We start from the raw sequence: 53,362 nt of genomic DNA on the forward strand, positions 1-53,362 counted from the left end.
GACGGTAGAATCTTCAAAACTGAACTTCTCCGACAGCACCAGCGCGCCGCCTGGGTTCAATCCTTTGTAGATTTTATTCAGCAATGCCTGACGTTCTGCGGGCTCAAGAAACTGCACCGTAAAATTCAGCACCACCATGGAGGCGTTTTCGATCTCAATTTCACGAATATCCCCTTCAATCACGTCGACCGGCGTTGGCGCTTTATAAGCATCCAGATGACGGCGGCAACGCTCGATCATCGCGGGAGAATTATCCACGGCGATAATACGGCAATCATTGTGGGCAATATTACGGCGAATAGAGAGCGTGGCTGCGCCAAGCGAGCAGCCCAGGTCATAAACCTGTGTCCCTGGTTGAACAAAGCGTTCAGCCAGCATGCCAATCATGGAGATAATATTGGAGTAGCCCGGTACGGAACGTTGGATCATATCCGGGAAGACTTCAGCTACCCGTTCGTCGAAAGTCCAGTCGCCGAGGCGGGCAATCGGTGCAGAAAAAAGCGTGTCGCGGTCAGACATAAGGTGAAATCCGGAAAAATAAAAACGGCGTATTGTGCGCTAACGTAGCGAGAAAACCAACTCCCACGGCACATACCACAGATTGGCTAGCACCATTAGCAACAATGAAATGTAGGTTGCACTCATGCCCGAACGCCGCCAGCGGAACAGGCGATGATGGAAACCGTAGTAGTGCATCAAGCGTCCCGCAATCAGTAGCAACCCGCAGATATGGACCATCCAGGTTCCGGCACCGTTCATTTCCATAAACAGCAACAGAATGACGCCAATAGGAATGTATTCCACCGCATTACCATGAATACGGATGGCGCTTTGCAATTCACTGAACCCTCCGTCGCCGTAGGCAACGCGGTATGACATACGCAGACGAACGACATCGAAGGAAAACTTTATCAGCAACAATGCCGCAAGGACGGCATACAGCGCGCTAACCATACAAACTCCCTTTCTGTTGGCAGATGGCATCCATCATCATAGGTATGAATGTCAGAAAAGAGAAGATTGTTGTGGAATTGAGGGGGCTGAACCAAGCTCGGGAAGGGCAATGTGTAGCGACTGCCACAGGAAATGCACCAGTTCCGGCGCGTGGGCAATATCCGGGGTGTGTAAAAACAGGTAGGGGGTGGTGGTTTTTTGCCATTCGGGCAGTTTTTCAAGCCATGGGGCGAACATGGCCTGATTTTGCGCCATGTTATCGCTGCCGATAAAGCGCACCATCGGTTGACTGGCGGTGACAATCGCATGGACCGGAACTTTGGGTTTTTTACGCTGCGCCTCAATGACCGCCTCGTTATGCGGGATAGCCGCATGAACCGGACGACTGTCTAAAATCACGCGGTTGACGCCGCGCTGGTGCAGCCCGCGATTAAGTTCGCGCTCTTGCTCACCCTTGGCAAAAAAAAGCGGGTGACGCACTTCAACTCCGTAATGGAATGCCTTCGGTAAGCTATCAAGGAATGACCATAATACCGGAAGATCGGCGGGGCCAAAGGCTGCGGGGAGCTGAAGCCAGTACTGACCGATACGCGCCTCAAGCGGCGACATCCGCTGGAAAAACTCCAGCGTGAGCGCTTCGCACTGACGCAGCGCTGCGTGATGCGAAATGGTGGCCGGAAATTTAAAACAGAAGCGGAAGTTGTCGTCGGTTTGCGCGAGCCAGCGGGAGACAATTTCTGCTTTTGGCAGTGCATATAGCGTCGTGTTGCCCTCCACACAATTAACATGTCGGGTAAGCGGGGTTAACTTACTGATTTTAATTGTCCTCTACTGCTTGCCTGTGGTCTGTGGGGCATTAATGGGGCAAAATCGGCTAGCTTCTGGTTTAGCATTGCAATCTGCTCTGCGCTACTGTCTGCCATCCACGCACCGTATACGTTGAAAACCATTTGGGCGCTTGCATGCCCCATCTGATTGGCAATAAAGCTCGGGTTTGCACCAGCAGATAAAGACCAACATGCATATGTGTGTCGTGACTGGTACGCCTTCCTGTGCCTTATTCCAGCGCGCTTCAATGCTGCATCCCATGAGTCGCCAACCGAATCAACCTTGTAGACAAATCCGACCTGCTCACTTCGCCTGACCACCTGAGGGTTAAAGACGAACGTGCACTGGTGCTGAACCGACCGGTTATATTCACGTAATTGCACGGCGATGTGATGTTGCTTGCCCAGCCTTGTCATTTCAGCCTGATTTTTCAGGATACTGATTGCTGGCTGGATAAGATGCACCACTCGATTTGTACTTGCCTCGGTTTTCGGTAGAGTGAACTCACCAAGTTTCGTATAATTACGCCTGATGGTAATTGTTCCCGCCTTCAGGTCTATATCTTCCCATGCCAGGGAGACCAGTTCCCCGTGACGCATTCCTGTGTACACCGCTAATGACCACAGGTTTTTCGTCTGTTGATGCCGGCATGCATCGATCAGGCGAATAAATTCGTCGCGAGTTAACGGATCGGGTTCTGCCCTGGCTTTTTTAAGAGGCTTAATGCCATCAAAAGGGTTTGTTTCCAGATAACCGTGATCAGCTGCAAACTGAAACATCCCTGCTATTGTCGTCATGTAATAGTTCACAGTAACAACGCTTCGCCCTTTTGCTGGCCTTTTACCGTTAGCGGAGCTCTGATAACCGGTCAGCAAATCTTTCCTGATGTACAGTAATTCCTCTTTGGTTATTGCTGAAACCAGCCGGTTTCCACCAATTAACGGCACTACATTTCGCGCTACCGACTCATACCGATTGAATGCGTTGGCGCATATTTCCATCCTTTTCAGATCCAGCCACTTCGCTTCAAGTTCTTTCACTGTAATTTCCTTTTTACCCAAACCAAAAAACTTCAGGTTCGGTGAATCAGGAAACCTCTCCGCATAATCAAAAACACCCATCTTTATTGAAAAACAGACCGAGGCGCGCAACTCCCCGGCGATCTTCCTGTTCTTGATGGTGTCAGGGACACCGAGGTTTTCCCTGACACGCTTACCTTTAAAACTGAACCAGATGCGCAACGAGCCACCGTGGTTTTCGACGCCTGTCGGATATGTGACTTTATCCATTGCTTCCTCCAGACGCCCAAGAGCGATGTGAGCTTACCTTTTTCATGGCGTCAAATCACCCTGGCTGTTTGTTTTTCATCGAAGCCACCCATGCATCGACCGCCTTTCGGTTGTACATGCACTCACTGGACGGCTTAGGGTTACCGTCTGGCGAAACGTGAATATATTCCCTCCCAACCATCCAGCATTCTTTGCGTGCCCGGAGGATGGTTCCGGGCTTAAGCCCGGTGACCGAGATAAGAACGCTTTCACAAACCCACTCGTTGGGGGCTAGTTGGATAATCTCAGCCTTCATCGGCTCACCTCGCGAATTGCTGTTTTATTTGCCCTCAACATTTCTTTAGAGCGCCCAGAAATAACCGTTTTCATCAGGAAAAATCCGCGCCGACTCACAGCGACCCTGGGTGTACACATCAAAACGGTATCGACCACCCGGACATGTTTCCGGTACTCAAAAACAGTGCTGCTGATGGTCAGCGTGGCCACAGCGCCTTTATCGTGAATTTCCAGCCTCATTGAAGAATCTCCGCCAGCAGTTTCATCGCACCGATAAAACCCATCGCACCGGCTGCCAGTCCGGCGCCGACCAAAATCGAGAAGAACAGCGCCCACAGGGAGCGCACATACATATTCTTCATCCTTCCATCGCCTTACTGAGTAAATCGAACGCCGCCGATTTCATCGGCATGATTACCAGCACCGGATTTCCGAAGAACCCGCTAATAGAGTCAGCGAGCAAGATCTGACATGGCAGCTCTGGCCCAAAAAATTTGAATTTAATGGGCGTTGAAGAAAATTCCTTACCAAACATGCGGTAAGGTAAAGCCAGTAGTTCAGCAGCGAACGGAGGGAGTTCAGTGCAGGGATTTACCTCTGTCGGTAGCAGCTTACTCAGGTCAGGAAACTTGCCTTCAACCAGTTCGAGCTCGTTATGCCCAACTGGTCGTTCGTAGTCGTCCATGTGACAGGCGATCCACTGGCTGCCAACTTGCTGGAATACTGTTCCTTCTGCGCTGGCCGGGATATCGCCGTGTAGGATGAACACGCCTTCCATTTCGGGCTTGGAATCATGCTTCATCGAAACAGCCGCAATGCCGTTCGTTGCCTGAATGTGGGTTGGGGTGAGGTTTACACCTCGTAGGATTTTCCGGCTGTCTTCCTGGCTGGCAACGCAGCACAGAGCGGCTCGGAGCAGATCGGTATAAATAAACATTATTTTTCCTCCCCGAAAATTTCTGCTGGGTCTTTATGCAGCTCAAAACCGCCAAAGTCTGGATGCTGCCAGCGTTTGCGACCGATTGCTGGTGGTGTAGATTCTTCAATCAGGGTGCGCAGCGCCAGCATGAAGGATTCCCGATGCACCAGCAGTCCACGGCTACCCTTATATTTTTGCGTTGGCAGTCCGGATAACTTAATTAGGCGGCGACATGATCCGTCTGAGAAAGTCGTTTCCCATGCCATTTTGATAACGCGAACATATTCGGCATCATATTTCGGGAGTTTAGCTGAATCCTGTACTGGAAGGGCCGGCGCAGTCGCTGGAGCCGCTAATGCAGGGGAGGTAGTAACTTTGCCAATGCTGGTCACTTCCATTACAGCTTTCATCGTCGCGGATGCGGTCGCTTCGGCCACAACCCGGGCCAGTGATAGAATATCTTGGTTCATACCTAGTCCCTGTTGATGTGATTTAGCGTCCGGCATTTCTTTGCTGTATGCGCCAGTTGTCATGATGGATGGGAGTACATCCTCACAAACCCAGTCCTGTACGCGTTCAGCTGATGGGAGCTGGCTGCGAAGGATCAGGCGGAACAAATCAGCCTGGACAGCAAGCTGAGTGCCACGCGGTTTTTCTCCAAAACCCAATTCTAACGATTCGTTATAATCAATTTTTATCAGTGACTTACAGTGGTCTTTAAGCGCCTTGGCGGGGTTTGTATATCCCAGCGATTTAGCCAGTTCTACAGCGTCAAATGCTGGCTTTCCCTCATAAAGAATTCCGCTCATCGAAAAATTGAGTTCCTCTGAGCTAAAGGTCATTAGTTGGCTATTCATCATTATTTTCCTCAGTGCAAAATGTGCTGAACTGGCGTTGCTTCACCAGCGCGTAACCGAACAGCAAGATCCACAAAGATGTCGTCGAGAAAGTCGGTAAACCACGAATGACCGTCTTCTTTCAGGCATTGATCGTTGGCGCAGTAGAACTGAAATACCGCCAGATATCGTTCCTGTGGCCTTTGCTCGATTAGAGCTCCTTCTACGTGCTCAATAAGCAGGTTTTCGATAAGCTCTCGCGTTACACCGAAAACAAACTCACCGGTTTTAAATTGGTATTCGTTGTCACGAAGTCCCCAGCGTTTTTCGCATTCAACCAGGTAGAGCAGGGCTACGGTGCCGCGCATGGAGTGACAAACGGTTTCAGCCCACTCATGTTGTTCTTCAACTGTCAGCGCACCATTGCCGTAACGATTTTCATCGAGCATCCAGGCGGGGATGTGCATCCCGGACTGTTCCTGCATTTCTTTCAGTCGGGAAACAAGCAGTTTCACGTTTCCATTTTCTCTATCAAACATTTGATATCTCCACTTTATTAATTATTTGCTGTCTAGCCATTTCACCGCCTCCCGCTTATATAATTTTCTGGCATGCGCTTCTAACTCAGATAACAGTTCGTCGATAATCATTTTCCCCGTCTCGGTCAGGTACTCTGTGTGACCGTTAATATCGAGGCTGTTTAAATATGTTTTCCTAATAAACTCTGGTGATTCTTTTCCGAACTCTGTTGCAGATTGTCTTTCAAACCGGATGAGTAATTTCTGTAACGTTTCTTCATCCATTTCTATTGTCTGTATCTCCTTGTTCGGAAGATTTATAACCAGACAGTAACCGCCAGTTTTGCGCTTCATTCGGTGTAGGGCGGCAATTGCTATGCGACGACGGTATATTTCTATTACGTTATTCACGCCTTGCCTCCTCCGCTTCACACCAGCTCAGAACGTTAGCTGACGCATTTAGAGCCATGCTTAGAAGAGTATTCTTTTGTGTAGAATTGATATCCTTACTGCTTAAGACTACTTCTAAAGGAACATTAAGATTCTCCGCTTCCAGTTGAATCTCATCAATTCTGGCGGTTTTAGGATTCCACATTATTTTCTCCCATACGCTTTACGCAGATAGAGGTTTGCAATTACAACCTGCCCGAATGACGCATAGAGCAGGGCGCTTTTATATGCCGATTTATCAATGATGAAATTCATACGAAGCGCCTCACAGCCAAAGAAGCGACTACCCGGCCGTGAATTTTTATACCTTGCAGTTCTTCGGTGTTGAGGGTGAAGGTTTCGTAATGATGGTTGTCCGAAATAATTTTCAATGAACCACAAACTAATGGCTCTACTCTCTTAATAAAAAGGCACGGCCGACCAAATACATCCATCGTATAAACATAAATGCCAGGGGTAAGCGCACGGCCGCGGCAATCGACGAAAGCCACTACCTCACAGGGTTCGATGGTTGGTTGCATTGAGTCACCTTCCATCCTGCAGCTCTGAACGCGGTTACCAAAATCATTAATATTGTCTGAACCAAACAGCATTTGAGGATTTTTTATTGGCTGATTAATCGCGATAGCATTTTGCATTTTCATTTCCTCAGGGTGAGTCTTTCCCCACCCTAAAAGGTGTTGATTATTATTAATTGAGTTAATTAGTTAGCTGGCGGAGAACATTCTTTTAATATCAGGATGTACATCAATGATTTTTTTAGCATCATCACATGCCTCTTCATATGACTTGAAAAAATCAACTAAAACAAAATATCTATCTACACGTTCGTAGATAGCGAACTCCATCCCATCAATAAATGTCGTATTAAATTGGTAATCAAATTCTTTATCGTGGGGCTGCACAGCATGGCAATAAGACCAATGCGAATTAGCTGCTCTAAGCTTGGCGTGAATATCAAATATCTGGCTAGTTGCTTTCGGTTGGGAGATTGTGTTCATCTCATTGGCTCCGTGGTTTGCCGATGAAATGAGAATACTTAAGTATTAATTGAAGGTCAATGGTATTAATACAAAAAGAATAATAGTTTTCTTATGTATCTGTTATTGAAGATTATTTTAGTAATAAAAAAGCCGACACTATGGTCGGCTTGGTGCTTTTTTGGTAGCGGATCAGAAGATTGTTGATACCCAAAACAGCCTTCCTAAAACCTCAAGACTATTCATGTCTACTTCTTCGTCAGGGTATTCATCAGAGTTGTAGCTTCTGATTGTTACCTTATCTGGCCCAGATCTGTAGAGGATTTTTAACCTTTTCCATCCACCTTGGTTGATGCCGTAAATTTTACCATCCACGATACGCTTGTCATGGCAGTTTATGGCAACGGTTGAGCCATCAGCGATCACTGGCTCCATGCTATTTCCGTGTGCAGCAAAGCATAGAACGCCATCACCATTACTATTAGCTCCCACCTTTCGCAATGTTGCTTTGGAAAATCTAAGTGTCTTTCCATTGTAATCATCATTAAGGGCGCTGCCATCTCCACATGCGAACTCGATATCCTTCAAGTAAGGCACCTCTACCTCATCATCCTCAAGCGGCGTTTGCTTATCCCATGGGGTGATGCCAAACATCCTCTGCTCTGGAGTTTTTGCTGGTCCCATACTGCCTTCACCAGTGCTTAACCAAATTGGATCTACATCCAAGGCTTTGGCTATATCCACGATTTTCCCGCTGGACTGGGCTTTTCCAGAGGTTAGCTTTTGTATGGCCCCCTGGCTGACCCCAACCCTTTGCGCTAATTGACTTTGAGTTGCGCCGGCATGAATCATCGCCAGCCTTAGCCTTTCTGCAAGTGTGTTCATCTAAGAATCTCCAATTTCTGTGCATATTTAATACCATAGGATTAGCCATGGCAAGCGGATAATACTTGATTAATTATTCCTTAGGTATTATTTTATATCTTTAATATTAATACTAAGGGCTTTGTTATGACAGATGAGGTTTTTGAATCTCCAATGGCGAAGGCCGTTTACGTTGCTGGTGGACAAAGTTCGCTAGCTAAAAAGGTTGGCGTTACGCAAGGGGCCGTCTGGAAGTGGGTCAGGGGGATCAAGAAAGTTTCTCCGGTCCATGCAGTGGCAGTCTCAAATGCAGTTAATGGCGTTGTTAAGCCTCATGAACTGCGTCCTGATTTGCCGACTCTATTCCCGCACCCGGGTAATGGGGCGTGACATGTCGCAACGAACAACAGGAAGCTCAAAATGAAAACCGCTATCAAAACATTCGACTTTAAGTCTGATGCTGGTGAGCTGCTGGCTTCAGTTCGGACCTTGCTGATTAACGATGTCCCGTGGTTTGTGGCTGCGGATGTAGCCCTTGCGCTTAGTTACAGCCAGACGCAGGCGATGACAAAGTTAATTGATGATGAGGATAAAGATACTCAAACCATCCTAATTGGATGTAACTATACAAATCAATCAGTTATCAATGAATCTGGGTTGTATGCTGCAATTATGGGCAGTCGCAAAAAGCAGGCTAAGCGCTTCAAACGTTGGGTCACTGCTGATGTGTTGCCATCAATCCGAGCAACTGGCTCATACAGCCTTACTCCGTCCAATGATCTGCCTGATTTTTCTGATGAAGTGGCTGCTGCCCGCGCATGGGCTGACGAACGTGAAGCTGCCCGGCGTGCACTTGGATACGTCGAGCGCCAGGCGAAATATATCGAGCACCTGGAAAATCTCTTTCAGCCAGGTATGTCTCCCTGCCAGTTCTGTAAGCAGCTTAACGGCGTCAACGTACAGCAGGTCAATGCGTTTTTGTTCGAACATAACTGGCTCTATGACGACCAGCCAAAAGCTAAGTATCCGCGCTGGCGGGTAAATAATTATGCGCGTGATCTGTATCTCAGTGAGCGTACCGGGCAGGTGGAGCAGGACGACGGTGATATGCGCGACACATTCAAGCCGATCCTGCTGCGCAAAGGCGCGGTGTGGATTTACCGACACTATCTCAAGGGGCATCTTCCGATGAAGAAGCGCTGGGATGGCAAGTTTACTCACGATACTGAGTTAGCGGGTGCAGCATGAGCATGCTTTTTAATTTTCGCCCTCTAGTCATCAACCCTGAGCTTGCTACGCGCATCGGTCTGAACGAAGCGATCGTATTGCAGCAAGTTAACTACTGGATTAACGACAAAGAGCAGGGAGTTATCCATTCCGGTCGCCGCTGGGTGTTCAACAGCTATGAGTCGTGGGTAAAACAATTCCCGTTCTGGTCAGCAGATACCGTTAAACGCGCTTTTACATCACTCGTCAAACAGGGATGTCTCGATGTCGAGCAGCTCAATAAGTCTCAGCATGACCGGACAAATTATTACACCATCAACCATGATTGCGAGCTGCTTAATGATGCGGAACAGGTGCCCTCATCGAACGGGGCAAGTTGCCCTGATCGACAAGCGCAGGATGCACCGATGGAAGAGGGGAAAAACGCCCGATCTCTAATGGTTACTACAACAAAGACTACTACAGAGATTAAAAATACTCTTGGTGCATCGGCTGGCGCCGCTACACCGACAGCCATTTCCGGAAGTGGTAAATCATCCGAGAAAACCAGTGATACGAAACCAGCGGTACGCCAGGAGTATTCCCTGGATTTCGAATTGGTCTGGCAGGAATACCCAAAACGCGCTGGTGGCAATCCGAAGGGCGCGGCGTTTAAGCACTGGAAAGCCCGCCTTGCGGAAGGCGCTACGCCGCAAGCCATTCTTGATGGTGTTCGCAGGTATGCCGCGTTCATCCGCGCCACTGGCAAGCTCGGTACCGAGTACGTCAAGCAGGCAGCGACGTTCTTCGGCCCGGATCGGCACTTCGAGGAACCATGGACTCCGCCTGCGGCACCAAACGCGTCTGGCGGTGTGCGTAACGTCCTGATGCCAGGTGATTACCGCACCCAGAACTACGGCGATGCAAATCCAGATTTTTTACGTTGAGATAGCGACCATGAATAATCCGAACAAATATACCGAACGCGCGAATCTCCTGGCGAATCGCGATGCCATTGATGCTGATTTGCGCTATGCCCTGACGGGTGAGTTGCCATACACCTGGCGGAACCAACCGACCAATGAGCCTGCTACCGCGCGCTGTGGCAAGCATGGTGAATATCGTGAGTATTCGTTCCAGGTTCAATTGCCTAAGCACCCAGCACATCGCATGCACTCTGGTTGCCCTGAATGCCTACGGGCTGATCTTGATAACGCAGAACGTGCACTGCTGGATCACCGAATCGCTGACCTGTTGACTGATGCAGGTATCGGACGACGTTTCGAGTTTTGTGAGCTAGAAAACTACGAGCCAGTTACCCCCGCAGCCGAGTCAAATCGTGATGCATGTCTGCGATATGCCAATTCGTGGCCTGAATATCTGTCTGCCGGTATCAGTATGGCTATGATCGGTCGCTGCGGTACCGGGAAAAACCATCTGGCGGTAGGTCTGGCAAAAAAAATCATTCGTGATCACCAGGCCAGGGTGCTGTTTACCGACGTTATGCAAATCTCGCGGTCGGTAAAATCTACCTGGCGAAGTAATGCTGAACGCACGGAGTCAGATGTGCTTGCTGATTTCACTTCGCCTGATCTGCTGATTATCGATGAATTAGGGGCCCAGCTTGGAAATCTCTCTGAGCTTGCCATCTTGCAGGAGCTTATTAATACCCGTTACGAGAGCATGCTACCCACCATCGTTATCAGCAATCTGACATTGGAGCAGCTTCGACAGGGTGTTGGTGATCGTATCGTTGACCGTGTGACTGACGGCGGCAACAACCGACTGATTTTTGACTGGGCCAGCTATCGTGGCAAAGGGAGTACAGCGGCATGAGTTACCAGTGGCGAAATGACGAACTTGAAGGGGCCGTGCTGGGGGCAATGTTTCTGCGTGGCGCAGATCCAGAGGTACTTGATGTTATTTCTCGGCTGCCCGCCAGCGCATTCAATGTGAAGCAATATCGGGATATCTACTCCGGTATTTGCACACAGGCTCGCGCAAATGGCGTCATCGATCCGGTGTTACTGAGCGACAGCATGCCGCAGTATGCCGCCATCATCACGGAAACCGGGCGGCGCGCATGGGCGAAATCTTCATTTTCCGCTTACGTCGAGACACTGATCGGCAACGCAGCAATCCGCGATGGCGAAGCTGCGGTGATGAAGGTTCTGGCTGATATTCGGGCATCAAACACACCCGAAGCAGCGGCGGCTGCACTGGCAGGTGCCCGCCAGGTTATGTCGACGATCGATGCTGGTGCTGGAATCATCCAGGCGGTATCGATTGATGACTATCTCCCGGAGGTGGTGAGCCGCGTTGAGGAAACCATGGCGAACGGTGGTGCAGGGCGATTCCTCCGTACCGGTATTGAGGAGCTGGACGCTATGACCGGTGGTCTTGATTTGACTGACCTGGTATTTATCGCTGCGCGTCCATCGATGGGGAAAACGGAGCTGGTTCTCGACATTATCGACAAAGTGACGGAGCAGGGCCATGGCGTGTTGTTCTTCAGCATGGAGATGGCAGGGATTCAAATCACTGAACGTATGGTGTCTGCTGCTGGTGGACTTCCAGTATCACGCCTCAAGTCTGCGCAACAGTTTGAGGATGAGGACTGGGCTCGCTTGAGCGCGGGCGTAGGTCGCCTCACTGGTAGGCCTATCTGGATTGTTGACGCGACCAACCTCAATGTTGACCAGATTTGTCAGACCGCCACGCGCATGCAGGTGGAACACCCGGAGATCGCGCTGGTGGCAGTGGATTACCTCGGTTTGATTAAAGTCATGGGGAGCGGGCGCCACGATTTGGCGGTCGGCGATATCTCAAAGGGACTTAAACGCCTAGCGAAATCCAACAAGACGCCTGTGGTTGCGCTCAGTCAGCTTTCACGCGGTGTAGAGCAGCGGCCCAATAAACGACCGATGAACTCAGACATGAAAAACTCCGGTGAGATAGAAGCCGATGCTGACCTGATTCTGATGCTGTATCGCGATGAGGTATACAACCCGGAATCGCCAGCACGTGCGATTGCTGAAATATCCATTACCAAGCAGCGCAACGGTGCACTGGGCACCATTTACCGCCGTTTCTATAACGGTCACTTCCACCCAATCGATCAGGAAGCAGCGCGCCAGTTGAGCGCACCGAAACAACAAACTAATCAACGCCGCTATGCAAATGCGTAAGGAAGCCTTAATGGATCGTCTTATCCGTGAAATGTCGTACCTCTTTACTAAAGAACGCTTTATGGAACTGCAAGAGGCTGCGAATGAAATTGCAACGGGCTGCAGTGATCAGCCCGAGTGCTTTGGCGCAATTACCGAGGCCATTGATGAATTTCTGAAAGGGCTGCCGGATAACCACCTCTATCATGAGAAACCTCTCATGCATTACATGGTTATGCGGAGTTTGACTCTCTGGGATGCAGGAGAAAAACTCACGGTTGTCCAGTGGGTTCACCCTGGCTGGATTGGCACTGCTGAGAATGGAGATACCATCCAATGAAGTTGGAAGCATCACTCAAACACTTTAGCCCTCAGGGTATGCACATCAGCGACGACGTGAAAGGAACCTCTCCTGATCGCCTTACTGGAACTGATGTAATGGCGGCCATTGGTACCACCAGCAGCCGCGCGCGGTTTGGCCTGGCGGCTTTCTTCGGAAAAGCTGGTATCAGCAAAACAGATGAACAACTGGCAGTTCAGGCGCTGGTGCGTCACGCGATGGATGCCGCACCAAAGAATGTTCGCAAAGCAGCTGGTGGGCAGTTCGGATGGTGCATGCAGATACTGGCACAATTTGCCTTTGCGGATTACTCCCGTTCGGCGGCAACCAGCGTGACGTGTCACAGTTGCAGCGGTACCGGGTTTATCTCAGGGAATGAGGAAGTGGTTAAACACCCCGGTATTTTCGACGCCGACGGCGCCGCAGTGGTGGCCCCGAAGATTAAAAACGAACTGGTGAAAAGGGTTTGCGGAACATGCGAAGGAAAGAAAGTAATCCTTGCCCGGTGCAGATGTGGCGGTAAAGGCGAAGTGCTGGACCGCAAAGCCACTAAAGACCGCGGCACACCAGTTTTCAAAACGTGTGAACGTTGCTCTGGACATGGTTTCTCTGCTATCTCCTCGGCGACGGTACACCGTGCCATTCTTAAGCATCTTCCGGACCTTCATCAGTCCTCATGGTCACGCAACTGGAAACCTTTCTACGAAATGCTGGTGGACACTCTACGGCAGGGGGAGCGTCATGCGGCGGTAGAATTTGAGAAGGCAACAACTTATTAATATGATCGAAGCAAATGGCGACAGTTTTTTGCACGTTAGGGTTGACTTTGCATAAAACTGTCCTGTATGCTTCTGATTATGGAGTATAACGCCTGTAGATAATTAATCTCAAAAAAGCCCGCCACTGTGCGGGTTTTTTATTGCTGGCTATTATTGACATGGGGATGCCTGCCCATGTAGATTTGGCTTATTCAAAGATTTGGGAATGAAGAGGCGGCTCCCAAAAGTTAACCGCCAAGTTGGTAACTTCGACTCGATAATTAGTCTGGGACTCCAACCATGTCGGCTGAGAGGTCGACATCTACTTCTTTTTCGGAAGAGGGTATTTCAGTCTTACTGGTTTTGTTTCTATATCTCTCGGCCCTCTGGTTTTGTCATAAAAGTACCATACATTGAACTTCCTTTCTGTATGCCACGTGTCATGTTGCAAATGGGGCCAACCCAAATAAGAAGCAACATTGCTTGACACCTTGAGCTTAGCTTCAGATGATGCCCTGCCTTGATAAGCACACATTACAGCACCTAAGAAAAAGTCGGCAATCTGGATGTTTTCAGATGCTTTTGAGTCCTTCGTGACAACGCTACTGATTATTCCCTGGCGACCAAATTTAATGTTTAACATGTTGTTGGCAATCACATGGAATTCTTCATCCGCTTTTTTGTAGCGAGATGCAATTGGGTCAACTTCGATTCTGAAGTAACAGTCTCGTTCTGGATGAGCTGATATAACAGAGCCAATTTTCGTTGATATGAGATTGGTGAAATGCTTTCTCCTGGCTAAATCATAATCACCATTGTGAAATGATTTATTAACCATTGATTTTTCAACCACTATGCAATGAAAAGCTAGCCACGGAACCTTGAAGAAGAGATCAATTAGTTCGTGATAAAAATCGGCGTAACGCTTGGAAGATGCCTTTTGCCATTTGATTTCTTCGAAGAAAGAATGCTTCTCTCTGAGATTCCTGATTAGTTGCGCAAAATCACCACGCCGTTGATATTTCATCCAAAGGCTGCCAAATCCATAGAATCGCTGACCGTCAATACCCGACTCGTCGCAAGCAATATGCCATATCATTTTTCCAGGATGTTCATTTTCAGCCATAAAGTTGATGCCACATGGTTATAGTTAAGTGTGATATTTAATCACACATATAACGTGTTGATAAAGATCGTTTTATGCTTGGCGTGGCGGGTTGACTTATGTATCATCGCGACCTCGGCCCTTTAGCTCAGTTGGTTAGAGCGCGCGACTCATAATCGCTCGGTCGCTGGTTCAAGCCCAGCAAGGGCCACCAAACCGCCATTAGCTCATCAGGAAGAGCAACCAACCGTAAGCGTTGTATAGTACGGGGTTCGAGGCCTCGATGGCGGACCAATGCCGACTTAGCTCAGTAGGTAGAGCAACTGACTTGTAATCAGTAGGTCACCAGTTCGATTCCGGTAGTCGGCACCAAATGCGGTCATCGTATAATGGCTATTACCTCAGCCTTCCAAGCTGATGATGCGGGTTCGATTCCCGCTGACCGCTCCATTCTTTAGGCTCGCTTCGGCGGGCCTTTTCTATTTCAGGCTCCGGGAAACCCCATCTTCGTGTTGTTGTTAAATCAGCCCGAGAGCCTGAATCTCCATCCAGCGCTACGCTCGGGGCATATCTACTACAGCCGCATGCGGCCTTTTCCCCTCATTTTGAGAGGATTCACAGCAATGAGGGGGACTGATGTCCGAACCATTATCTACTGCTATCGCTGGTGGGGTAGCAGCAGGATCAGCAGGTGTTACGTTTGCTTCACTATTTCCTGAAGCAACTCCGGCAGTGATGATCTGCGCTCTGGCAGGCGCTGCGCTGTATGTACTTTCCTCACAGGATCACAAGCTCTGGAAGCAGTTCATATTCGCATTGATATCCTTCATTGGCGGGGTTTACAGCGCCGGGACAGCATCGGAAATTATTGCTGCTCTGATTAATGCCGGATTGAGTCACCTTAGCCCACCAGTACAAATTAAAGTAACTCCAGCTATTGGGGCGCTGGCGGCCTCCACCATCTCAGTCACTATCCTGTTGCGTGTACTTTCACGTTCTCGCAGCGGCAGTCTACCGGGACTGAAGGAGGAAAAATGACATGGCAAACACTTCTCATCAACGTTAATGCAATAGCCTGCATCCTGATATCCGTTCGACTTCTTTTCTTCCGTAAGCGAGGTGGGCGGCATCGCCCGGGAATGGCCTGGCTTGCCTATGGGCTAATCCTTGGCTCAGCCTGGGTGGCTTTCCGTATCTGGCATGGAAATTATGTCCAGGTCGATTATGGCGAACTGATTATGAACGTTTTCGTCTGTGTCATCGTCTGGCGTGCTCGCGGTAATGTCGCACGTATCGCCGGAGAATCCCTCCAGTAGAGAAACATATGAACCAATCACAATTTCAAAGGGCGGCTGGCATAAGCGCCGGGTTAGCTGCGCGCTGGTTTCCGCATATTGATGCTGCAATGAAAGAGTTCGGAATCACCAGACCAGATGATAAGGCCATGTTCATTGCCCAGGCTGGACATGAATCAGCAGGGTTTACCCGAGTACTTGAGAACTTCAATTATTCGGTTGCAGGACTGAAAGCGACATTCGGTAAACGTCTAACGGCATATCAATGTGAAATGTTAGGTCGAGTTGATGGTAAGCAGGTTGCACATCAACCCCAGATTGCGAACCTGGTATACGGCGGTCGAATGGGTAACAAAGAATCAGGGGATGGATGGGCATTCCGTGGACGCGGGCTTATTCAGATTACCGGCCGTGAAAATTACGGGAAATGCGGAACTGCCCTGAAGCTGGATTTAGTTGGCAACCCGAGTCAGTTAGAGATGGACGCAAACGCCGCTCGTTCTGCTGCATGGTTCTACGTTTCTAATGGGTGCCTGAATTACTCAGGTGACCTGGTACGCATTACCCAGATTATCAACGGTGGACAGAACGGCATTAACGACCGCCGTGAACGTTATGCTAAAGCAAAAGCGGTGCTCTTATGAATAAGTGGCTAGGTCTTCTTATTCCTCGCTGGGAAACTGACACCGTTGTATTACAGCAAAAAGGGAATGAATTCCATATCGTCTGTAGCTACATCAATGTTGAGCCAGGAGAAGTTTTTGATGGTATGTGTGAGTTGAAAACATTCACTTGGCTTAACTGGTCATTCCCATATGGCGAGCCAATCAACGCACGTTCCTTTGAGCCAAAGGTGGCTGCATGAGCATTCTCGAAATTATCATCGGTGTAATTGGCGCGGTAATGGTCGCAGCAGCTGGTGGCTTTGGTTTGGGCCATATACGCGGCACCGGAAAAGCGGAAGCAAAAGCAGACAAGAAACGCACCGAAGAACGTGCAGCAGCAACAGAAGCGGTAGCAGAACGCCGGGTGGAAGTAACCAAAGAGGCCAGCAATGCACAGCAGACTGTTAACCATATGCCTGATGACGATGTTGATCGCGAGCTGCGCGAAAACTTCACCCGTCCCGGTGGTCGTTGATACAGCGTGTGACTGGGTAAAGCCAATTTACCTCACTGACAACGACATCACCGTAATGGACAAACAGACCAAGCGCGATGTGCTGGCGCATAACAAAGCTTGGCAGTCGAACTGCAGGAACACATCAAACGCAGTGCCTGAAATAGTGAATGCACTAACTCCTTAATCGTGGCCTACAGAAACTCGCTGTTCTTCAGCTTTTTAGCCAATAAGTAATTCGATATTGCTGCAAGAGATACCCCAACAATCCATGGCACGACTGAATCAAGCATTAGCGAGTTGTTCAAGTTAATGCTGGCGGTAATGCAAGCAAAGGTATTTGTTAAAACAAACCATGCAAAAAGTACCTGTCTCATTTGGTTATCTCCATTCGTTTCATCCGAGCAATATCCACTTACTAGCCAAAAAAAGCAATTTGGCGCATAAAAAAGTGTGGCAGGCGAACTGCCAGAAAGAAACCAGAGCCTCGCAATAGCGGGGCTTTTTAATGCGCATCGCACGCGCACATCAAAGAAAGTCTTTCAGCTGTGAGCCTGGGCAAACCGTTAACTTTCGGCGGATTTGCCGTGCGACAGGCTCACGCCTAAAAGGGAAATATCATGCAATTAGGCAAAAAATCGAAAGCTGGGTTGAGAGTGTTTATTCGTACCCATGGGAATTTCATCGTTGCCAATAAACGGGGAATACCACGCATTGTTGTAGGGGCTATTGACGAAACCCAAAACACCTTGCGTAGCGGCAGTCCTTCTACGTTCAAACAATTCAGCTCACGCTAAAAGGAAATACCATGCCTAATACCTATCAAATTTGTGAAGTAACAGTAACGCTTCCTTCTTTAGGAACCATCACCACCGACGGTGCCGGGAACCAGATTAAGCGTGGTGATACATGCCGCGTGCATCTTTATGCCGTGGGACGTGATTGGCGCTCCGGGAGCATCTTTGAGGGTTTCAATGTTGGGGCTATCACCTTTACCGGCTACACAGAGTCACCATTCAAACGCTCTCAAAAAATCCTGATGCCGGACGGTTACAAATTAGTGGCGCTGCGAGTAGATGATGACGGAGTTCCAACCTCATGGGATAGCTTGCCAGTGCAGTTTGTCGGCGGACTCATCAGCCTGAAAGATGTCGATGGTGCTGTCAGAGTAAGGATTGGCGAGATTAAAGGAGCAGAACCTTTCAGCCCTTGCAAAACTGATACGGTATTTATTCACGATGCCTTTATTGATAATGGCATGGTGTCTGCGGAATACAGTGTAAAAATGCATATCAGTATTGAAGAAAACGATAAGGCAAATTCCTCTTTTGAAGAGGCCGTCCGCAAAGCCGTTCAGAAAGAATGTCAGCCCGGCGGTCTAATCTGGCATCAGCGCGGCCGCTGACAGGAGAGTTCATGCAGGTCACTATTGATGTCGCTGGTGGGCTGCTCAACTACACGAACCGTTTACGTGCCAGCGCAATGCACACCGATACCGGGAACGCTGACACAGCCGGTGATAGCACCGTTACCTCCGGAACGCTGACATACTGCCAGACTGTTTTGTGGATTAACCCGCTGCTTGTGGCTTTAGAAAAGGCGAATAATCAGCTGGCAGGAATTCGGGAAATTGAAATAATCCGAGCTTCTCAACTAAAGCCCGGGAATATACGGGCCTTAGTTTACAAGTAAATCAATCGGTTACTTTATTGGTTTACTCTCAGAGGGAAGATAAATGTTCCCGCAGTAGGGGCAGATTAGCGTTATGTTGTTTTTTATTCTCGACAGACTGTGTGTTGACTGGCGGGAGCAGTGAGGACAAGTACTTTTCATAGGCCGTAAAGTACGCATCTTAATATCTTTGAGTATCGACATGATGATTGTCCTAGTGATTGGTTAATAACCATACACTACATGGCTGTCAATAGCTTCTTTTATAACCTCAGTAATTTCATGGTGAAGCAGATGCGAGATGGTACGCCGACAAGAGCGTTAATTAGCATGTGTTCGCTGGCCCCCCATGTTAAGGTCGGGCTCCGCTTTACCACGGGAGTTGGTATGAACAAAGTAATTGTCTTTTTTAATCTGGAGCCAGCTGAGGTCATGACTGTTATGCAGGGTGTAACCTTAATTAAGAAAACGTATCCCAATGATGAGGAAACATCGCTTCAAATTATGACTGCTGGATTCCTCTCCCTTACTGGTGACTCAGTGTTAGTACACGTAGCATCTGACCGAACTTTATCAATCGAGGAAATTAGGGAAGCCGCCAGTAAATTGCTGTGAGTAATTATTAAGACCGTCTTTCCAGCCGCCTACGGGCGGTTTTTTGTTGCCATCACAAGCGGCATTACAACAAGCATTCTCTGAGTGCCTGTGATAATGACGAATTGTGGTGTACGTGTTAATCGTCAAATAAGCAGGAAAAGGCGAGCGCACCTTTACGATGGCTATCCGACTAAGATCGGCATACCCGAGCCAATACGTACACCACAACCTATCCAGACCACTGGCATCCGCTGGTGGCTTTTTAATGCGCATCGCACGCGCACATTCTACTCAGAACCTTTCAGGATGACCCTTGAGGAACCGGCTGGTGTCGGAGCCTTCTGAGGGCCGGATCTCCTGTGCGACAAGGTTCATCACTAAAAGGTAATTCCGATGAGCGGACTTGTTAGAAATGCAGGGAAAACCTGTTCCGTTAATTCATGTGAACGGCCAGCGCATTGCAAAGGCATGTGCCAGATGCATTATCTTCGGCTCTATAAAACCGGTTCCCTCGAAGCAAAATCACCGCTTGATAGATTGAGCAGCAAGTATATGGTTGATGATTCAACCGGATGCTGGAACTGGCTTGCATACATAAATCCAGACGGATATGGAATGTTTAAACACAAAGGGATGATGACCCTGGCCCACAAAGCCAGTTATGAGCTATTGGTCAAGAATGTTCCTGATGGCTTTGAACTTGATCACCTCTGCCATAACCGAAAGTGTGTTAATCCAAAACACCTCAGGGTGGTGACACACACAGTAAACGTCTGGAACCGAATAAAGCCGGTGAGTTCCACTGGGGTGATGGGCGTATCTGTCAGGGAAAGCGGAAAGTACAGGGCAACACTTACGCGAAACGGCGATGTCATTTTTCGAAAGGAATTTGGGACATTATCCGAAGCAACGGCTGCGGTTGAAAAAGCACGATACGAATTTGAGGGGAAATAATGGACGTCATTATTGATGGGGTTCCTTATGTCCGCGCCGATAGCGTTTCTCACAATAAAATCGGGATCGCGATAACTACGCATAACAGACCGCAGGTACTCGCAAATTCACTTGAGCAACATCGTAAACATTTACCTGCCGGCGCTGTGGTATTCGTCATTGATGACGGGTCCAACCCTCCAGCAAAAGTGCCGGATTGGTGCAAGTTAATCCGGCACGATAAGTCACTTGGGATTGTCGCATCTAAAAATGCCAGCCTTGAATGCCTTATGGACTCAGGATGCGAACATTTATTTTTGTGGGATGACGATGCGTATGCCATTGCCGATAACTGGCACCTGCCTTACATCGAGTCACCAGAACCACATCTGGCTTATCAGTTTAAAGACCTTGCTGGGCCGAAAAAATTAAACGATATGGCTGAGCTGTATCGTGACGATCAGCATGTGGCGTACACCGGACAACGCGGCGTGATGCTTTATTACCACCGCAGCGCCATCGAAAAGGTTGGTGGCTTTGACCGGGTATACGGTCTCGGTATGTATGAACATCCAGACCTTGCACTTCGCATCTACAACGCGGGGTTATCTACCTGGGCGTTCGCTGATGTGGTTGGCTCTGAAAAACTGATTCACTCGATGGATGAGCACGAAGAGGGCACGCGTTCAATTCCCCGGCCTGACCGCGAAGCGCTGGTGAAACGTAACGTCGGAATATTCAACGCCCGGCGCGATAGTGGTTATACCGGGTTCGCGTCATACGGTACCAATCCGAACCTGGTGATTACTACGCTGCTCACTAGCCAGCCAGACCCACAGCGCACCGGAAAGATGAGACCCGACCCGCAGGCTCTACAAGCTTGGGCTGACTCAATATCTGGCGCGCTGCCGATTGTACTAGCTGACGAATTAAAAGAGTCGCCAACCGGTGCCGGTCTGTTTGAAGTCCCGCTGGTGGACATGAGCCCTTACTTTGCTCGCTGGCTGCACATCTACCAGTACCTTCGGGCGCATCCTGAGTATCACCTTGTCTGGTGTACTGACGGTACCGACGTTGAGATGCTACGAGAGCCTTGGGCAGAAATGGAACTGGGTAAAATATACGTGGGCTCGGAGCACAAGACGTATGCCGATGAATGGATGAAGGCTAATCACCACGGCAAAGCATATAGCGAATTCATCGAGCAGCATCGTGATGAACAACTGCTTAATGCTGGTCTGCTTGGTGGAAGCCGTGAGGATGTAATGGAGTTTGCGCACCGTATCATCCGGCTTTACTACCGGATAGAGAGCCATCGCTTCTGGAAGATGGAGACAGCACCCGCAACGCTGGTGGACATGGGCGCGTTCGGCGTGGCTGCGAAGTCGTTTGGTGTACGCATTGTTACCGGCCCTAAGGTACACACCATCTTTAAAACGGATGGCTTCGGCAAGGAGACTGCATGGTGGAAACACAAGTGAAGTATGTTGTGGTTGGTCACCACTCAAGGATAGATCATGCACTATGCCTCGCTATGAGGCTGGATGCTCATCTGCTGATTGACTACGGTAATCACGGCGCTAACTGGAATCATCGGCGTGCGCTTGAGTGGGCAGCAGAGCAAACATGCCGGGTGGTAGTGTTGGAAGACGACGCGCTGCCTGTTCGTGGGTTCAGAGACAAGCTTACGGGCTGGCTGGCTCGTTTTCCTGACTCGCTCATCAGCTTCTACCTTGGCACAGGTCGACCGCCGCAGTATCAGATGCAGATAGCTACAAAGCTGATTGATGCGGACAAGCGGCAGGTAGATTACATCAATATCAACCGCCTCATTCACGGCGTGTGCTACAGCGTGCCACAGTCAAAACTGCAGCAGGTTATCACCCGATGGAATACTGATTTGCCCGCCGACTATGCAGTCGGCGACGCATGCGGTGGTGATGTTGTGTACCCATGTTACTCACTGGCTGATCATGCAGATGTGGCAACCGTTGAACGTCACCCCGACAACACACCACGCACCGAACGCCGCAAGGCATGGAGATTGGATGCCTAAAAGCATACCGAGAGCGTGCCGTAAGCATGGCTGCGGCAAGACAACTACTGACCGTTCAGGGTACTGTTCAGACCACATAAATGAGGGTTGGAAGCAGCATCAGAATGGTAAGAGCAGACACGAGCGCGGCTATGGCAGTGCCTGGGATATCAGGCGCGCAAGAATACTGCAACGTGACAAACAGCTGTGTCAGGAATGCCTGCGCAATGAGCGCGCGGTGGAAGCCAAGACAGTTGACCACATCAAACCGAAAGCACATGGGGGTACCGATGACGATTCGAATCTCGAAGCCCTGTGCTGGCCTTGCCACAAGCGGAAGACAGCACGTGAGCGATTCAAATGACATCGATTATCATTTGCATAGAGAGGGGGAGGGGCGGGTCAAATCTCTAGTGGAATCAACGCACAGGACCGCCGCCTAGCCTTTATTCACATCGCCGCAGGTTAGAGAACTTTTTTTTGAGGTATCCCCACCAAGCATTAATAGGAGTTTTCGATTATGTCTGGACCTCCGAAAACCCCTACCCATCTACGTTTGGTCAGGGGTAACCCATCGAAGCGCCCGATTAATAAAAATGAGCCTACCCCGGTAAAAGGGGTTCCCCCAACACCTAAGCATTTTGATAAGCAGGGCAAGTACTGGTTCAAGCGAATGGCTGAAGAGCTGGATGCCGTTGGCGTCATTTCTCAGCTTGATGCCAGAGCCCTGGAAATTCTGGTCGAATCTTACGTTGAGTACCGCAATCACTGCGACACACTGGATCGTGAGGGTTACACCTACGCGGTTTACAGCGAGGAAGAGCCCGACGAAGGCAGAGAACGTGAGATTCGTATGATTAAGGCACACCCGGCAGCAATGATGAAGGCTGATGCATGGAAGCGGCTTCGGGCCATGCTGGCAGAGTTTGGCATGACACCAGCCAGCCGATCAAAGGTCAATGCGAAAAGCCCCGACGAGGTCGATCCACTGGCTGAATTTATGGGAGCGAGGGATTAATGGCGAAGGTAAGTGACGGTATTCGCTACGCAGAGCGCGTGGTGGCAGGAGATATAATCGCCTGTGAGTATGTTCGCCTGGCCTGTCAGCGATTTCTGGATGATCTGAAGCAGGGTGAAGATCGCGGCATTTATTTCAGCGAGCCCCGCGCCCAGCATATCCTGAATTTTTATAAATTCGTGCCTCATGTCAAAGGTGCGCTGGCAGGCCAGCCTATCGAGCTGATGGACTGGCATATTTTCATCCTGATTAACATTTACGGGTTCGTTATCCCGCTGGTCGATGAAATATCAGGTGAAGTGGTGCTTCGTAATGATGGAAGCGGTCGCCCGGTCATGGTGCGCCGGTATCGCACCGCCTATAACGAAGTAGCCCGAAAAAATGCCAAGTCAACGCTCTCTTCAGGCGTTGGGTTGTACATGACTGGCGCAGACAGCGAAGGTGGTGCGGAAGTTTATTCAGCGGCCACAACACGCGATCAAGCCAGAATCGTGTTTGAAGATGCAAAAAATATGGTCAAGAAGGCGAAACCAACGCTGGGGCGATTGTTTGAATTTAACAAACTAGCTATTTATCAGGAACAAACCGCCTCTAAGTTTGAGCCATTGTCCTCTGATGCCAACAACCTCGACGGCCTGAATATTCACTGTGGCATCGTTGATGAGCTACATGCGCATAAAACCCGTGATGTCTGGGACGTTCTTGAAACGGCAACCGGTGCACGCCTTCAGTCATTGCTGTTTGGGATAACCACGGCGGGATTCAACAAAGAGGGCATCTGTTACGAACTGCGCGACTACGCCATTAAGGTGCTGCGCGGCTATAACAGCGAGGTGGAAGGGGCTTTAAAGGATGACACCTTCTTCGCCATCATTTTCACCCTCGATAAAGACGATGATCCCTTTGATGAGACAGTCTGGCAAAAGGCCAACCCAGGCTTAGGTATCTGTAAGCGCTGGGATGATCTCCGCCGTCTGGCGAAAAAAGCCAAAGAACAGGTTTCCGCCAGAGTGAATTTCTTCACCAAACACATGAACATTTGGGTAACGGCTGAATCGGCCTGGATGGACATGATTAAGTGGGAGAGATGCGAATATATCGCACCCCAGCATGAGCTGAAAACTTACCCGATGTGGGTGGGCGTTGACCTTGCGCATAAGATTGATATCTGTGCTGCAGTGAAACTCTGGCAGGCAAATGATGGTCACGCGCACGCCGACTTCAAATTCTGGCTTCCGGAAGGGCGACTTGAGAAGTGTTCGGCCCAGATGGCGCAGATGTATCGCAAGTGGGCTGATCTCGGGAAGCTTGAGCTAACTGATGGTGATGTTATTGATCACCACCAGATTAAAAGCGACCTGATGGAGTGGATCGGCGGGGAGAATCTGCGCGAAACAGGATTTGACCCATGGAGTGCCACACAGTTCAGCCTGGCGCTGGCAGAAGAAGGCGTTCCGCTGGTTGAGGTCCCTCAGACCGTCAGAAACTTCTCTGAATCCATGAAAGAGGTGGAATCACTGGTGTATGGCGGTCGGTTCCATCACAGCAACCACCCGGTCATGAACTGGATGATGTCAAACGTTACCGTTAAGCCGGATAAAAACGAAAATATCTTCCCCAATAAATCCACGCCGGAAGCCAAGATTGACGGACCTGCAGCATTATTCACTGCAATGAGCCGAATGCTGGTTAACGGTGGGGAGCAACAGGACTGCCTTTCTGACCACCTGGAAAGTTATGGCATCCGTTCACTGTAAGAGGCATCTATGATCCTGTCTATTCTGGCCCCGATCATTGGGCTTCTGGGGGCTGTTTTACTTTCATTTGGTGCGTGGCTGGTTTATCCGCCAGCTGGCTACATTACTGGCGGCGTGCTTTGCCTGCTGTGGTCGTGGATGGTATCCCGCACCCTTTCTGATACCGGAAAGCCTACGGACGGAGGGAGTAGCTGATGTTTTTCCCTGGAATGTTCACGAAAAACAATGGGCCGGTTACTACACCTGCTGAACTGGCTGAGGCTGTGGGCATGTCGTATGACACCTACACCGGAAAACGGGTTGGTAGTCAGAAGGCCATGCGTCTGACGGCAGTTTTTGGCTGCGTCAGGGTACTGGCTGAATCGGTGGGCATGTTGCCCTGCAGCCTGTACAAAATGACTGGGAACACGAAGCAAAGAGCGGTATCAGAGCGGCTTTTCAAAGTGTTATCCATGAAACCCAACGACTACATGACCCCGCAAGAGTTTTGGGAGCTGCTGGTTGTCTGCCTTTGTCTGCGAGGGAATTTTTTCGCCTACAAAGTTAAGGTGCTGGGTGAGGTCGTTGAATTACTTCCCATCGACCCTGGTTGCGTCGAGCCCAAACTGAACAGCAAATGGGAACCTGTATATCAGGTGACGTTCCCAGATGGTTCAACGGACGTGCTCGGGCAGGAAGATATCTGGCATGTTCGCACGTTGACGCTTGATGGGCTGGTGGGTCTGAACCCTATCGCGTATGCGAGAGAGGCCATTTCACTCGGACTGGCCACTGAAGAGCACGGTTCCCGTCTGTTCAGCAATGGTGCAGTGACATCAGGTGTACTACGAACCGAGCAGACGCTGACCGACGCGGCCTACAGTCGGCTGAAAAAGGATTTTGAAGACCGACACCTGGGGCTGAGTAATGCGCACCGACCGATGATCCTTGAAATGGGTCTCGACTGGAAATCGATGGCGCTGGATAACGAGGACAGCCAGTTTCTTGAGACGCGTAAATTTCAGCTTGAGGAAATCTGTCGTTTATACCGCGTACCGCTGCATCTGGTGCAGAACACGGACCGGGCCACCTTCAACAATATTGAAAACCTCGGCATTGGCTTCATCAACTACTCCCTTGTGCCTTATCTGACGCGTATTGAGCAGCGAATTAATATTGGTCTGGTGAAGGATAGCAAGCAGGGAACTTTTTACGCCAAATTCAATGCGGGTGCGTTGTTGCGCGGCGACATGAAGTCACGATTTGAAGCGTATTCAACCGGTATCAACTGGGGGATTTATTCACCTAATGATTGCCGCGAACTGGAAGATTTGAACCCAAGGGAGGGCGGTGACGTGTATCTCACCCCGATGAACATGACCACAAAGCCTTCTGATAGCAGCAAGGCTAGTAAAAAAGAGGATCAGCCTGATGGCGATGACTAAACAGCGCATGGATATCCCGCTAAAGCTGAAATCGGTCAGTGATGGCGGGGAATTCGAAGGTTATGGGTCGGTGTTCGGTGTAAAGGACAGCTATGACGATGTGGTTGTGCCTGGCGCTTTCTCTGCATCACTTAAGGCGTGGGGTGACAAAAAATCTCTTCCGGCGATGCTCTGGCAACACCAGATGGACGAACCCATCGGTATTTACACCGAGATGAAAGAGGATGAAGTAGGCCTGTATGTCAAAGGCCGCCTTCTTATCGATGACGATCCCCTCGCCAAACGTGCGCACGCTCATATGAAGGCCGGTTCTTTAACCGGCCTTTCTATTGGGTACATGCTGAAAGACTGGGAGTACGACCGAACTAAAGAGGTTTTCCTGCTGAAGGAAATTGACCTGTGGGAAGTCAGCCCGGTCACGTTCCCGTCAAATGATGAGGCACGGATCAGCGATGTGAAAAGTGCGTTTGCACGCGGTGAAACGCCGTCTCAGAAAAGTATTGAAAGAGTCCTGCGCGATGTTGGGCTTTCTCGCACCCAGGCCAAAGCATTCATGGCCGGGGGTTATGGCGCACTGTCTCAGCGTGACGCTGAAGGTGTAAATGCCGCTCTGGATGCATTGAAAAATATCAAATTTTAATCAGGAGTTACCATGCCCGTAGATATTAAAGACGTTGAACAGGTCGCGCAGGAAATTCAGCAGAAATTTAACGATTTCAAAGAGAAAAACGATAAGCGTATTGATGGCATTGAGCAGGAAAAAGGCAAGCTTGCCGGTCAAGTCGATACGCTGAACGGCAAACTCAGTGAACTTGATGAGCTGAAGTCCTCGCTGGAAGCAGAGATTAAGCAGCTTAAGCGTCCGGCTGGTGGCACATCGACCAAAGAAGCCAGTGAGCATAAGTCCGCATTCATGGACTTCATGCGCAAAGGTAAAGATGACGGTCTGCGCGATCTGGAGCGTAAAGCGTTGCAGGTTGGCGTGGATGAGGACGGTGGTTATGCCGTGCCGGAAGAGCTTGATCGCACCATCATTGAGCTTCTGAAAGATGAAGTTGTTATGCGTCAGGAAGCAACCACGATTACCGTGGGCGGCGCAAACTATAAGAAGCTGGTTAACCTCGGCGGTACCAACTCCGGCTGGGTAGGTGAAACGGATGCGCGCCCTGCGACCGAGGCATCAAAACTCGGTCAGATTGAACCTTTCATGGGTGAAATCTACGGTAATCCACAGGCGACCCAGACCATGCTGGATGATGCTTTCTTTAATGTAGAGAGCTGGATTAACAGTGAACTGGCAATTGAGTTTGCTGAGCAGGAAGAGATCGCCTTCACCAGCGGTAATGGTACCAAAAAGCCGAAAGGTTTCCTGGCATATGCCTCCACGCTGGAAGTTGACAAAGTGCGTGCGTTCGGAACCCTGCAGCACATCCTATCCGGTGCAGCGGCGGGTGTTACAGCGGATTCCATCATCAAGCTGGTCTACACGTTACGTAAAGTTCACCGTAGCGGTGCTAAGTTCATGATGAACAACAACAGTCTGTTTGCCGTGCGCACCCTGAAAGATGCCGAAGGTAACTACCTGTGGCGTCCTGGGCTGGAGCTGGGACAGCCGTCTTCACTGGCAGGCTACGGTGTTGCCGAGAATGAGCAGATGCCGGACATTGCGGCAGGCGCGAAGGCTCTTGCGTTTGGTAACTTCAAACGTGGTTACACCATTGTTGACCGTATCGGCACCCGCATTCTGCGCGACCCATACACCAACAAGCCTTTCGTTGGTTTCTACACCACCAAGCGCACTGGCGGCATGCTGGCGGATTCACAGGCCATCAAGCTTCTGCAGATCGGCGCTGAATCAGGTAGCTGAGTTAACAATGGGGCTCCGGCCCCATTTCATGGAGTGCAGACATGATCCCCTCGCTGGAAGAACTCTATGTTCAGTGCCGGATTGATGAAGGCAATACTCAGGAAGCTGCTTTGCTCACGCTCTATGTTGAATCGGCAAGAGAAGAGGCTCAGCTCAAGCTTAATCGACTTCTTTATGACAGTGTGGACGATATACCAGAAGGTGACGAAACGGGTATGGCAATCACACCGCTGTTGAAGCTGAGAATCATGCAGTTAGTGAATTTCTGGTACGACAATCGCGATCAGGTTGGCGAACTTCCCGATTTTTTTGTCAATGGCATACGTGATTATCGCCTTCAGCCAGGAACGTAGGAGGACTTTATGCAGGCCGGAAGACTGAGAAACAGGGTGGTAGTTCAGAACATCACAACATCCAGAGATCCTTCTGGCCAGCCTGTTGAAGCGTGGCATGACGGTGCGGAAACATGGGCAGAAGTAAAGGGCATTAGTGGGCGCGAGATGGTAGCCGCCGGGGCTGAAACTGCAGTCGCCACTATCAGGGTATGGACACGATTTCGTAGCGATATAACTGCTGCGTCCAGACTCAGGGTTATGACTGGCCCGTTCAAGGGTGCCATTTTGAATATCATAGGTCCGCCAATCCCTGATTCTCGTGGTATTCAGCTCGAAATTCTTTGCAAACAGGGAACTGAAAAATGATTGGGACGAGCCTCGATTTTTCCGGGCTGAATGACATCGCAAAGGACCTGGAGGCGCTTAGCCGCGCTGAAAATAACAAGGTGCTACGTGATGCTACCCGCGCAGGTGCTGAGGTGCTTAAGGCAGAAGTTATTGCGCGTGCGCCGGTACGTACTGGGAAACTGAAAAAAAACGTGGTGGTGGTGACCCAAAAAAGCCGCCGCCGCGGGGAAATTTCTTCCGGTATTCACATCCGTGGTCGCAACATGCGAACCGGTAATAGCGACAACACCATGAAAGCCAGCGACCCGCGTAATGCGTTTTACTGGCGCTTTGTAGAGCTGGGCACTGCGAACATGCCTGCGCATCCATTTGTGCGACCCGCTTATGATACTCGCGAGGAGGAGGCCGCCAGCGTCGCTATTACCAGGATGAACCAGGCTATTGATGAGGTGCTGAGTAAGTGAATGAAGATGATATCTACGCCTTGCTCTCTCCTCTGGCAGAAGGCCGGGTATATCCCTACGTTGCGCCACTGGGAAGTGACGGAAAGCTGTCAGTCTCGCCACCCTGGATTGTCTTTTCTATCGTCTCTGATGTTTGCTCTGACGTGCTGTGTGGCCAGGCAGAGAGCAGGGTTTCCGTTCAGGTCGATGCGTATTCCACAACGATCACAGAATCAAGAAACCTGAGAGATTTGGCGCTTGCCTCGCTTAAGCCGTTAAACCCTACAGAGGTGGTAAAAATACCCGGATACGAGCCATATTATCGGCTATACCGTGCCACCCTGGATTTTAAAGTTACACCTTGATAAATCATTCACCCAATGAACCCGCTTAATGGCGGGTTTTCTTTTTCCAGGAGACAGCTATGTCTGCACTTTATGAAAAATCGCAACTGACGAAGATCCTTATTTCCTCCTTGCCAGCCACCAAGGAAACGATGGACTCCGCAACCTTGCTCGATCTGAGTTGCACCATCAAAGAAATTCAATTCACCGGTGGTCAGAAGCAGGATATCGACGTAACCACGCTTTGCTCTACCGAGCAGGAGAACATCAACGGTCTGCCTTCTCCGTCAGAAATCTCTCTGTCCGGCAACTTCTACAAAAACCCGGCGCAGGACGCCTTGCGTGATGCGTATGACAACGATACTACCTACGCTTTCCAGGTTATCTTCCCGTCCGGCAAGGGCTTTAAGTTCCTGGCTGAAATCCGCCAGCACACATGGTCTTCTGGCACCAACGGCGTGGTTGCGGCAACGTTCTCCCTGCGCCTGAAGGGTAAGCCTGAAAACATCGAATCTGGATCCTGAGAGGTCGAATGAAGAACATTAAAAACCTCGCCCTGGCTAAGATGTCGGGCTTTCGTCATAAGACGGTCGCCGTTCCTGAATGGGAAGGCGTCAAAGTGGTTCTCCGTGAGCCGTCAGGTGAAGCCTGGCTGCGCTGGCAGGAAGTGGTGAAAGCGGGTGCTGATGATGAAAATGTTTCGGTATCGGAAAAGGCACACCGTAATCTTTGCGCTGACGTGGTGCTCTTCATTGACGTCCTGTGCGACACCGATAAGCAACCGGTATTCAGCGTAGACGAAGAAGAGCAGGTGCGTGAAATCTACGGCCCCGTCCATTCACGCCTACTCAAACAGGCGCTTGACCTGATCAACAACGCGGACGAAGCGCGGGAAAAGTATCAACCCCCGGCGTAAAGTTTCTGATGTCGCTTGCGCTCCGGATGGGGCGCACGCTCTCAGAGCTTCGGCAGAATATGACGGCAAGCGAGCTTCTGATGTGGATTGAGTACGACAGGCAAAGTCCGGTTGGCGATATCCGTGGCGACATTCAGGCAGCCCAGCTCGTCTCTGCCATCTACGGCTCGCAGGGGGCAAAAGTACCGCTGGACGATGCGATCCTGCGATGGGGTGGTGATGAACAGCCAGCAACAAAGGACCCGTTTGCGGGACTGGAGGCGGCGCTAACTGCTGCGACACAATAACTGCTTCACATGTCTTCAATGTGGCGATACGCTCTTTCCTTAAGAAAAGGAGGCGTTATGGAACCACTGGTAGTAGTGTTTGGAGTATTCGGCTGGCTGATAAATTTAATTGTGATTTTTTATTTATTACGGTTTAGCACAAGGGCAAATGAACAAGTTGAAACCCTTAAAGAAATAAATAAAAAGCAAGATGCGCAAATAGATTTATTAATACAAGTCGCTCACCAAAGAAAAGACAGTTTATAACTCAAGACCCGCTATCAAGCGGGTTTTTTATGGGTGAAAATATGGCTACGTTGCGCGAACTGATCATCAAAATATCTGCAAACTCTCAGTCATTCCAGTCAGAAATTTCCCGTGCTTCAAGAATGGGTAATGACTATTACCGGGTAATGCAGACTGGAGGACGCCAAGCGGCCGCAGCTTCGCGGGAGACTCAGCGCGCCTTGGCTGAGGTAACTAGTCAAATAAACACCGCGAAGGCCTCAGCACTGGGAATGGCAGGTGCATTTGCTGGAGCATTTGCAACTGGCCATCTTATATCGTTAGCCGATGAATGGAGCTCTGTTAATGCCAGGCTAAAGCAGGCTTCCCAGTCGTCCGATGATTTCACAGAGTCTCAGCGGGCGCTGATGGATATTAGCCAACGAACCGGAACCGCCTTCTCTGATAATGCGAGTCTGTTTGCGCGTTCCGCCACATCGATGCGTGAATACGGATACAGTTCGCAGCAAGTTCTGGATGTAACCGAGGCCATTTCTACTGGACTAAAGTTATCCGGCGCCAGCACGGCAGAAGCAAGTTCTGTTATCACCCAGTTTAGTCAGGCATTAGCACAGGGCGTGCTGCGGGGCGAGGAATTCAACTCTGTTAACGAAAACGGTGATCGAGTTGTCCGTGCGCTGGCCGCTGGGATGGGGGTAGCTCGTAAAGATCTGAAGGCAATGGCCGATCAGGGGATGCTAACCGCAGATAAAGTTGTCCCGGCCCTGATAAGTCAACTTGGCACTATGCGTGGTGAATTTGAGGCAATGCCGCAGACCGTTTCTGCTGCCACGACGAAAATCGAAAATGCTTTCATGGCATGGGTAGGAGGCGCTAATGAAGCCACTGGTGCGACAAGTACCCTTGTTGCTGTATTGAATACAGTTTCTGACAATATCGACACTGTGGCTACGGCTGCCGGAGCTTTGGCTGCAATAGGTGGAGCTCGCTATCTTGGGGGGATGTTTGGCGACCTTGGGAACCAGACGGAGCAATTAATAGATGCCAGAAAGAACGAAATTGCGCTCGCATCTGCAAGGGCTGAATCGGCTACCCAATCACAACGAAAGGCGGCTGCAGATGCAATTGCTGCCGAGCGTGCTTATCAGCTCTCGCTATCCGAGCTGGAACTTGCAAAAAACACAAATGCAGAAGCGACAGCTACACAAAATTCTATTGCCAAACGGCGTGAAATGATAGCCGCCAATGCCACTCTCGTTCAGTCAAATAAAGCAGTATCAGCGTCGCAAGAAGCACTCAACCGATCAACATCGGTAATGAATTTATTCAAGTCTGGCGCTACGGGGCTTTTGTCGTTAGTTGGTGGTTTGCCAGGAATTTTAATGTTGGGTGCTGGGGCGTGGTACACGATGTATCAACGCCAAGAACAAGCCAGGGAATCTGCAATCCAATATGCGGACACAATCGAGCAGGTACGAGATAATCTGAAATCAATGTCTCAGACGCAGATATCCGCCAACCTTGGACAGGCGAATATTTCACTGGATGCTCAAAATAGTGCGATTGAACAGCAGAAGCAGAAAGTTGCTGAATTATCCAATCAACTTTATAACGCAAAATTAGCAGCCAATTCTGCTTCAGAGGGAACATGGCTGTATAACGATGCGGTTGAGAAATCAGCAGAGTTTGCTTCAGAACTTGCGGTTGAAGAAGGCCGACTTGAGCAAATGCTCAATAAAAGAAAGCAAACACAACAGTTAATAAACGACATAACTGATCAGGCTATAAATAAAACAGTAGAAATGGCTGGCGCCGTAAGTTCTCTTACAGAGATGTATGACCGTCTGAACAAGGTTTCCAGACAGTCTACAGCAGTGTCCCCACCAAAATATGCAGGGCCTGTACTTCCTGCACTTGATAATAAGCAGCAGCAAGCTATAGACAAGGCGCAGCGACAGCTTGAGTTGTCCGGTCTTAAGGGATTGGACAAAACCCGCAAGCAGGCGGAATTCGATGCATCTGACCTTAATCTCCCTGCTGGTTGGCGTGAGAAGTATGTCAGCATGGAAGTTGAGTCAGCCAGGCAGTTGCAAGCTATTCGTGACTCAAGCCGCCATAAGGGCGGGAAATCCGAGGCGGAAAAAACAGCTGATGCCTATGACAAGCTGATCAAACAGCAAAAAGAGCAGATTGCCCTGCAAGGCCAGAATACTGAACTGGCGAAGGTTAAATACCAGGTCAGCCAGGGGGAGCTTGCTTCTCTGACAGAAGCCCAGAAAAAGACGGTATTGCAGAATGCTGCGCTGATTGACCAGGTTAAATTACGTGAGCAACTGCGAAATTACGAAGCCAACCTTGCCGACAGTAACGCCAGCGCCCGCTCAGCCAATGAAGCGCAACTGCTGGGTTACGGGCAGGGTACCAGGTTCCGTGAAAGACTTCAGGAGCAGTTCAATCTGCGTAAGGAGTTCGAGCAGAAGAATACCGATCTTCTCCGCCAGCGTCAGGCTGGTGAAATCGACGAGACGTTCTATCAGCAGGGACTGGCACTTAATAAGCGCTATCTCGATGAGCGCCTGCGCGACCAGGAGGGATATTACGCAGCTTCTGATGCGCAGCGTGACGACTGGATGACGGGACTGTCTGAGGGTTATGCGAACTGGGTGGACGAAGCTACTGATTATTCTTCCATGGCCGCTGACGGCATGAAGCAGGCTATGGGTGGCGCCGTCACCACGATCACCGACATGCTCAATGGCAACGTTGACAGCTGGAAGGACTGGGGCGTCAGCGTACTGAAGATTATCCTGAACGTTCTGGTGAACATGGCTGTTGCTAACGGCGTCAGCTCAATTGGGTCGCTGTTCAGTTTTGGCGCCTCATCAGCCGCTACCGCCAGCAGCGGTACCGCTATTCAGAATGCTGGCGCGAACTTTACCTTTAATGCGAAGGGCAATGTTTACGACTCTCCGTCCCTTAGCGCTTACAGCAATGGCGTTTTTCAGACGCCTCAGCTGTTTGCTTTTGCCAAAGGGGCGGGCGTTTTCGGCGAGGCGGGTCCGGAAGCTATTATGCCGCTCACGCGCGCCGCTGATGGTTCGCTGGGCGTTAGGGCAGTTGGCACCCCTCAGGTCTCTGGCGGTGTACCTTCAGTTAACTTCGGCGATATCAATATCCAGGGCGGAAATCCACAGGCGGCCAGTCAGGGTACTGCTGGAGCAGCAGGCAGGCAGCTTAAGGATGCCATCACTGGCGTCATTAACGAACAGGCCAGCATGCCGGGCTCGCCTCTGTGGCGATTAATCAAGGGAGTTTAACCATGACAGTAGAAACCTTCAGCTGGTGCCCAAAGGTTGCCTCTCAGGTTGATACAAATTTTCGTACCCGAAAGGCACAGTTTGGCGATGGCTATACGCAGGTGGCAGGGGATGGTATCAACCCGGTAACACCTCAATGGAGCGTGAGCTTTACCGGCGACGAGGCTTACATTCAGGCCATAAAAAACTTTCTCAACAGTCATGCCGGGTGGAAGTCATTTATCTGGAAGCCGCCGCTTGAGCCCTCAGGCTTATGGCGCGCGGAATCCTTCCAGATATCTACCCACGGCAACAAAAAATACACCCTCAGCAGCACATTCATACAGGCATACCATCCATGAGTATTTCATCTGATGTCCAGAAACTGGAGCCGGGTAAGCGCGTCCGCCTGATCGAGGTGGACGGATCAGCTTTCGGTGCGGGTATTCTTCGCTTTCACAACGAGACAATCCCGCACACCGAGGCGGAAATCATCGCCGCAGGCGGCGACGAGTCAAAACTTGAGCTGAAATCAGTGTGGTGGCAGGGGCAGGAGTATGGCGCGTGGCCGTATGAACTGACCGGCATATCTGTCAGCAGTGACGGACAGAGTTCACGACCGTCTCTCACCGTTGCAAACATCAGTGGCACGATTGGCGCGATGTGCCGAAGGTTTCAGGGGATGGCTAAAGCAAAGGTGATCATCCATGACACCTTCGTCCACTACCTGGATGCAAGAAATTTTCCTGGCGGGAATCCGACTGCGAATCCCAACGAGGAGCGCAAACAGGTTTATTACATCGACCGTAAATCAGGCTCAGATGATGAAACCGTAGAGTTTGAGCTTTCCAGCCCAGCCGATCTGCGCGGGCAACTCATTCCGACCCGGCAAATTCAGCCAATGTGCACATGGTGCATGAGGGGCTGGTACAAAACCGGAAATGGCTGCACCTACGCCGGGCAAAACGGCTGGTTCGACAAAGACGGGAACCAGGTAGACGATCCTTCGAAGGATGTTTGCTCCGGACTGCTGTCAACGGGCTGTAAACCTCGTTTCGGAGAGAATGAACAGCTGGATTATGGCGGGTTCCCCGGCGCTTCGCTTCTGAGAGGATAATAATGCGCGAGAAAACAGTTAGCGCCATTCTGGCGCATGCCGCCGCATCCTTCCCTGAAGAGTGCTGTGGCGTAGTTATCCAGAAGGGGCGGGTGGAGAAGTTCATCCCCTGCAAAAATCAGGCTGAGTCGCCGACTGAGCAATTCGAACTTAATCCTGAGGATTACGCGGTCGCCGAAGAGCAGGGCACTGTGGTGGCGATCGTCCACAGCCACCCCGGCGACGGGGCAACAACCCAGCCGAGCGAGCTCGACATGCTAATGTGTGATGCCACGGAACTGCCCTGGATTATTGCATCGTGGCCGGAGGGCGACATTCGCACCGTCATGCCTCGCGGAGACCGCCCCCTCACAGGACGCCAGTTTGTACTCGGGTATGCAGACTGCTGGTCTCTCATCATGGACTATTTCCGCATCGAACACGGCATTGAACTGCCCAACTACAGCGTAGATCGCCACTGGTGGGAGCAGGGTGAAAACCTCTATATGGATAACTGGCAGGAATGCGGTTTCCGTGAGTACGACGGTCCCGCTCAGCCCGGTGACATGGTTATCATGCAGGTTCAGTCCACCGTCCCGAACCATGCCGGGATTTTGCTGGAAGGCAGCATGCTACTTCATCACATGTATGGCCAGCTAAGCCAGCGTATTCCCTACGGCGGCTATTACCGTGACCGTACCATCAAAATTCTGCGTTATAAGGATTTGATGTAATGGAAAGAAAAACCGTTATCAAACTCAGCGGCTCAATGGCCCAGCGATTTGGCAGGACACATCGCCGGGCGCTAACGTCCGCCAGCGAAGTTTTCAGGGCGCTTTCAAACACAATTGACGGATTTGATGCTTACCTGCGCGAGACCAGAGCGAAAGGGCTGGACTTTGTCATCTTCCGAAACCAAATAAACATAGGAAAGGAAGAGTATGAGCTTCTTGGGCCTGGCGATGAACTTCGCATTATCCCTGTCATACGCGGTAGTAAAAGGGCGGGACTCTTTCAAATTATTACAGCCGCCGCAATTGTGGCTTTCACCTGGTGGAACCCAATAGGATGGGCTGCAGGTACACAAATGGCGCTATATGCTGCAGCTGGTTCTATGGCAGTTGGTGGCGTGGTGCAAATGCTCTCCCCTCAGGTATCAGGTCTGCGAATGCGGCAGGATCCTGATAACAAACCCTCTTATGCGTTTGGTGGGCCCGTTAACACAACAGCATCTGGCAATCCCGTCCCCCTGCTTTATGGGCAAAGGGAAATTGGCGGCGCGATTATCTCAGCCGGGATTTATGCCGAAGATCAGCAATAAACCAAACCATGTACTGTAAGCCACCTGCGGGTGGCTTTTTTTATGGATGCGATATGACGACGACAATCATCAAAGGCCGCGGTAAAGGCGGAAGCAATCAGACCAGAACGCCCGTTGAAGCACCCGACAGCATTCAGTCCATTGCGAGGGCAAAGGTGCTTATTGCTCTTGGGGAGGGTGAGTTCGCTGGCGGGCTTGATGGTAAAAACATTTTTCTTGGTGACTCATCTTCGTACACGCCTCTCCAGAATGCCGACGGTAGTTACAACTTCAGCAATGTAAAATATGAGTTCCGTTCCGGTACTCAGGAACAGGACTACATTCAGGGCTTCCCCGGCATTGAAAACGAACTTCAGGTTTCATATGAGCTGAAACAGGCCGTGCCGTACGTGCGCGCGGTATCCAACACGCAGCTCTCTGCACTGCGAATTCGCCTGGGATGGCCAACTCTTTTACTCCAGAAAAACAACGGCGACAAAGTCGGAACCCGCGTCGAGTATGCCATCGATCTGTCGGTCGATGGCGGGTCGTATGAAACGGTGGTTAACGGTGCTGTCGATGACAAAACCACGTCGCTTTATGAACGCAGTCACCGCATCAACCTTCCAAAAGCCTCGACTGGCTGGCAGTTGCGGGTTCGCAGAATCACGCCGGATTCCACGAGCGTGAATATCGTGGACACTATGCGTGTTGTAGCTGTAACTGAAATTATTGACGCCAAACTTCGCTACGTTAACACAGCGCTGCTGTATGTAGAGTTTGACGCAAAGCAGTTTCCTAATGGCATTCCTCAGGTTGTGTGCAATCCGAAGGGGAGAATCATCCGTGTACCAGACACTTATGATCCAGAAACCCGGACTTACTCTGGTACATGGGAGGGCGTATTTAAATGGGCATGGACGGATAACCCTGCCTGGATTTATTACGATATCATTCTGAACGAGCGTTTCGGGCTGGGTCAAAGAATCGATGCGACTCAGATAGACAGATGGGAGCTTTATCGCATCGCCCAGTATTGCGATCAGCAGGTACCAGACGGCAAGGGCGGAAGCGGGACGGAGCCTCGTTTTCGTTGCAACGTTTATATCCAGGACCGTAATGACGCCTGGACCGTACTTCGTGATCTGGCGGGTATATTTCGCGGCATGACGTACTGGGGCGACAATAAGATGTATGTCCTGGCTGATATGCCCCGCGATGTGTGGCACATCTATAACCATGCCAGCGTTGTTGAGGGAAAATTTACCTTTGCGGACCCGAGTGAAACCACCCGAAATACTGCCGCACTGGTGAACTGGTCAGACCCAGCCAACCACTTCAAAGACACGCCTGAGCCTGTTTACGATAACGATCTGGCCATGCGCTTCGATTATCGTCAGTTAGAAATGACTGCAATCGGCTGTACCAGGCAGTCAGAGGCAAACCGGCGGGGGCGCTGGGCGCTGCTTACTAACGGTATCGGCGAGGTAGTGACCTTCAGTACTGGTATGGATGTTCCTCCTGTCGGGGAGGTAATTGGCGTGGCTGCTAACGAGCTGGCCGGAAGAACTATCGGCGGAAGGGTGAGTGCGGTTAACGGCCGCAACATAACACTCGATCGCGCTAGTGATGTGAAAGCCGGGAACCGGCTGTTTTTGAACCTGCCATCTGGCATGGCTCAGGCCAGAACCGTTCAGGCCGTTAACGGAAGCATCGTGACAGTTACCACGCCCTACAGTGAAACGCCGGAGGTTGAATGTAACTGGGGTGTGGATTCTGACGATCTGACTATAGCGCTTTTCCGTGTAACGGGAACGCGGGACAACAACGACGGCACCTTCGAAGTCACCGGGACGACTTACAACCCTGACATCTATTCCGCCGTTGATACCGGCGCAAGACTGGACGAGCGTCCGATCAGCGTCATTCCACCAGGGGTTCAGGCTCCCCCAGAAAATATTGTCGTTGACAGTTACTCAACGGTTAACCAGAACATTGCGATTACCACTATGCGCGTTGCCTGGGATTCAGTTCAGGGTGCTGTTGCGTATGAGGCGGAGTGGCGGCGTGACAGCGGAAACTGGGTAAGCGTGCCCCGAACCTCTTCTCTCGGCTTTGAAGTGCAGGGTGTCTACTCAGGTCGCTATCTGGTCCGCGTCAGGGCGGTGAACGCCAGCGACGTTTCATCAGTCTGGGCGACATCATCAGAAGTAAATCTTACCGGCAAAGTGGGAAATCCACCGAAGCCGGTTGGATTTGCCGCGACTGGTATTAACTGGGGCATCCGTCTGAACTGGGGATTCCCGTCGAATACCGCCGATACACTCAAAACTGAAATTCAGTACACCGCCAACGCCGATCATTCTAATCCGCTCCTGTTGTCTGATGTCCCGTATCCGCAGTCCGAATATGTCCAGTTGGGTCTTAAAGCTGGGCAGGAGTTCTGGTACCGCGCGCAGCTCGTCGATAAATCGGGGAACGAATCTGGCTGGACGGACTGGTTGCGAGGAATGGCTAACGATAATGCGGATGATTATCTGGGAGATATAGCCGGCGATTTTCTGACATCAGAAGATGGTGACCGCCTGACGGGAGATATTGATACCAACCTTGAAGGCATTATGCAGAACGCGCTGGCGAACCACGGAACCGTTGAGCATCAGTTTGCTCAGTTAGGTGAGGTCCGCGCTGATATCCTGGTAGTGAAGACAACTATCGCTGATGTGGATAAGGCCATGGCGGAAATGTCCACGCAGGTGCAGGCGCAGTTCAATGGCGTAACTGCTGCACTGGAAGATAAGCTGACCGCCGTCGTTGATGCTACTGGAGCCTCAGCGATTTACACCCTCAAAACCGGGGTTCGAATTAACGGTGTGATGTATGACGCCGGGATGTCGATTGCCGTGCTGGCGGAGGCCGGAAAGCCAGTGGTTACCCGGATTGGGTTTAACGCTAACCAGTTCGTACTGATGAGCGGCAGTGGTGATACGCAATATTCACCTTTTGCCGTGGTTAATGGGCAGGTATTTATCAGTGATGCGTTTATTCAGTATACCAGTATCACTCTTGCAAAGATTGGTGAGCTTCGTTCATCGAATTATGTTGCGGGCCAAACGGGCACCATCATGAAAGCAGACGGAACGTTTGAAATTAATGGTTCTAATGCAGGTGATGGTAGAACCACAATAGATAACTACGGACAGAAGGTATATGACAAAAATAATACTCTTCGGGTTGTTGTTGGCAAATATTAGCGGTTGCGCCTCTATTTCTCAGGCATTAAATAGTGGCGTTAAAAGTGTCGATTGTACGGCTGTATATTCTTCGCATTTAGGTGCCGGTGCTGAACTTCGTACTGCGACAGTTTCTATCAAACAGATCCGCATTGATAAAAATGGGACGTATTGGGTCAGACCGATTAATGGTCTTTATGTTCGATTCTTTCCTGGCTGGAAGTCTACTGAACACCTGACAAACTACCAATGTAAAGGGGATGATTATGGCTTACGGAGTGCAGTTGTTCGACGCTAAGGGGAATGAGCTGGTAGGGCGATTCAATCCCACCTTTGTTGCCTCAGTTATCACTTCGCCAGCGTCAGGCTCTAAGGCTTATCCGGTCGTTGAGGGCAAAACCCTGGTCGCAGATCCGCAAAACATATTCACCCCAAGCGGGTCAAAAGGCCAGACTCCGGCATCGGCGACCGTTGCCAATGGCACGGTTACCTGGTCTAACGCATCAGTAAATCAGCCAATATTGGTGATGTACAAATGAGTTATGGTATTAAAATTTTTCGTGAAGACGGTAGTCTGTTTATTAGTCCTGAAGTCACACCGATGAATTTTATCGGTGTATATCGTTTCACAGGAAATATGACGATCCCCACAGACATTCCAGCCACGGCAAACGTGATTTCATTTATCCGTAACGATTCTGCAACCGGTGCCGCTTATGTTATTCCGGTTGCTTCAAATGGGAAATGGAATCTGAATTTAAACTGCAATGGGGTAGGCGGTCATGTCTACGTGTTCGCAAACGTTGTTCCTGTTGCGCATGGTGTTGGAATGGCAGTGTATAACGCTAACGGCGATATGGTCTGGAATACAGACTGTTTACCGCTTGAGCTTCATTTTGTAGATAACCCGTGGAACGGTTCAGGAAATGGCAATGGTGCAAACTACGACGTTAATGTCGGGCTTCCGGCGGCAGTAGTATCCGGTATGAGTTCAAATTACCTTGTCCCGTTAGATCCTGCTGCTGGAATTTATATTTATGGGACGCTGACGGCACGCGCATATGACAACATCGTTGGCGGGTATTCCATTTACAGCGAACAGATTAACGGGCAGGCTCCCACACCACGATTTAAAAAACAGTATATCTACATCGATACGCGACTTTATTCGTAGAGGCTGCTTTCTATCCCAATCACTAACCTCGCTTCGGCGGGGTTTTTTATTTTCTAAATTCTGGAGTCACTATGTCAGCAGGAACATTAACCCTGACCAACAAATCAGCCGCTGTTACCGGTTCCGGCACGGCCTTCACAACCGAACTGGCGGCCGGTGATTTCGCCGTTGTTACTGTAGGCGGTATTCCGTACTCACTCCCGGTGAAAAGCGTTAACAGTAATACATCGCTGACGCTGGTGAGTAACTTCACTGGCCCAAGTCAGGCGGGAGCAGCATGGTATGCCGTGCCGCGTGTTGCAATGAACCTGGTTACCGCTGCACTTGTCACACAAAGCGCCGAAGCTCTGCGGGGGCTTAACTTCGACAAACGGAACTGGCAGCAGTTCTTCACCGCTACTGGCGATGTCACCATTACGCTTCCAGATACCAGCCAGACGACAGGGCCATCGGCTAAAAAACTGATGAGTAGCGTGGAAGCTAAAGCAGATGCCACGGATCCTCGCCTTGATACGATAAATGGTAAGTCTGGGGGGCAAATTAATAGTGGTGTGAACCTGGCATGGGGAACGGATGGCGTTTTTTCCCACTCTATGGGGTTTGATGTCATTCCTGGCCAGGAAGCAGCGAGGCTCCGGGGATCACGTGCTGACTTCGTTGATGGCACTAACCGTGTCATCCTGAATCTGGATTCCGTAGGGAACAGGCGGACAGTTTTTTACTCTAACGGGGGCATTTTATGCCAGCCTGGCCTTTATGGTGGGCCACAAATGTACTCTACGTTCCTTAATTTCGTTAGCGGCCCGGTAGACCTTTGGGTTGATAACTCCCGAATGGGTTCAATTCAGTTAGCCACCACATCCGACAAATTGCTTAAGAAAGAAATTGCATACGTTAACGGAGCTTCCGCTTTGGCTGAGGTAATGCAGTGGCGTCCCGCGACCTTCAAGTTTAAGAAGCGAGGCATCATTCCTGAAAGTGAGACGCAGTTTGGTTTTATTGCAAATGACTTAGTTGAACTATCCCCGGAGTGTGTGAAGGGCAAAGGTCTTGAAGAGGGATTCGATGAAAACAACGCCGCTGATGCTTATTCTCTGGACGAGACAGCCATGATTGCCAAACTGACGTTATCAATCCAGGAGTTGCAGAAACAAATTACTGATCTTCAGGAGCGCAGAGTTTAACAGTCATGCGATACGGAAAGCGGCGCTACTACGCCACTTACAAGCTGATAACCGGGCTGAGTGGTGAGCCAGTGGATATCCCGGATGATGTATTTATCTCGGTGCGCGTTGAGATGCCTGCTGACTCTGTTTACAGCCGGAGCTTGCATGAGCGCGGGAATGAGAGCTAATCATGATTTTATCCATTTTTTTTTGATAAGCTTGGTGCAAATCAGCCAGAAAAAAAAGTACACAACATGAGCCAGTTAACGTTACATGAATTCGCATCGATAAATTGTAAACTGAAAGATATCAGCGACACATGGTCCGACTTATGGGTTTTTCTTCATATCTTACCAGTCAGCATTGGTAGGGTGGTCAGTCTGCGATACGGTAACCTTATAGGTGACTCCCTTGTAGTGGAGGCGAACGGAAGATTTGAAGAGAAAATCCTATCTGTACCAGCCGTTGTTCGCCACATTGTACAGAGGCGCAGGGACAAATATCCCCACGATGTTTACGTTTTTCAGAGTCACTCCAACCGGGTCAAATTTCAGCAAAGGCCAGTAACAGTTATTGCATTCAACCAGGCATTGAAGATTGCCTCCAAAGGAGTGACGGATAAGGTGGTGAGCAGCAAAAGTGCGCGATGGTAGCTCGCCGTTGAGAGGTGTATTCGGGGTGATCACTTACATCATCAATGATGCCAGAACCACTGACTTTGATGATTCCCCCGGTGATTTGATGCATTTTATTAAAAGAAATTAACGAGAGGTCACGTTATCGTTAATGTAGAGGTTAATTATCATTTCTGTCTGGATTGTTAGACACAGCAACCCCTACCTTTACTACAGCGTACAGCGTGATACATAGGGCGATTATTACAGAAAATATCAATGAGAGGCTAGTGATCATAATTCTTCTTAATATTGGATGGATTCAATTATCAGACTTCCGAATTAGGGAAAGGTTCCTGGCAATTCTCGCGCATTGCATCAAGGAAGGGGGTACCGGCAACCCGAATGCACCAATGTAACTCAATGTACTAGGGATAGAGACATTTTAAGAAGCGTCTTGTGGGGCACTAGTGGGACAAATATGCTATTTTTGGGGCATTATGGGACACGTATGGGACGCTTTGCCATATATGAACCTTACCGATTTTCATATGTGGCGAGGTTTTAACTGTATGAATAAGCTAAAGAAAACACATGCTCTTGGGCGTTCTTTAGTGATTTTTAAATAGCCCGCGTCACGCAATTAAAGTGGCGGGCATAATCTTCAAGGCCAGCGATCCCCAATCGCGCCCATTTCGGGTGCGACCATTGGGGCAGACCTAGATAAATCATAACGCGGCAAGAATCTCGTCGCTGCTGCGGACGCGAGCGATGCGCGGGAAAATATGCGTCATGCTGCCACTGTGCTGCTCGGCAGAGGCGGCGCTGCAAGCGTCTTCGGCAATAATCAGGTTGAAGCCCAGCTCCCATGCATTACGCGCGGTCGATTCGACGCCGATGTTGGTGGAGATGCCACACAGAATGATCGTCTCAATACCGCGGCGACGCAGCTGCATTTCAAGATCGGTTCCGTAGAATGCGCCCCACTGGCGTTTGGTCACTTCAATATCGCTGTCCTGTTTGCCCAGCAAAGACGGGTAAATCCACCAGTTGTCCGGCAGTGCTTTAGCGGGAGCTTGCATGTCAACTGGCTGTTTTAATGCTTCGGCAAAGTCAGCCGACCAGCCAACGCGAACCATCACCACCGGCATGGATGCGGCGCGGCATTTATCGGCCAGACGTGCGGCTCGTGCCACCACATCGCTGGCGGTATGCGGACCACCGGCAAACGGCAGAATACCTTCTTGCAGGTCAATCACTACAAGGGCGGTTTTGTTGGCGTCAAACTTCAGCATGGTTTTTCCTCTCTGAGCGGGCTGTTGGAGCATACCTTACAATCGTCGCCAGGTGATTGAATGGATAAATATTGTTAATTTTTGTGAGCGTAGGCAATAAGCGTTCAGCAAACAGGCGTATAAACCGCACTGGGCTTATCGTGGGCGAGAATTTCCAGTATAATAGCCCCCTTTTTTCATCTAATAGTGACATTCAGCTAAAGCTGCGACAGTTAAGCCTGCACGGCAGGCGACAATCCGCCGACGGCTAAGTTAAGGGATATCTCATGCGTACAGAATATTGCGGACAGCTTCGACAGTCCCACGTTGGGCAGCAGGTGACTCTGTGTGGTTGGGTCAACCGTCGTCGTGATCTCGGCAGCCTCATTTTTATCGACATGCGCGACCGTGAAGGCATCGTTCAGGTATTCTTCGATCCAGATCGTGCGGATGCATTGAAGTTAGCCTCTGAACTGCGTAACGAGTTCTGCATTCAGGTGACCGGCGTCGTGCGCGCGCGCGATGAAAAGAACGTCAACGCCGATATGGCGACCGGCGCAATCGAAGTGCTGGCGTCTGACCTGACGATCATCAACCGTTCAGAAGCACTGCCGCTGGACTCCAACCACGTCAATACCGAAGAAGCGCGTCTGAAATACCGCTACCTCGACCTGCGTCGTCCGGAAATGGCACAGCGTTTGAAAACGCGCGCCAAAATCACCAGCTTCGTGCGCCGCTTTATGGACGATCACGGTTTCCTTGATATCGAAACCCCAATGCTGACCAAAGCGACTCCGGAAGGCGCGCGCGACTACCTCGTACCGTCTCGTGTACATAAAGGTAAATTCTACGCGCTGCCACAGTCTCCACAGCTGTTTAAACAGTTGCTGATGATGTCCGGCTTCGACCGTTACTATCAGATCGTAAAATGCTTCCGTGATGAAGACTTGCGTGCTGACCGTCAGCCAGAATTTACCCAGATCGACGTCGAAACCTCATTCATGACCGCGCCTCAGGTGCGTGAAATCATGGAAGCGCTGGTTCGCCAGATGTGGCAGGACGTGAAAGGCGTGGATCTGGGCGACTTCCCGATCATGACCTTTGCGGAAGCTGAACGTCGTTACGGTTCCGACAAACCGGATCTGCGTAACCCGATGGAGCTGGTGGACGTTGCTGACTTGCTGAAATCCGTAGAATTTGCGGTCTTCTCAGGTCCTGCTAACGATCCGAAAGGCCGCGTTGCTGCGCTGCGCGTACCGGGCGGGGCATCACTGACCCGTAAGCTTATCGACGAATACGGTAACTTTGTGAAGATCTATGGCGCGAAAGGCCTGGCTTACATCAAAGTGACCGAGCGTGCTAAAGGCCTGGAAGGCATCAACAGCCCGGTAGCGAAATTCCTCACCGCTGAGATTGTGGAAGCGATTCTGGAGCGCACCGGTGCGCAAGATGGCGACATGATCTTCTTTGGTGCCGACAACAAGAAAGTGGTTGCGGATGCATTAGGCGCGCTGCGTCTGAAGCTGGGTAAAGATCTGAACCTGACCGACGAAAACATGTGGGCGCCGCTGTGGGTTATCGACTTCCCAATGTTTGAAGATGACGGTGAAGGCGGTCTGACCGCAATGCACCACCCGTTCACCTCGCCAAAAGACATGACCGCAGAAGAGCTGAAAGCGGCACCGGAAGACGCGGTTGCTAACGCTTACGATATGGTCATCAATGGTTATGAAGTGGGCGGCGGTTCCGTGCGTATCCACCGTGGCGACATGCAGCAGACCGTGTTTGGTATCCTGGGCATCACCGAACAGGAACAACGCGAGAAGTTTGGCTTCCTGCTGGATGCGCTGAAATACGGTACTCCACCGCATGCAGGTCTGGCATTTGGTCTGGATCGTCTGACCATGCTGCTGACCGGCACCGACAACATTCGTGATGTTATCGCCTTCCCGAAAACCACTGCTGCCGCCTGTCTGATGACCGAAGCACCAAGCTTCGCGAATCCGGCATCGTTAGGTGAGCTGGGTATTCAGGTTGTGGCAAAAGAGCCAAAAGAGTCGGCGGAGAACAAGTAACATGTCATTCAAGCGGCCCGTTTCTATTCTGGTTGTGATTTATGCCCAGGACAGCAAGCGGGTGCTGATGTTACAGCGGCGCGATGACCCGGATTTCTGGCAGTCGGTTACCGGCAGTCTGGAAGAGGGGGAAACCGCGTCGCAAGCTGCCCTGCGTGAAGTAAATGAAGAGGTCACCATTGACGTTGTTTCTGAGCAACTGACCTTGATGGACTGTCAACGCACGGTGGAGTTTGAAATTTTTCAACATTTGCGTCATCGCTATGCTCCTGGCATTGAGCGCAACACAGAATCCTGGTTCTGCCTTGCGCTTCCCCACGAGCGAGAGATCGTGTTCACTGAACACCTGACCTACCAATGGCTCGACGCACCCGCTGCGGCGGCGCTCACCAAATCGTGGAGCAATCAGCAGGCGATTGAAGAATTTGTCATTAACGCTGCCTGAAAGGGCATAGTTTTTTGGAGATAATTTTATGGCAGGTCATAGTAAATGGGCCAACACCAGACATCGTAAAGCGGCGCAAGATTCTAAGCGTGGCAAGATCTTCACCAAAATCATTCGTGAGCTGGTGACAGCGGCTAAGCTTGGCGGTGGCGATCCGGACGCGAATCCACGTCTGCGCGCGGCTGTTGATAAAGCGCTGTCGAACAACATGACGCGTGACACCTTAAACCGTGCTATCGCGCGTGGTGTGGGCGGTGATGAAGACTCGAACATGGAAACCATCATTTATGAAGGTTACGGTCCTGGCGGCACGGCGGTCATGATCGAGTGTCTGTCTGACAACCGCAACCGTACCGTTGCAGATGTCCGTCATGCCTTCACCAAAACCGGCGGTAACCTGGGAACTGATGGCTCCGTATCCTACCTGTTCAGCAAAAAAGGCATCATTTCCTTTGAGCAAGGCGACGAAGACACCATCATGGAAGCGGCGCTGGAAGCCGGTGCAGAAGATGTTGTGACCTTCGACGACGGCGCGATTGATGTCTACACCGCGTGGGAAGATATGGGCAAAGTGCGTGATGCGCTGGAAGCCGCTGGTCTGAAAGCCGATGCAGCTGAAGTGTCGATGATCCCATCCACTAAAGCGGAAATGGATGCTGAAACAGCACCGAAGCTGATGCGTCTTATCGACATGCTGGAAGACTGTGACGACGTTCAGGAAGTCTACCATAACGGCGAAATCTCTGACGAGGTTGCAGCGACCTTAGAATGAGGTGGCTGTGCCGTAAACTACCAGGAGGTGCGTGATGTCTATTATTCTCGGCATTGACCCGGGGTCACGCATCACCGGTTATGGCGTGATCCGTCAGGTGGGTCGCCAGTTAACCTACCTCGGCAGCGGATGTATTCGCACCAAAGTTGACGATCTCCCATCGCGCTTGAAATTAATTTATGCAGGCGTGACGGAAATCATCACCCAGTTCCAGCCGGACTATTTCGCCATTGAGCAGGTCTTTATGGCAAAAAATGCCGATTCGGCGCTCAAGCTGGGGCAGGCGCGTGGGGTGGCAATTGTTGCCGCCACTAATCAGGATCTTCCGGTTTTTGAATACGCCGCCCGTCAGGTCAAACAGACCGTCGTCGGTATCGGTAGCGCGGAAAAAAGCCAGGTGCAGCACATGGTGCGCACGCTATTAAAGCTTCCTGCTAACCCGCAGGCGGATGCGGCGGATGCGCTAGCCATCGCCATTACCCACTGCCACGTCAGCCAGAACGCTATGCAAATGAGCGAGTCGCGGTTGAATTTAGCGCGTGGGCGGCTGCGATAATAAGAAAATGGGCTGGATAAATATCCAGCCTTTTTTTATGATAGTACATTACCTTTTTAGCCCTTAACGCAGGAGCGTCATGTGATAGGCAGACTCAGAGGCATCATTCTCGAAAAACAACCCCCGTTGGTTCTTCTGGAAACGGGCGGCGTAGGCTATGAAGTGCATATGCCGATGACCTGTTTTTATGAGCTGCCGGAAGCTGGGCAGGAAGCGATAGTCTTCACGCACTTTGTGGTGCGTGAAGATGCACAACTGCTGTATGGCTTTAATAACAAGCAGGAACGTACGCTGTTTAAAGAGCTGATTAAAACCAACGGCGTAGGGCCAAAACTGGCGCTGGCAATTCTCTCCGGCATGTCGGCGCAGCAGTTTGTTAACGCGGTTGAGCGCGAAGAGCTTGGTGCGCTGGTGAAACTGCCGGGTATCGGCAAGAAAACCGCTGAGCGCCTGATTGTCGAGATGAAAGACCGCTTTAAAGGATTGCATGGTGACCTGTTTACGCCAGCGGCCGACCTGGTTCTGACCTCTCCAGTGGGCCCAACGGACGATGACGCCGAGCAAGAAGCGGTTGCTGCACTGGTGGCGCTGGGCTATAAACCTCAGGAAGCCAGCCGGATGGTGAGCAAAGTCGCTCGTCCGGATGCCAGCAGTGAAACATTGATCCGCGAAGCGCTCCGCGCGGCGCTATGAGGTAGAGGATGATTGAAGCAGACCGCCTGATCTCAACAGGCAGCACCATGGCGGAAGAGGTGGCAGACCGCGCCATTCGTCCAAAATTACTGGACGAATATATCGGTCAGCCGCATGTGCGTTCGCAAATGGAGATCTTTATCCAGGCGGCAAAAATGCGCGGCGATGCGCTTGACCACCTGCTGATCTTTGGCCCGCCGGGGCTGGGTAAGACGACGCTGGCGAATATTGTGGCTAACGAGATGGGCGTGAATCTGCGCACCACGTCTGGCCCGGTGCTTGAGAAAGCGGGCGATCTGGCGGCAATGCTGACTAACCTCGAACCTCACGACGTACTGTTTATTGATGAAATCCACCGTCTGTCTCCGGTGGTGGAAGAGGTTCTCTATCCAGCAATGGAAGATTACCAACTCGATATCATGATTGGTGAAGGGCCGGCGGCGCGTTCGATTAAAATCGATCTCCCTCCGTTTACGCTAATTGGCGCGACGACGCGAGCCGGTTCTTTAACTTCGCCGCTACGTGACCGTTTTGGTATTGTTCAGCGCCTGGAGTTCTACCAGGTTCCCGATCTTCAGCATATCGTTGGGCGCAGCGCGCGCTTTATGGGGCTGGAGATGAGTGAAGACGGTGCGTTGGAAGTGGCCCGCCGTGCGCGTGGGACACCGCGTATCGCAAACCGTTTACTACGTCGTGTACGTGACTATGCGGAAGTGAAACACGACGGCACGATTTCGGTCGATATTGCATCACAGGCGTTGGATATGCTGAACGTTGATGCGCAAGGTTTTGATTATATGGACCGCAAGCTGCTGCTGGCGGTGATTGATAAGTTCTTTGGCGGCCCGGTTGGCTTAGATAACCTGGCGGCGGCAATTGGCGAGGAACGAGAAACCATTGAGGACGTGCTGGAGCCGTATTTGATTCAGCAGGGGTTCTTGCAGCGCACACCGCGTGGACGTATTGCCACATCGCGTGCGTGGACTCACTTTGGCATCACGCCGCCAGAAATGCCGTAATGATGGGCGGGCGGGATATCTAATCCCGCCAGTGAGTATGACCAGTTCTGTACCTCATCTGAAAAATCATCCATATCATTTTTAGATAACTCGCTCATTTGTGATGAATTTATAGCTTTGTACCCAGGTTATAAATCAATTTCACTAACACATGAGGAGTCCAGAAATGAAATCAATGAAAGTTCTATCTATTGCTGTCCTGACTATAGCCGCGATGTCTGGTGTAGCGAATGCCGCTATTTCAGGTACCCAGACATGGAAAATGGTCAATGATCGACTTGAAAATACCAGCAATGGGCAAACGTTATGTATGACTGGCGTTGCTTTCCAGCAGGCGACGATGGAAGTATGTGGTTCTAATCCAGGTATGCAGAATATTCGTCAGGTTACTTTCGCTATTAATGGGGCGCTGCGACTGGATGCACATCCGGATTATAGTTACGCACCATTAGACGGTAAAGTTTATATACGCGAATATAATCCAGTAGCAAGTAATTGGGACCATGTAAACGGACAGCTGAAAAAAACTGATTCCGATGGTGTTCTCAAGTGTCTTGATATTGAAGGCGGTAAAAACGTCCAGGGCGCCAAATTGCATTTAGCAACGTGTACCAAGTAATAAAATAAGCACCGATAATTTCATCGGCGCTTATTGAGTTAGCCAATCTCAAATCACCTCCTGTGGAGGTGATGATCGTTATTTAAGTATTAGGCTGTTTCTTCATCATACTGAATATAAACAGCAGCGCCGCGCACAGCACGACGGAAGGTCCCGCAGGCGTGTCATAAAACGCTGAGAAGGTCAGCCCGCCGGTAACGGCTATCATCCCGATACCGACCGCAATTCCTGCCATCTGCTCTGGCGTCCGCGCGAAACGACGTGCCGTGGCGGCTGGAATAATCAGTAATGACGTAATTATCAGCGCTCCGACAAACTTCATTGCCACGCCAATCGTTAACGCCGTCACCAGCATCAGCAATAGCTTAACGCGCTGTAGTTTCACGCCGTCAACGAACGCTAAATCCGGGCTAATGGTCATCGACAGCAGGTTACGCCACTGCCAGAACAAAATTGCCAGCACCACCATCACGCCGAGGGCGATTGAAATCAGATCCTGCGGAGTTACTGCAAGCAGGTCACCAAACAGATAAGCCATGAGATCGACACGGATGTTCGACATCAGGCTGACGACGACCAGGCCGAGCGACAGCGCACTGTGCGCCATAATACCCAATAAAGTGTCAATCGCGAGGTGGGGGCGCTTTTCCAGCCATACCAGACCGGCGGCGAGCAGTAATGTGACCGCAATAACCGCATAGAATGGGTTCACATCCAGCAGCAGGCCAAAAGCCACGCCTAGTAGCGAAGCATGGGCCAACGTATCGCCGAAATAGGACATGCGACGCCAGACCACAAAAGAGCCCAGCGGGCCTGCAGCACACGCCAGCATCATTCCGGCAAGCCAGCCGGGAAGTAAAATTTCAATCATGACTGCCCATTTCCCCGACGTAAAACAATACGGCCCTGTAAATCATGGCGATGATTGTGCTGATGGCGATAGATCCCCAGTTGTTCCGCGCCGCGTGGGCCAAACATGGAGATAAATTCAGGATGCATTGACACCACATCCGGCGTGCCGGAGCAGCAGATATGATGATTCAGGCACAGCACGTCGTCGGTTTTGGCCATCACCAAATGTAAATCGTGCGACACCATGAGCACTGCGCAATTAAGCTCCTGACGAAGCTGGTTTATCAGATCGTAAAGCGCGACCTGACCGTTAACGTCTACGCCCTGAGTGGGTTCGTCCAGTACAAGTAGCTGCGGCTTATTTAACAATGCGCGTGCAAGCAATACGCGTTGGTTTTCGCCACCCGACAGCTTCTGCATTGGCGCATCTTGTAAATGTCCCGCCTGAACTCGCTTGAGAGCAGGAAGGATATCTTCTTTGCGCGTGGCAGGATGCAGGCGTAAAAAGCGCTTGACGGTCAGCGGTAATGTCGCGTCGAGGTGTAACTTTTGCGGTACATAGCCAATCCGCAAATGCTTATCACGGGTGACAACGCCTTCGCTGGGTGCTACCAGACCCAGCACCACACGCACCAGCGTTGATTTGCCCGCGCCATTAGGGCCCAGCAGCGTCAGAATGCGGCCTGGCTTAAGATTCAGCGAGATGTCAGAGAGCACACGGCGTTGGCCGAAGCTCACAGAAACATTTTCCAGAGATACAAAATTAGTCATAGCAATTAGGGGTTGCACAAGATAGTGAATGTTATAATATCACACATCTCTTATTCATTTCGATTAGCAGACGCATAATGTTACAGAAAAATACGCTTCTTTTCGCAGCTTTATCCGCTGCACTTTGGGGAACGGCAGCACAGCGTGCTGACGCAGCCGTCGTCACATCACTTAAGCCACTCGGTTTCATTGCTTCTGCGATTGCAGATGGGGTCACCGAAACGCAGGTTTTACTGCCAGATGGTGCCTCAGAGCATGATTACTCATTGCGCCCATCAGACGCAAAACGCTTACAGAACGCGGACTTAGTGGTTTGGATTGGTCCGGAAATGGAAGCGTTTATGGATAAGTCAACGCAAAGCATACCTGATAATAAAAAAGTCACCATAGCCCAGCTTGAAGGGGTGAAACCGTTGCTCATGAAAGGGGCTGATGACGACGATGACGATCATGACCACGACGGTGGACATGACCATGCTCATGGCGAAAAAGGTGATGCACATCACCATCACGGCGACTACAACATGCATCTGTGGCTTTCGCCTGAGATAGCGCGGCTGTCGGCGGTTGCAATCCATAACAAATTAGTGGAACTTATGCCCCAGAGTCGAGCCCGACTTGACGCCAACCTGAAGGATTTTGAGGCCAATCTGGCCGCGACCGACAAGCAGGTGGCGAGCGAGCTGGCACCGGTAAAAGGTAAGGGGTACTTCGTTTTTCATGACGCCTATGGCTACTATGAAAAACACTACGGTTTGACGCCGCTTGGGCACTTCACCGTCAACCCTGAAATCCAACCTGGTGCGCAGCGTTTACATCAAATAAGAACACAGTTGGTTGAGCAAAAAGCAACCTGCGTTTTTGCTGAGCCACAATTCAGGCCCGCTGTCGTTGAATCTGTCGCGCGGGGAACCTCTGTTCGCATGGGAACGTTGGATCCTCTCGGCACGAATATACAGTTGAGTAAAGGGAGCTACCCTGCGTTTCTGACTCAACTGGCGACCCAGTATGCGAGCTGCCTGAAAGGAGATAAGTAAGGAAGTGAATACGTGCAGCAGATAGCCCGCTCTGTCGCTCTGGCATTTAATAATTTGCCTAGACCCCACCGCGTTATGCTGGGGTCACTCACCGTTCTCACATTAGCCGTCGCTGTCTGGCGGCCATATGTCTACCATCCAACCTCTTCACCGGTCATCCGTACGATCGAGCTGGAGAAAAAAGAGATCCGTTCGCTGTTGCCTGAAGCCAGTGAGCCGATTGACCAGTCCGCTCAGGAAGACGAAGCGATTCCTCAAGATGAACT

Annotated in this window: 72 protein-coding genes, 3 tRNA genes and 4 pseudogenes (2 of these 79 cut by a window edge); 57 read left to right on the top strand and 22 right to left on the bottom strand. The window is 50.6% G+C overall.

The window, feature by feature from the left end:
• From cmoA to U0026_RS09750, 15 genes and pseudogenes are all read right to left on the bottom strand, one after another.
• Positions 1–519, bottom strand: partial view of a carboxy-S-adenosyl-L-methionine synthase CmoA gene (gene cmoA, locus U0026_RS09680; protein WP_062778472.1) — the 5' portion only. It extends 225 nt beyond the left edge of the window; the window shows 519 of its 744 coding nt (coding positions 1–519); the start codon lies at positions 517–519; its stop codon lies beyond the left edge, outside the window.
• A 39-nt stretch (positions 520–558) separates the two neighbouring features.
• Entirely contained in the window at positions 559–954 is a 396-nt protein-coding gene (locus tag U0026_RS09685) for an MAPEG family protein (protein WP_062778470.1), read from the bottom strand.
• A 51-nt stretch (positions 955–1,005) separates the two neighbouring features.
• Positions 1,006–1,746 (bottom strand): annotated as a pseudogene (locus tag U0026_RS09690) (DUF72 domain-containing protein); the annotation flags it as partial.
• Between the two features lie 11 nt (positions 1,747–1,757).
• Positions 1,758–3,071: a tyrosine-type recombinase/integrase gene (locus U0026_RS09695; RefSeq protein WP_062779699.1), complete on the bottom strand. Its 1,314-nt coding sequence runs from the start codon at positions 3,069–3,071 to the stop codon at positions 1,758–1,760.
• Between the two features lie 55 nt (positions 3,072–3,126).
• On the bottom strand, positions 3,127–3,366 hold the full coding sequence (locus U0026_RS09700; RefSeq protein WP_062779701.1) for an excisionase family protein: 240 nt from the start codon (positions 3,364–3,366) through the stop codon (positions 3,127–3,129).
• Positions 3,363–3,587 (bottom strand): hypothetical protein, encoded by a 225-nt coding sequence (locus U0026_RS09705; protein WP_062779703.1) that lies wholly within the window; start codon positions 3,585–3,587, stop codon positions 3,363–3,365. The genes U0026_RS09700 and U0026_RS09705 overlap by 4 nt, the downstream gene beginning before the upstream one ends.
• Positions 3,584–3,709, bottom strand: coding sequence for a sodium:solute symporter (locus tag U0026_RS09710; protein WP_126440708.1), 126 nt, complete (start codon positions 3,707–3,709; stop codon positions 3,584–3,586). The genes U0026_RS09705 and U0026_RS09710 overlap by 4 nt, the downstream gene beginning before the upstream one ends.
• Positions 3,706–4,284, bottom strand: a complete 579-nt coding sequence (locus tag U0026_RS09715; protein WP_062779705.1) for a beta clamp domain-containing protein — start codon at positions 4,282–4,284, stop codon at positions 3,706–3,708. The genes U0026_RS09710 and U0026_RS09715 overlap by 4 nt, the downstream gene beginning before the upstream one ends.
• On the bottom strand, positions 4,284–5,123 hold the full coding sequence (locus U0026_RS09720) for a BRO-N domain-containing protein (RefSeq protein ID WP_062779707.1): 840 nt from the start codon (positions 5,121–5,123) through the stop codon (positions 4,284–4,286). The genes U0026_RS09715 and U0026_RS09720 overlap by 1 nt, the downstream gene beginning before the upstream one ends.
• Positions 5,124–5,134: 11 nt before the next feature.
• Positions 5,135–5,641, bottom strand: a complete 507-nt coding sequence (locus U0026_RS09725) for a hypothetical protein (RefSeq protein WP_062779709.1) — start codon at positions 5,639–5,641, stop codon at positions 5,135–5,137.
• A gap of 21 nt (positions 5,642–5,662) precedes the next feature.
• Positions 5,663–5,974: a hypothetical protein gene (locus U0026_RS09730; protein ID WP_062779740.1), complete on the bottom strand. Its 312-nt coding sequence runs from the start codon at positions 5,972–5,974 to the stop codon at positions 5,663–5,665.
• Between the two features lie 49 nt (positions 5,975–6,023).
• Positions 6,024–6,215, bottom strand: a complete 192-nt coding sequence (locus U0026_RS09735) for a hypothetical protein (RefSeq protein WP_062779711.1) — start codon at positions 6,213–6,215, stop codon at positions 6,024–6,026.
• A 106-nt stretch (positions 6,216–6,321) separates the two neighbouring features.
• Positions 6,322–6,708 carry a S24 family peptidase gene (locus tag U0026_RS09740; RefSeq protein ID WP_062779713.1) on the bottom strand — a complete coding sequence of 129 codons (387 nt, stop codon included), beginning with the start codon at positions 6,706–6,708 and terminating at the stop codon, positions 6,322–6,324.
• A 69-nt stretch (positions 6,709–6,777) separates the two neighbouring features.
• Positions 6,778–7,071, bottom strand: coding sequence for a hypothetical protein (locus U0026_RS09745; protein WP_062779715.1), 294 nt, complete (start codon positions 7,069–7,071; stop codon positions 6,778–6,780).
• Between the two features lie 171 nt (positions 7,072–7,242).
• Positions 7,243–7,935: an XRE family transcriptional regulator gene (locus U0026_RS09750; RefSeq protein ID WP_062779717.1), complete on the bottom strand. Its 693-nt coding sequence runs from the start codon at positions 7,933–7,935 to the stop codon at positions 7,243–7,245.
• Between the two features lie 153 nt (positions 7,936–8,088).
• On the opposite strand from U0026_RS09750, the gene U0026_RS09755 reads away from it, so the two are divergent.
• Genes U0026_RS09755 through U0026_RS09785 form a run of 7 tightly spaced genes read left to right on the top strand, consistent with a single transcriptional unit; the run spans position 8,089 to position 13,406 of the window.
• Positions 8,089–8,304: a transcriptional regulator gene (locus tag U0026_RS09755; protein WP_062779742.1), complete on the top strand. Its 216-nt coding sequence runs from the start codon at positions 8,089–8,091 to the stop codon at positions 8,302–8,304.
• Between the two features lie 30 nt (positions 8,305–8,334).
• A complete protein-coding gene (locus U0026_RS09760; RefSeq protein WP_062779718.1) occupies positions 8,335–9,162 on the top strand; it encodes a BRO-N domain-containing protein in 828 nt (275 codons plus the stop codon).
• A complete protein-coding gene (locus U0026_RS09765; RefSeq protein WP_062779720.1) occupies positions 9,159–10,067 on the top strand; it encodes a hypothetical protein in 909 nt (302 codons plus the stop codon). Before U0026_RS09760 ends, U0026_RS09765 begins: the two co-directional genes overlap by 4 nt.
• Entirely contained in the window at positions 10,042–10,956 is a 915-nt protein-coding gene (locus U0026_RS09770; RefSeq protein WP_241973977.1) for an ATP-binding protein, read from the top strand. Before U0026_RS09765 ends, U0026_RS09770 begins: the two co-directional genes overlap by 26 nt.
• Entirely contained in the window at positions 10,953–12,308 is a 1,356-nt protein-coding gene (locus U0026_RS09775; protein ID WP_062779722.1) for a replicative DNA helicase, read from the top strand. Before U0026_RS09770 ends, U0026_RS09775 begins: the two co-directional genes overlap by 4 nt.
• 10 nt (positions 12,309–12,318) lie before the next feature.
• Positions 12,319–12,627 (top strand): hypothetical protein, encoded by a 309-nt coding sequence (locus U0026_RS09780; protein ID WP_062779723.1) that lies wholly within the window; start codon positions 12,319–12,321, stop codon positions 12,625–12,627.
• Entirely contained in the window at positions 12,624–13,406 is a 783-nt protein-coding gene (locus U0026_RS09785) for an antitermination protein (protein ID WP_062779725.1), read from the top strand. The genes U0026_RS09780 and U0026_RS09785 overlap by 4 nt, the downstream gene beginning before the upstream one ends.
• A 301-nt stretch (positions 13,407–13,707) precedes the next feature.
• On the opposite strand, the gene U0026_RS09790 is transcribed toward U0026_RS09785, so the two are convergent.
• Positions 13,708–14,511, bottom strand: coding sequence for a DUF3800 domain-containing protein (locus U0026_RS09790; RefSeq protein WP_062779726.1), 804 nt, complete (start codon positions 14,509–14,511; stop codon positions 13,708–13,710).
• Positions 14,512–14,627: 116 nt separating this feature from the next.
• Between U0026_RS09790 and U0026_RS09795 the strand changes: the two genes are divergently transcribed.
• The 12 genes and pseudogenes from U0026_RS09795 to U0026_RS09850 all read left to right on the top strand — a co-directional run.
• Positions 14,628–14,704, top strand: a tRNA-Ile gene (locus U0026_RS09795).
• 82 nt (positions 14,705–14,786) lie between these two features.
• Positions 14,787–14,862 (top strand) — tRNA-Thr (locus U0026_RS09800).
• 3 nt (positions 14,863–14,865) lie between these two features.
• A tRNA-Gly gene (locus U0026_RS09805) sits at positions 14,866–14,940 on the top strand.
• Positions 14,941–15,126: 186 nt separating this feature from the next.
• Entirely contained in the window at positions 15,127–15,528 is a 402-nt protein-coding gene (locus U0026_RS09810; RefSeq protein WP_062779728.1) for a putative holin, read from the top strand.
• Positions 15,525–15,806: a phage holin family protein gene (locus U0026_RS09815; protein ID WP_062779730.1), complete on the top strand. Its 282-nt coding sequence runs from the start codon at positions 15,525–15,527 to the stop codon at positions 15,804–15,806. The genes U0026_RS09810 and U0026_RS09815 overlap by 4 nt, the downstream gene beginning before the upstream one ends.
• A gap of 8 nt (positions 15,807–15,814) precedes the next feature.
• On the top strand, positions 15,815–16,429 hold the full coding sequence (locus U0026_RS09820) for a glycoside hydrolase family 19 protein (protein WP_062779732.1): 615 nt from the start codon (positions 15,815–15,817) through the stop codon (positions 16,427–16,429).
• Entirely contained in the window at positions 16,426–16,650 is a 225-nt protein-coding gene (locus tag U0026_RS09825; RefSeq protein WP_062779734.1) for a hypothetical protein, read from the top strand. Before U0026_RS09820 ends, U0026_RS09825 begins: the two co-directional genes overlap by 4 nt.
• Positions 16,647–16,925: a hypothetical protein gene (locus U0026_RS09830; RefSeq protein ID WP_062779736.1), complete on the top strand. Its 279-nt coding sequence runs from the start codon at positions 16,647–16,649 to the stop codon at positions 16,923–16,925. Before U0026_RS09825 ends, U0026_RS09830 begins: the two co-directional genes overlap by 4 nt.
• Positions 16,876–17,091 (top strand): hypothetical protein, encoded by a 216-nt coding sequence (locus tag U0026_RS09835; protein WP_073971247.1) that lies wholly within the window; start codon positions 16,876–16,878, stop codon positions 17,089–17,091. The genes U0026_RS09830 and U0026_RS09835 overlap by 50 nt, the downstream gene beginning before the upstream one ends.
• Positions 17,092–17,524: 433 nt before the next feature.
• Positions 17,525–17,701 (top strand): hypothetical protein, encoded by a 177-nt coding sequence (locus tag U0026_RS09840; protein WP_164717394.1) that lies wholly within the window; start codon positions 17,525–17,527, stop codon positions 17,699–17,701.
• Positions 17,702–17,712: 11 nt separating this feature from the next.
• Positions 17,713–18,309: a hypothetical protein gene (locus tag U0026_RS09845; protein ID WP_062779587.1), complete on the top strand. Its 597-nt coding sequence runs from the start codon at positions 17,713–17,715 to the stop codon at positions 18,307–18,309.
• Positions 18,310–18,326: 17 nt separating this feature from the next.
• A pseudogene (locus tag U0026_RS09850) lies at positions 18,327–18,596 on the top strand (hypothetical protein); the annotation flags it as partial.
• 9 nt (positions 18,597–18,605) lie between these two features.
• On the opposite strand, the gene U0026_RS09855 reads toward U0026_RS09850, so the two are convergent.
• Entirely contained in the window at positions 18,606–18,779 is a 174-nt protein-coding gene (locus U0026_RS09855) for a YnfU family zinc-binding protein (protein ID WP_218017079.1), read from the bottom strand.
• A gap of 183 nt (positions 18,780–18,962) precedes the next feature.
• Between U0026_RS09855 and U0026_RS09860 the strand changes: the two genes are divergently transcribed.
• From U0026_RS09860 to U0026_RS10000, 29 genes and pseudogenes are all read left to right on the top strand, one after another.
• Positions 18,963–19,190, top strand: coding sequence for a hypothetical protein (locus U0026_RS09860; RefSeq protein ID WP_062779627.1), 228 nt, complete (start codon positions 18,963–18,965; stop codon positions 19,188–19,190).
• 375 nt (positions 19,191–19,565) lie between these two features.
• Positions 19,566–20,126 carry an HNH endonuclease signature motif containing protein gene (locus tag U0026_RS09865; RefSeq protein ID WP_082806342.1) on the top strand — a complete coding sequence of 187 codons (561 nt, stop codon included), beginning with the start codon at positions 19,566–19,568 and terminating at the stop codon, positions 20,124–20,126.
• Positions 20,126–21,586, top strand: coding sequence for a glycosyltransferase family 2 protein (locus U0026_RS09870; protein ID WP_062779590.1), 1,461 nt, complete (start codon positions 20,126–20,128; stop codon positions 21,584–21,586). The genes U0026_RS09865 and U0026_RS09870 overlap by 1 nt, the downstream gene beginning before the upstream one ends.
• Positions 21,568–22,161 carry a hypothetical protein gene (locus tag U0026_RS09875; protein WP_062779592.1) on the top strand — a complete coding sequence of 198 codons (594 nt, stop codon included), beginning with the start codon at positions 21,568–21,570 and terminating at the stop codon, positions 22,159–22,161. Before U0026_RS09870 ends, U0026_RS09875 begins: the two co-directional genes overlap by 19 nt.
• Positions 22,154–22,504 (top strand): HNH endonuclease, encoded by a 351-nt coding sequence (locus U0026_RS09880; protein WP_073971243.1) that lies wholly within the window; start codon positions 22,154–22,156, stop codon positions 22,502–22,504. The genes U0026_RS09875 and U0026_RS09880 overlap by 8 nt, the downstream gene beginning before the upstream one ends.
• Positions 22,505–22,660: 156 nt before the next feature.
• Positions 22,661–23,158, top strand: coding sequence for a phage terminase small subunit P27 family (locus tag U0026_RS09885; RefSeq protein ID WP_062779594.1), 498 nt, complete (start codon positions 22,661–22,663; stop codon positions 23,156–23,158).
• The gene (locus U0026_RS09890) at positions 23,158–24,915 is read left to right on the top strand and encodes a terminase large subunit (RefSeq protein WP_062779596.1); all 1,758 of its coding nucleotides are present in this window, start codon (positions 23,158–23,160) and stop codon (positions 24,913–24,915) included. Before U0026_RS09885 ends, U0026_RS09890 begins: the two co-directional genes overlap by 1 nt.
• A 9-nt stretch (positions 24,916–24,924) precedes the next feature.
• The gene (locus tag U0026_RS09895) at positions 24,925–25,110 is read left to right on the top strand and encodes a hypothetical protein (RefSeq protein WP_062779598.1); all 186 of its coding nucleotides are present in this window, start codon (positions 24,925–24,927) and stop codon (positions 25,108–25,110) included.
• The gene (locus U0026_RS09900; protein ID WP_062779600.1) at positions 25,110–26,339 is read left to right on the top strand and encodes a phage portal protein; all 1,230 of its coding nucleotides are present in this window, start codon (positions 25,110–25,112) and stop codon (positions 26,337–26,339) included. The genes U0026_RS09895 and U0026_RS09900 overlap by 1 nt, the downstream gene beginning before the upstream one ends.
• Entirely contained in the window at positions 26,326–26,979 is a 654-nt protein-coding gene (locus U0026_RS09905) for an HK97 family phage prohead protease (protein ID WP_062779602.1), read from the top strand. Before U0026_RS09900 ends, U0026_RS09905 begins: the two co-directional genes overlap by 14 nt.
• A 12-nt stretch (positions 26,980–26,991) precedes the next feature.
• Complete coding sequence (locus tag U0026_RS09910; RefSeq protein WP_062779604.1) at positions 26,992–28,206, top strand: phage major capsid protein; 1,215 nt, start codon at positions 26,992–26,994, stop codon at positions 28,204–28,206.
• 41 nt (positions 28,207–28,247) lie between these two features.
• A complete protein-coding gene (locus U0026_RS09915) occupies positions 28,248–28,559 on the top strand; it encodes a head-tail connector protein (protein WP_062779606.1) in 312 nt (103 codons plus the stop codon).
• 9 nt (positions 28,560–28,568) lie between these two features.
• Positions 28,569–28,907 (top strand): phage head closure protein, encoded by a 339-nt coding sequence (locus U0026_RS09920; RefSeq protein ID WP_062779608.1) that lies wholly within the window; start codon positions 28,569–28,571, stop codon positions 28,905–28,907.
• Positions 28,904–29,353, top strand: coding sequence for an HK97-gp10 family putative phage morphogenesis protein (locus U0026_RS09925; protein WP_062779610.1), 450 nt, complete (start codon positions 28,904–28,906; stop codon positions 29,351–29,353). Before U0026_RS09920 ends, U0026_RS09925 begins: the two co-directional genes overlap by 4 nt.
• Complete coding sequence (locus U0026_RS09930; protein ID WP_073971244.1) at positions 29,350–29,697, top strand: DUF3168 domain-containing protein; 348 nt, start codon at positions 29,350–29,352, stop codon at positions 29,695–29,697. The genes U0026_RS09925 and U0026_RS09930 overlap by 4 nt, the downstream gene beginning before the upstream one ends.
• 59 nt (positions 29,698–29,756) lie before the next feature.
• Positions 29,757–30,176: pseudogene (locus U0026_RS09935) on the top strand (phage tail tube protein); the annotation flags it as partial.
• A 32-nt stretch (positions 30,177–30,208) separates the two neighbouring features.
• A complete protein-coding gene (locus tag U0026_RS09940; RefSeq protein ID WP_062779613.1) occupies positions 30,209–30,592 on the top strand; it encodes a phage tail assembly chaperone in 384 nt (127 codons plus the stop codon).
• Positions 30,593–30,600: 8 nt separating this feature from the next.
• A complete protein-coding gene (locus tag U0026_RS09945) occupies positions 30,601–30,879 on the top strand; it encodes a phage tail assembly protein T (RefSeq protein ID WP_062779615.1) in 279 nt (92 codons plus the stop codon).
• Between the two features lie 57 nt (positions 30,880–30,936).
• Positions 30,937–31,125, top strand: a complete 189-nt coding sequence (locus tag U0026_RS09950) for a YebO family protein (RefSeq protein WP_062779616.1) — start codon at positions 30,937–30,939, stop codon at positions 31,123–31,125.
• 41 nt (positions 31,126–31,166) lie between these two features.
• Positions 31,167–34,421 carry a phage tail tape measure protein gene (locus tag U0026_RS09955; RefSeq protein WP_062779618.1) on the top strand — a complete coding sequence of 1,085 codons (3,255 nt, stop codon included), beginning with the start codon at positions 31,167–31,169 and terminating at the stop codon, positions 34,419–34,421.
• Between the two features lie 2 nt (positions 34,422–34,423).
• Positions 34,424–34,762 carry a phage tail protein gene (locus U0026_RS09960; protein ID WP_062779619.1) on the top strand — a complete coding sequence of 113 codons (339 nt, stop codon included), beginning with the start codon at positions 34,424–34,426 and terminating at the stop codon, positions 34,760–34,762.
• Positions 34,759–35,517, top strand: a complete 759-nt coding sequence (locus U0026_RS09965) for a phage minor tail protein L (RefSeq protein WP_062779621.1) — start codon at positions 34,759–34,761, stop codon at positions 35,515–35,517. Before U0026_RS09960 ends, U0026_RS09965 begins: the two co-directional genes overlap by 4 nt.
• A 2-nt stretch (positions 35,518–35,519) precedes the next feature.
• Complete coding sequence (locus U0026_RS09970) at positions 35,520–36,230, top strand: C40 family peptidase (RefSeq protein ID WP_062779623.1); 711 nt, start codon at positions 35,520–35,522, stop codon at positions 36,228–36,230.
• Positions 36,230–36,817 carry a tail assembly protein gene (locus U0026_RS09975; RefSeq protein WP_062779625.1) on the top strand — a complete coding sequence of 196 codons (588 nt, stop codon included), beginning with the start codon at positions 36,230–36,232 and terminating at the stop codon, positions 36,815–36,817. The genes U0026_RS09970 and U0026_RS09975 overlap by 1 nt, the downstream gene beginning before the upstream one ends.
• Positions 36,818–36,870: 53 nt before the next feature.
• Positions 36,871–40,050: a TipJ family phage tail tip protein gene (locus tag U0026_RS09980; protein WP_126440710.1), complete on the top strand. Its 3,180-nt coding sequence runs from the start codon at positions 36,871–36,873 to the stop codon at positions 40,048–40,050.
• Positions 40,051–40,295: 245 nt separating this feature from the next.
• On the top strand, positions 40,296–40,568 hold the full coding sequence (locus U0026_RS09985; protein WP_062779912.1) for a hypothetical protein: 273 nt from the start codon (positions 40,296–40,298) through the stop codon (positions 40,566–40,568).
• Positions 40,565–41,203 carry a hypothetical protein gene (locus U0026_RS09990; protein WP_062779914.1) on the top strand — a complete coding sequence of 213 codons (639 nt, stop codon included), beginning with the start codon at positions 40,565–40,567 and terminating at the stop codon, positions 41,201–41,203. Before U0026_RS09985 ends, U0026_RS09990 begins: the two co-directional genes overlap by 4 nt.
• A 71-nt stretch (positions 41,204–41,274) precedes the next feature.
• Positions 41,275–42,387 (top strand): tail fiber domain-containing protein, encoded by a 1,113-nt coding sequence (locus tag U0026_RS09995; RefSeq protein ID WP_126440712.1) that lies wholly within the window; start codon positions 41,275–41,277, stop codon positions 42,385–42,387.
• A 5-nt stretch (positions 42,388–42,392) separates the two neighbouring features.
• Positions 42,393–42,557: a hypothetical protein gene (locus U0026_RS10000; protein WP_156484230.1), complete on the top strand. Its 165-nt coding sequence runs from the start codon at positions 42,393–42,395 to the stop codon at positions 42,555–42,557.
• Positions 42,558–43,164: 607 nt separating this feature from the next.
• Here the strand turns inward: U0026_RS10000 and U0026_RS22765 are convergent.
• The 3 genes and pseudogenes from U0026_RS22765 to U0026_RS10010 all read right to left on the bottom strand — a co-directional run bounded on the left by U0026_RS22765 (position 43,165) and on the right by U0026_RS10010 (position 44,278).
• Positions 43,165–43,281, bottom strand: a complete 117-nt coding sequence (locus U0026_RS22765; RefSeq protein ID WP_373859633.1) for a YnaM/YnfT family protein — start codon at positions 43,279–43,281, stop codon at positions 43,165–43,167.
• A gap of 338 nt (positions 43,282–43,619) precedes the next feature.
• A pseudogene (locus U0026_RS10005) lies at positions 43,620–43,715 on the bottom strand (hypothetical protein); the annotation flags it as partial.
• The gene (locus U0026_RS10010) at positions 43,712–44,278 is read right to left on the bottom strand and encodes a hydrolase (RefSeq protein ID WP_062776128.1); all 567 of its coding nucleotides are present in this window, start codon (positions 44,276–44,278) and stop codon (positions 43,712–43,714) included. The pseudogene U0026_RS10005 and the gene U0026_RS10010, both read right to left, overlap by 4 nt.
• A gap of 266 nt (positions 44,279–44,544) precedes the next feature.
• On the opposite strand from U0026_RS10010, the gene aspS reads away from it, so the two are divergent.
• The 7 genes from aspS (at position 44,545) to U0026_RS10045 (ending at position 50,436) form a co-directional block, all read left to right on the top strand.
• Entirely contained in the window at positions 44,545–46,332 is a 1,788-nt protein-coding gene (gene aspS, locus U0026_RS10015) for an aspartate--tRNA ligase (protein ID WP_062776131.1), read from the top strand.
• A gap of 1 nt (position 46,333) precedes the next feature.
• Positions 46,334–46,777 (top strand): dihydroneopterin triphosphate diphosphatase, encoded by a 444-nt coding sequence (gene nudB, locus U0026_RS10020; protein ID WP_062776132.1) that lies wholly within the window; start codon positions 46,334–46,336, stop codon positions 46,775–46,777.
• Positions 46,778–46,805: 28 nt separating this feature from the next.
• Positions 46,806–47,549, top strand: a complete 744-nt coding sequence (locus U0026_RS10025) for a YebC/PmpR family DNA-binding transcriptional regulator (protein WP_062776134.1) — start codon at positions 46,806–46,808, stop codon at positions 47,547–47,549.
• A 34-nt stretch (positions 47,550–47,583) separates the two neighbouring features.
• The gene (gene ruvC, locus U0026_RS10030; RefSeq protein WP_003034867.1) at positions 47,584–48,105 is read left to right on the top strand and encodes a crossover junction endodeoxyribonuclease RuvC; all 522 of its coding nucleotides are present in this window, start codon (positions 47,584–47,586) and stop codon (positions 48,103–48,105) included.
• A gap of 81 nt (positions 48,106–48,186) precedes the next feature.
• On the top strand, positions 48,187–48,798 hold the full coding sequence (gene ruvA, locus U0026_RS10035; RefSeq protein ID WP_062776136.1) for a Holliday junction branch migration protein RuvA: 612 nt from the start codon (positions 48,187–48,189) through the stop codon (positions 48,796–48,798).
• Between the two features lie 8 nt (positions 48,799–48,806).
• Positions 48,807–49,817 carry a Holliday junction branch migration DNA helicase RuvB gene (ruvB, locus tag U0026_RS10040; RefSeq protein ID WP_062776138.1) on the top strand — a complete coding sequence of 337 codons (1,011 nt, stop codon included), beginning with the start codon at positions 48,807–48,809 and terminating at the stop codon, positions 49,815–49,817.
• Between the two features lie 166 nt (positions 49,818–49,983).
• Positions 49,984–50,436, top strand: coding sequence for a hypothetical protein (locus U0026_RS10045; protein WP_062776139.1), 453 nt, complete (start codon positions 49,984–49,986; stop codon positions 50,434–50,436).
• A gap of 82 nt (positions 50,437–50,518) precedes the next feature.
• Here U0026_RS10045 and znuB read toward each other — a convergent pair whose 3' ends face one another.
• Together znuB and znuC are read right to left on the bottom strand one after the other, a co-directional pair.
• Positions 50,519–51,307, bottom strand: a complete 789-nt coding sequence (gene znuB, locus U0026_RS10050; RefSeq protein ID WP_062776141.1) for a zinc ABC transporter permease subunit ZnuB — start codon at positions 51,305–51,307, stop codon at positions 50,519–50,521.
• Entirely contained in the window at positions 51,304–52,059 is a 756-nt protein-coding gene (gene znuC, locus U0026_RS10055) for a zinc ABC transporter ATP-binding protein ZnuC (protein WP_062776142.1), read from the bottom strand. Before znuC ends, znuB begins: the two co-directional genes overlap by 4 nt.
• 77 nt (positions 52,060–52,136) lie before the next feature.
• On the opposite strand from znuC, the gene znuA reads away from it, so the two are divergent.
• Together znuA and mepM are read left to right on the top strand one after the other, a co-directional pair.
• Complete coding sequence (znuA, locus tag U0026_RS10060; RefSeq protein WP_062776144.1) at positions 52,137–53,096, top strand: zinc ABC transporter substrate-binding protein ZnuA; 960 nt, start codon at positions 52,137–52,139, stop codon at positions 53,094–53,096.
• Positions 53,097–53,108: 12 nt separating this feature from the next.
• A protein-coding gene (gene mepM / locus U0026_RS10065) for a murein DD-endopeptidase MepM (RefSeq protein WP_062776146.1) crosses the window boundary here: on the top strand, positions 53,109–53,362 show its 5' portion. Its footprint extends 1,066 nt past the window's final position; 254 of the gene's 1,320 nt are visible here — the first part of the coding sequence; its start codon is at positions 53,109–53,111; its stop codon lies off the right edge, out of view.

Origin of the sequence: Kluyvera intermedia, assembly GCF_034424175.1 — a bacterium.
Taxonomy (GTDB): domain Bacteria; phylum Pseudomonadota; class Gammaproteobacteria; order Enterobacterales; family Enterobacteriaceae; genus Kluyvera; species Kluyvera intermedia.

Bases quoted from the DNA above. Each gene is read 5' to 3' on its own strand.
- U0026_RS09875 (WP_062779592.1), top strand. From the start codon at position 21,568: ATGGTGGAAACACAAGTGAAGTATGTTGTGGTTGGTCACCACTCAAGG.
- U0026_RS10000 (WP_156484230.1), top strand. From the start codon at position 42,393: ATGCGATACGGAAAGCGGCGCTACTACGCCACTTACAAGCTGATAACC.
- U0026_RS09790 (WP_062779726.1), bottom strand. From the start codon at position 14,511: ATGGCTGAAAATGAACATCCTGGAAAAATGATATGGCATATTGCTTGC.
- U0026_RS09755 (WP_062779742.1), top strand. From the start codon at position 8,089: ATGGCGAAGGCCGTTTACGTTGCTGGTGGACAAAGTTCGCTAGCTAAA.
- U0026_RS09905 (WP_062779602.1), top strand. From the start codon at position 26,326: ATGGCGATGACTAAACAGCGCATGGATATCCCGCTAAAGCTGAAATCG.
- U0026_RS09870 (WP_062779590.1), top strand. From the start codon at position 20,126: ATGGACGTCATTATTGATGGGGTTCCTTATGTCCGCGCCGATAGCGTT.
- U0026_RS09900 (WP_062779600.1), top strand. From the start codon at position 25,110: ATGTTTTTCCCTGGAATGTTCACGAAAAACAATGGGCCGGTTACTACA.
- U0026_RS09715 (WP_062779705.1), bottom strand. From the start codon at position 4,284: ATGTTTATTTATACCGATCTGCTCCGAGCCGCTCTGTGCTGCGTTGCC.
- U0026_RS09865 (WP_082806342.1), top strand. From the start codon at position 19,566: ATGAGCGGACTTGTTAGAAATGCAGGGAAAACCTGTTCCGTTAATTCA.
- U0026_RS09980 (WP_126440710.1), top strand. From the start codon at position 36,871: ATGACGACGACAATCATCAAAGGCCGCGGTAAAGGCGGAAGCAATCAG.
- U0026_RS09745 (WP_062779715.1), bottom strand. From the start codon at position 7,071: ATGAACACAATCTCCCAACCGAAAGCAACTAGCCAGATATTTGATATT.
- U0026_RS09940 (WP_062779613.1), top strand. From the start codon at position 30,209: ATGAAGAACATTAAAAACCTCGCCCTGGCTAAGATGTCGGGCTTTCGT.
- U0026_RS09885 (WP_062779594.1), top strand. From the start codon at position 22,661: ATGTCTGGACCTCCGAAAACCCCTACCCATCTACGTTTGGTCAGGGGT.
- U0026_RS09825 (WP_062779734.1), top strand. From the start codon at position 16,426: ATGAATAAGTGGCTAGGTCTTCTTATTCCTCGCTGGGAAACTGACACC.
- U0026_RS09765 (WP_062779720.1), top strand. From the start codon at position 9,159: ATGAGCATGCTTTTTAATTTTCGCCCTCTAGTCATCAACCCTGAGCTT.
- U0026_RS09730 (WP_062779740.1), bottom strand. From the start codon at position 5,974: ATGAAGCGCAAAACTGGCGGTTACTGTCTGGTTATAAATCTTCCGAAC.
- U0026_RS09735 (WP_062779711.1), bottom strand. From the start codon at position 6,215: ATGTGGAATCCTAAAACCGCCAGAATTGATGAGATTCAACTGGAAGCG.
- U0026_RS09970 (WP_062779623.1), top strand. From the start codon at position 35,520: ATGCGCGAGAAAACAGTTAGCGCCATTCTGGCGCATGCCGCCGCATCC.
- U0026_RS09695 (WP_062779699.1), bottom strand. From the start codon at position 3,071: ATGGATAAAGTCACATATCCGACAGGCGTCGAAAACCACGGTGGCTCG.
- U0026_RS09820 (WP_062779732.1), top strand. From the start codon at position 15,815: ATGAACCAATCACAATTTCAAAGGGCGGCTGGCATAAGCGCCGGGTTA.
- ruvC (WP_003034867.1), top strand. From the start codon at position 47,584: ATGTCTATTATTCTCGGCATTGACCCGGGGTCACGCATCACCGGTTAT.
- nudB (WP_062776132.1), top strand. From the start codon at position 46,334: ATGTCATTCAAGCGGCCCGTTTCTATTCTGGTTGTGATTTATGCCCAG.
- U0026_RS09895 (WP_062779598.1), top strand. From the start codon at position 24,925: ATGATCCTGTCTATTCTGGCCCCGATCATTGGGCTTCTGGGGGCTGTT.
- U0026_RS09880 (WP_073971243.1), top strand. From the start codon at position 22,154: ATGCCTAAAAGCATACCGAGAGCGTGCCGTAAGCATGGCTGCGGCAAG.
- U0026_RS09950 (WP_062779616.1), top strand. From the start codon at position 30,937: ATGGAACCACTGGTAGTAGTGTTTGGAGTATTCGGCTGGCTGATAAAT.
- U0026_RS09985 (WP_062779912.1), top strand. From the start codon at position 40,296: ATGGCTTACGGAGTGCAGTTGTTCGACGCTAAGGGGAATGAGCTGGTA.
- U0026_RS09995 (WP_126440712.1), top strand. From the start codon at position 41,275: ATGTCAGCAGGAACATTAACCCTGACCAACAAATCAGCCGCTGTTACC.
- U0026_RS09710 (WP_126440708.1), bottom strand. From the start codon at position 3,709: ATGAAGAATATGTATGTGCGCTCCCTGTGGGCGCTGTTCTTCTCGATT.
- U0026_RS09740 (WP_062779713.1), bottom strand. From the start codon at position 6,708: ATGCAAAATGCTATCGCGATTAATCAGCCAATAAAAAATCCTCAAATG.
- U0026_RS09705 (WP_062779703.1), bottom strand. From the start codon at position 3,587: ATGAGGCTGGAAATTCACGATAAAGGCGCTGTGGCCACGCTGACCATC.
- U0026_RS09725 (WP_062779709.1), bottom strand. From the start codon at position 5,641: ATGTTTGATAGAGAAAATGGAAACGTGAAACTGCTTGTTTCCCGACTG.
- U0026_RS09770 (WP_241973977.1), top strand. From the start codon at position 10,042: ATGCAAATCCAGATTTTTTACGTTGAGATAGCGACCATGAATAATCCG.
- U0026_RS09925 (WP_062779610.1), top strand. From the start codon at position 28,904: ATGATTGGGACGAGCCTCGATTTTTCCGGGCTGAATGACATCGCAAAG.
- U0026_RS09960 (WP_062779619.1), top strand. From the start codon at position 34,424: ATGACAGTAGAAACCTTCAGCTGGTGCCCAAAGGTTGCCTCTCAGGTT.
- U0026_RS09955 (WP_062779618.1), top strand. From the start codon at position 31,167: ATGGCTACGTTGCGCGAACTGATCATCAAAATATCTGCAAACTCTCAG.
- U0026_RS10025 (WP_062776134.1), top strand. From the start codon at position 46,806: ATGGCAGGTCATAGTAAATGGGCCAACACCAGACATCGTAAAGCGGCG.
- U0026_RS09945 (WP_062779615.1), top strand. From the start codon at position 30,601: ATGTCGCTTGCGCTCCGGATGGGGCGCACGCTCTCAGAGCTTCGGCAG.
- znuA (WP_062776144.1), top strand. From the start codon at position 52,137: ATGTTACAGAAAAATACGCTTCTTTTCGCAGCTTTATCCGCTGCACTT.
- U0026_RS10010 (WP_062776128.1), bottom strand. From the start codon at position 44,278: ATGCTGAAGTTTGACGCCAACAAAACCGCCCTTGTAGTGATTGACCTG.
- U0026_RS09920 (WP_062779608.1), top strand. From the start codon at position 28,569: ATGCAGGCCGGAAGACTGAGAAACAGGGTGGTAGTTCAGAACATCACA.
- U0026_RS09750 (WP_062779717.1), bottom strand. From the start codon at position 7,935: ATGAACACACTTGCAGAAAGGCTAAGGCTGGCGATGATTCATGCCGGC.
- aspS (WP_062776131.1), top strand. From the start codon at position 44,545: ATGCGTACAGAATATTGCGGACAGCTTCGACAGTCCCACGTTGGGCAG.
- U0026_RS09815 (WP_062779730.1), top strand. From the start codon at position 15,525: ATGACATGGCAAACACTTCTCATCAACGTTAATGCAATAGCCTGCATC.
- U0026_RS09845 (WP_062779587.1), top strand. From the start codon at position 17,713: ATGCCTAATACCTATCAAATTTGTGAAGTAACAGTAACGCTTCCTTCT.
- U0026_RS09685 (WP_062778470.1), bottom strand. From the start codon at position 954: ATGGTTAGCGCGCTGTATGCCGTCCTTGCGGCATTGTTGCTGATAAAG.
- U0026_RS09855 (WP_218017079.1), bottom strand. From the start codon at position 18,779: ATGTCGATACTCAAAGATATTAAGATGCGTACTTTACGGCCTATGAAA.
- U0026_RS09785 (WP_062779725.1), top strand. From the start codon at position 12,624: ATGAAGTTGGAAGCATCACTCAAACACTTTAGCCCTCAGGGTATGCAC.
- U0026_RS09780 (WP_062779723.1), top strand. From the start codon at position 12,319: ATGGATCGTCTTATCCGTGAAATGTCGTACCTCTTTACTAAAGAACGC.
- U0026_RS09830 (WP_062779736.1), top strand. From the start codon at position 16,647: ATGAGCATTCTCGAAATTATCATCGGTGTAATTGGCGCGGTAATGGTC.
- U0026_RS09860 (WP_062779627.1), top strand. From the start codon at position 18,963: ATGAACAAAGTAATTGTCTTTTTTAATCTGGAGCCAGCTGAGGTCATG.
- U0026_RS09720 (WP_062779707.1), bottom strand. From the start codon at position 5,123: ATGAATAGCCAACTAATGACCTTTAGCTCAGAGGAACTCAATTTTTCG.
- U0026_RS09890 (WP_062779596.1), top strand. From the start codon at position 23,158: ATGGCGAAGGTAAGTGACGGTATTCGCTACGCAGAGCGCGTGGTGGCA.
- U0026_RS09700 (WP_062779701.1), bottom strand. From the start codon at position 3,366: ATGAAGGCTGAGATTATCCAACTAGCCCCCAACGAGTGGGTTTGTGAA.
- U0026_RS09990 (WP_062779914.1), top strand. From the start codon at position 40,565: ATGAGTTATGGTATTAAAATTTTTCGTGAAGACGGTAGTCTGTTTATT.
- U0026_RS09910 (WP_062779604.1), top strand. From the start codon at position 26,992: ATGCCCGTAGATATTAAAGACGTTGAACAGGTCGCGCAGGAAATTCAG.
- U0026_RS10045 (WP_062776139.1), top strand. From the start codon at position 49,984: ATGAAATCAATGAAAGTTCTATCTATTGCTGTCCTGACTATAGCCGCG.
- U0026_RS09915 (WP_062779606.1), top strand. From the start codon at position 28,248: ATGATCCCCTCGCTGGAAGAACTCTATGTTCAGTGCCGGATTGATGAA.
- U0026_RS09775 (WP_062779722.1), top strand. From the start codon at position 10,953: ATGAGTTACCAGTGGCGAAATGACGAACTTGAAGGGGCCGTGCTGGGG.
- znuB (WP_062776141.1), bottom strand. From the start codon at position 51,307: ATGATTGAAATTTTACTTCCCGGCTGGCTTGCCGGAATGATGCTGGCG.
- U0026_RS09835 (WP_073971247.1), top strand. From the start codon at position 16,876: ATGTTGATCGCGAGCTGCGCGAAAACTTCACCCGTCCCGGTGGTCGTT.
- znuC (WP_062776142.1), bottom strand. From the start codon at position 52,059: ATGACTAATTTTGTATCTCTGGAAAATGTTTCTGTGAGCTTCGGCCAA.
- U0026_RS09810 (WP_062779728.1), top strand. From the start codon at position 15,127: ATGTCCGAACCATTATCTACTGCTATCGCTGGTGGGGTAGCAGCAGGA.
- U0026_RS09840 (WP_164717394.1), top strand. From the start codon at position 17,525: ATGCAATTAGGCAAAAAATCGAAAGCTGGGTTGAGAGTGTTTATTCGT.
- U0026_RS09760 (WP_062779718.1), top strand. From the start codon at position 8,335: ATGAAAACCGCTATCAAAACATTCGACTTTAAGTCTGATGCTGGTGAG.
- ruvB (WP_062776138.1), top strand. From the start codon at position 48,807: ATGATTGAAGCAGACCGCCTGATCTCAACAGGCAGCACCATGGCGGAA.
- U0026_RS09965 (WP_062779621.1), top strand. From the start codon at position 34,759: ATGAGTATTTCATCTGATGTCCAGAAACTGGAGCCGGGTAAGCGCGTC.
- U0026_RS22765 (WP_373859633.1), bottom strand. From the start codon at position 43,281: ATGATCACTAGCCTCTCATTGATATTTTCTGTAATAATCGCCCTATGT.
- U0026_RS09975 (WP_062779625.1), top strand. From the start codon at position 36,230: ATGGAAAGAAAAACCGTTATCAAACTCAGCGGCTCAATGGCCCAGCGA.